Source organism: Pseudomonas sp. NFACC24-1, assembly GCF_900115235.1.
Lineage (GTDB): Bacteria > Pseudomonadota > Gammaproteobacteria > Pseudomonadales > Pseudomonadaceae > Aquipseudomonas > Aquipseudomonas fluorescens_AA.
Genome location: NZ_FOVS01000038.1, coordinates 1 through 54,542, shown reverse-complemented (window position 1 = coordinate 54,542; position 54,542 = coordinate 1). Strand labels below are relative to the sequence as shown.

Genomic DNA, 54,542 nt, shown 5'->3' with positions numbered 1-54,542 from the left:
CGAGTCGTTGTCCGAGATCGGCGTGCAGGGCATTACCGTTACTGAGGTCAAAGGCTTCGGTCGGCAGAAGGGTCACACCGAGCTGTATCGCGGCGCGGAATATGTGGTCGATTTCCTGCCCAAGGTGAAGATCGATGTCGCCATTGACGACAAGGATCTGGACCGGGTGATCGAGGCAATCACCAAGGCCGCCAACACCGGCAAGATCGGTGACGGGAAGATCTTTGTGGTCAATCTGGAACAGGCTATCCGCATCCGTACCGGCGAAACCGATACCGACGCTATCTAAGCCGCCAAACCCAACGCCCCAGGAGAAAACAATATGACTCTGCGTAAATTCGCAGGGCTAGGAGCCCTGTTGTCCTTCGCAATGCCTGGCCTGGCCATGGCAGAGGAAGCGGCAGCCCCTGTCCTGAACTCCGGCGACACCGCCTGGATGCTCACGGCCACGATTCTTGTACTGTTCATGACCATCCCCGGATTGGCGCTGTTCTACGGCGGCATGGTCCGTTCGAAGAACATTCTTTCCGTGATGATGCAGTGCTTTGCCATTACCGGTCTGATCAGCATCCTGTGGGTCATCTATGGCTACAGCATCGCGTTCGACACCACCGGCATGGAGCAGGGCGTCGTCAACTTCAACTCCTTCATTGGCGGGTTCGGCAAAGCGTTCCTGGCGGGTGTCACGCCAGCCAGCCTGACCGGCCCGGCGGCGCTGTTCCCTGAAGCGGTGTTCATCACCTTCCAGATGACGTTCGCCATCATTACCCCGGCCCTGATCGTCGGTGCATTTGCCGAGCGGATGAAGTTCTCGGCCATGCTGATCTTCATGGGCGTGTGGTTCACCCTGGTGTATGCACCGATTGCGCACATGGTCTGGTCCGGCAACGGCGGCCTGATGTGGGACTGGGGCGTGCTGGACTTCGCTGGCGGCACCGTGGTGCACATCAACGCCGGTATCGCCGGTCTGGTGGCGTGCCTGGTATTGGGTAAGCGCAAAGGCTTCCCGACTACGCCAATGGCACCGCATAACCTGGGTTACACCCTGATGGGCGCGGCCATGCTGTGGGTCGGCTGGTTCGGCTTCAACGCCGGTTCCGCTGTCGCCGCCAACGGCACTGCCGGCATGGCGATGCTGGTGACCCAGATCGCTACCGCTGCGGCGGCGCTGGGCTGGATGTTTGCCGAGTGGATCACCCACGGCAAGCCAAGCGCGCTGGGCATTGCCTCGGGCGTGGTGGCCGGCCTGGTTGCAATCACCCCGGCTGCCGGCACCGTGGGCCCGATGGGCGCCCTGGTCATCGGCCTGGCGGCGGGCGTGGTGTGCTTCTTCTGCGCCACTACCCTCAAGCGCAAGCTCGGTTATGACGACTCCCTGGATGCCTTCGGCGTGCATGGCATCGGCGGTATTCTCGGCGCGATCCTGACCGGTGTATTCGCTGCACCGGCCTTGGGTGGCTTCGGCACCGTGACCGATATCGGCGCGCAAGTGTGGATTCAATTCAAGGGTGTGGGTTTCACGGTGGTCTACACCGCGATCGTCACCTTTATCATCCTCAAGGTCCTGGACGCCGTCATGGGTCTGCGTGTCACCGAGGAAGAAGAAGCTGTGGGCCTGGATCTGGCCCAGCACAACGAGCGTGGCTACAACCTGTAAGCACACGCCATAAAAAATGCCCGGTTCGCCGGGCATTTTTTTGTCTGGAATTTGTCATTGCTCACAAGGTGCGACGGTTTTTCCGATGCCTTTTGTTGTGGATGCGACATGGGTTTTTATACCGCCAAAGGCTTACATCGAAGCAAGAATATTAGGGCCTTTGTTTTTTCCCAGAGCGCGCTAGAATGCGCGCCGAACGTGCGGAGATCTGTATGTGGCAACAGACGCTGATAACCCTGCGGGCAAGGCCCCGGGGCTTTCATCTGGTGACGGACGAGTTGCTCGCCGGCCTGCCTGAACTCCAGGCGTGTCGTGTCGGTCTGTTGCATCTGTGGCTGCAGCATACCTCGGCCTCGTTGACCATCAACGAGAACGCCGATCCGGCGGTACGTCGGGACTTCGAACGTTTTTTCAATCGGCTGATCCCACAAGGAACCGCCGGCTATGAGCACAACGACGAAGGCCTGGACGACCTCCCGGCGCACTTCAAGGCCAGTGTGCTCGGTTGCCAGCTCAGCCTGCCGGTCACGGCGGGACGGCTGGCATTGGGAACCTGGCAAGGTGTTTATCTGGGCGAGCACCGTGATCACGGCGGTGCTCGTAAAGTCCTTGCCACCTTGTACGGTGAAGGGGCATAACCGCTGATTGCCAGCGGATGTTGAATTTTTTCCGGCAGCCTTCGAACAGATGGCGAAGCTGGGCTATAACTAATCTGCTTTTCGCAAGTCATGAGGTAGAACATGAGCGACGATGATCTGGAAAACGACGACCTCGAAGTAGGCGACGAAGACGAGACCGAAGAAGGCCTTGAAGTGGCGGCTGAAGACGTTGCCGAAGACGATGGCGCCGACGTTCCGGCACCTACCGCCAAGGGCAAGGCCAAGGCCGCGGTGTCGGTCGACGAGTTGCCGAGCGTAGAGGCCAAGAACAAGGAGCGTGATGCGCTCGCCAAGGCCATGGAGGAATTCCTGGCCAGAGGCGGTAAGGTGCAGGAAGTGGAAGCCAACGTGGTCGCTGATCCGCCCAAGAAGCCTGACAACAAGTACGGCAGCCGCCCTATCTGAGTATCGGCTTCTTGCTTGCTGAAAAAGCCCGCCGTCGCTGCGGGCTTTTTCATGGGCGCGATTCCCAGGCCAAGCACATTCCTTCCTGTGGGAGCGGGCTTGCTCGCGAAAGCGGTTTAACGCTCAACAGGTGAATGCCTGGTACACCGTCTTCGCGAGCAAGCCCGCTCCCACAGAATTTGTGCCTGGCATAGCGCCGCGGTACACCGCTCCCAGGATTTAGCGCTGGCTATGCCACCCAGCCAGTAACCCCGGCAGTTCGGTCAGGCTGCGAATTCCCGCATCCGGTACATGGTCGGCATCCCAGGCCTTGCCTGCCGGGTTGAACCACACCGCGCGCAGGCCGGCCTGTTGGGCGCCGGCGATGTCGTCGCCCGGGTGATCGCCAACGTGCACAGCGGTCTGTGCCGTGGCGCCGCCGCGCTGCAGGGCTTCGTGGAACAACCGGGCGTCAGGCTTGGCGATGCCGATGTCTTCGGCGCACAAGGCGAACTTGAAGTAGTCCGCCAGCCCCAGGCGTCGCACGTCGGCGTTGCCGTTGGTCACCACGCCGAGGGAGAAATGATTGGCCAGGATTTCCAGGGTGGGCTGCACCTCGGGAAAAATCTCCAACTGATGACGGGCGTGCAGGAACGTCTCGAAGGCCTGGTCCGCCAGTTCAGAGGCGTGCCACTGGTCGTAGCCGGCTTCCTGCAAGGCACGGAACAGCACCCGCCGACGCAGCGCACTGATGCGATGCTTGAGGTTGGGTTCTTCGCGCAACACTTGCTCACGAATGGAAAAAAGATGCTCCACCGGCAGCCCGCCCAGGTTCGGTGCGTTGTCGGTCAGCCATTGGCGGAGTATGGCTTCGGCGCTGGCGATCACCGGGGCGGTGTCCCACAGGGTGTCGTCCAAGTCGAAAGTGATGAGTTCGATGGTCATGATTCTTCGCCTTTGATGCGTTTGGCCCTGGGGTGGGCACTGTCATAGACCGTCGCCAGGTGCTGGAAGTCCAGGTGGGTGTAGATCTGGGTCGTCTTGATGTCCGAGTGGCCCAGCAGCTCTTGAACGGCGCGCAGGTCCTGGGAGGACTCCAGCAAATGGCTGGCGAAGGAGTGCCTGAGCATGTGCGGGTGCAGGTTCTGCCCCAACTCGCGCTCGCCAGCGGCCTTGACCCGCAACTGAATCGCCCGCGGGCCGAGGCGTCGACCGCGTTGGCTGACGAATACCGCGTCGTCGGCGGGGTTGGCCAGGGCCCGCAAGGGTAGCCACAGTTCCAGGGCTTCACGGGCCTTGCGGCCGACGGGCAGCAGGCGGGTCTTGCTGCCCTTGCCAAGCACCTGGACCATGCCGTCGGCCAGGTCCAGTTGATCCAGATTAAGCCCCGTCAGCTCTGAAAGCCGCAGGCCGGAAGAATAGAACAGCTCGAGAATCGCCTGGTCGCGGCGGGCCAGGAAGTCGTCTTCGACGGCGCCTTCAAGCAATTGCAGGGCGCGGTCGGTATCGAGGGTCTTCGGCAGCCGGCGTTCGCCCTTGGGCGGTGCCAGGCCGGTGGCCGGATCGTGATCGCACAGGCCTTCGCGATTGAGGTAGTGATACAGGCCACGCACCGCCGACAACAGTCGCGCCAGGCTGCGGGAGGACTGTCCCTGTTGATGCAGGCGGGCGATCAGGCTGCGCAAGCGCTGGATGTCCAGGGCCGACCAACTGCCGATGTTCTGCTTCTGGCACCAGCCCAGTACTTTTTCCAGGTCGCGGCGATAGGCCAACAACGTATGGGGCGACACCTGGCGCTCACTGCGCAGGTGTTCGCAGTAGGCGTCCAGTTGCCGCTCCATCATCAGCGTACCGAGCGCAGCGAGCCGGCGACTCTTGGCAGCACCCGGCCGGTGACTTCGGCGATGTAGCTCAAGAACAGCGTGCCCACCGAACTCTTGTAGTGCTGCGGATCGCGGCTGGCGATGGCCAGCACGCCGTGCACACCCTGGTGGGCGATGGCGACGACGGCGGTAGAGCCGATCTGCTTGCGCTGTTCTTCGCCGAACAGAAAGTCCAACTCATGTTCGCGCAGGCTGCCGCTGACGCTTTTGTTTTCCGTGAGCAGCCCGCCGATGGCCGTCTGCGCTTCGGCGTGGGTCACCCAGCGGCCCACCGGCATGGCGTTGTCGCCAAACAGAATCAGGCTGACAAAGGGCACCTGGAAATCCTGGCGCAGGCTGTCTTCGACGCTCATGACCAGATCTTCGAGGGTGCTGGCGTCCATCAGGGCCAGGATCAGCCGACGGGTCTTGTCGAAGAGCCGGTCGTTGTCCCGGGCCACGTCCATCAGGTGCGAAAGACGATGGCGCATTTCGATGTTGCGCTCGCGCAGGATTTTCATCTGGTGCTCCACCAGCGACACGGTGTCGCCGCGCCGGTGGGGGATGCGCATCGTCGCAAGCAGTTCTTCATGCTCGACGAAGAAGTCCGGATGAGCCTCCAGGTAGGCGGCCACGGCCGCGACGTCTGGAAGGCTGGGGGATTCGTCGGGCTGTGGGGCTGGAACCTGCGGCTGATCGGTCATGGGTTTGGCTCACTCAAAGACGAACTTGTCCTTCGTATACGCGCACTGCCGGGCCGGTCATCATCACCGGTTGGCCAGGGCCTGCCCATTCGATGGACAGGCGCCCGCCGGGCAGGTCGATCAACAATGGCGAATCCATCCACCCCTGGCTGATCGCAGCGACGGCAGCGGCACAGGCGCCGGTACCGCAGGCCTGGGTTTCCCCGGCACCGCGCTCCCAGACGCGCAATTGTGCGCGGTGACGGTCGATGACTTGCAGGAAACCGACATTCACCCGCGCGGGGAAGCGCGGATGGTGTTCGATTTTCGGCCCCAGCTCATGCACCGGGGCGCTGTTGATATCGGCCACTCGCAGCACGGCATGGGGGTTGCCCATGGAGACTGCCGCCAGTTCCACCGTGTTGCCATCGACTTCCAATGGATAGCTCAGGGCCTGGGCCGGCGCTTCGAATGGAATGTCCGCCGGTACCAGGCGCGGAGCACCCATGTTGACGCCGATCTGGCCGTCGCTGCGCACATCCAGTTCGATGATGCCGCTCTTGGTCTCGACGCGGATCTGCCGCTTGGCGGTCAGGCGCTTGTCCAGCACGAAGCGGGCGAAGCAGCGCGCGCCGTTGCCGCATTGCTCCACTTCCGAACCGTCGGCGTTGAAGATCCGATAACGGAAATCCACGTCCGGGTTGTTGGGCGCCTCGACGATCAGCAACTGGTCGAAACCGATACCGGTGTGCCGGTCTCCCCATTGCTTGGCATGCTTGGGCAGGATATGCGCGTGCTGGCTGACCAGGTCGAGGACCATGAAGTCATTGCCCAGGCCGTGCATCTTGGTAAAACGCAGCAGCATGGTTTTACTCCGGCAGCAGGCTTTCGCCGGCAAACAACTCGGCTACCGTCTCGCGGCGACGCACTTCGAATGCCTGATCACCGTCCACCAGCACCTCGGCGCAACGGCCGCGGGTGTTGTAGTTGGAACTCATGACAAACCCGTAGGCACCGGCCGAATGCACGGCCAGCAAGTCGCCTTCTTCCAGCGCCAGCTCCCGGCCCTTGGCCAGGAAGTCACCGGTTTCGCAGATCGGCCCGACGATGTCGTAGGGGCGGGCCGCGGTGTCGCGAGGGCGCACGGCGGTGACGTCCATCCACGCCTGGTACAGCGCCGGGCGGATCAGGTCGTTCATCGCCGCATCGACGATGGCGAAATCCTTGTGCTCGGTGTGCTTGAGGTATTCGACCTGGGTCAGCAGCACGCCGGCATTGGCCACGATATAGCGGCCGGGCTCGAACATCAGCGCCAGGTCACGGCCTTCGAGGCGCTCGCGCACCGTCTTGATGTAGTCGGCCACCAGGGGCGGCTCTTCATCGCGATAACGCACGCCGACACCGCCACCCAGGTCGATGTGGCGCAGGTAGATGCCGCAGTCGCCGAGGCGGTCGACCAGTGCCAGCAGGCGGTCGAGGGCATCGATGAACGGTTCGAGGGTGGTCAGTTGCGAGCCGATGTGGCAATCGACACCCAGCACTTCCAGGTTTGGCAGTTGGGCGGCGCGTACGTACACGTCCTCGGCGTCGGCAATGGCGATGCCGAACTTGTTTTCCTTGAGGCCGGTGGAAATGTACGGGTGGGTGCCCGCGTCGACGTCCGGGTTCACGCGCAGGGAGACCGGTGCGCGCACGCCCAGCTCGGCGGCGACGACCTGCAGGCGCTCCAGCTCATCGGTGGATTCGATGTTGAAGCAGTGCACGCCGACTTCCAGGGCGCGGCGCATGTCTTCGCGGGTCTTGCCGACGCCGGAGAACACAATCTTGTCGGCGCTGCCGCCCGCGGCCAGTACGCGTTCGAGCTCGCCACCGGAGACGATGTCGAAACCCGCTCCCAGGCGCGCCAGGACATTGAGCACACCCAGGTTGGAGTTGGCCTTGACGGCGAAACACACCAGGTGCGGCATGCCGTCGAGAGCATCGGCGAACGTCCGATACTGGGCTTCGATGTGGGCACGGGAATAGACATAGGTCGGCGTGCCGAAACGTTCGGCGATCGCGGACAGGGCAACTCCTTCCGCGAACAGCTCCCCGCCACGGTAGTTAAAAGCGTCCATGGCGTTCCCTTAGTAAGTGGTGTGGGTGTCGTGCGAGTGTGTCTTGGATTGCGACGACTTGGCCTGTTCTTCAGGAGACTTGCTGTCATCAGGCAGGTACAGCGGACCTTTTTGACCACAGGCTGTCACGAGGCAGGCAACCGCGACGAGCGCAGCAAGGGAAGAGATCAGGCGCTTCATGGCGAAATCCTTGAAAATGCATTAATTGCGCCGGAGTATACCGGCCACCCGTCAGCTTGCCTATGCAACGGGGCGCCCGTCCGGCGGCACTGTTGTCGTTGATCGGTATATCCTTTGCAATCGTCGGGCGGCGTCCGTATCTTGCGGCGCTTGAGCATGAGCAGACATTTTCGAGGTTGCCGCAAATGAGTTTGAGTGAAGCCCGTTTCCACGATCTGGTCGATGCGACCCAGCAAACGCTGGAAGATGTGTTCGATGACAGTGGCCTGGACATCGACCTGGAAATCTCCGCCGGTGTACTCACCGTCAAGTTCGAAAACGGCAGCCAGCTGATCTTCAGTCGCCAGGAGCCGTTGCGGCAGCTGTGGCTGGCGGCGGTCTCCGGCGGCTTTCATTTCGACTACGACGAGGAAAGCGAGCGCTGGATGTGCGACAAGAGCGAAGAGCAACTGGGCGAGATGCTCGAGCGCATCGTCAAGCAGCAGGCGGGCGTGGAACTCGAGTTCGAAGGCCTGTGACGGCGTGAGCCAGATCGCCCCGCCACGGCCCCCCAAGCCGCTCTACAGCAACGTCAGCCCCGCCGTGCCGTCGCCGTGCACCAGCGTGTGCAAGCTGGATGAAAAGAAGGTCTGCCTCGGCTGTTTCCGCCATGTGGAAGATATCCGCGAATGGCGCTCGGCCGATGATGAGCGCCGGCGGGTCATCTGTGCAGAGGCGGCTAAGCGCAAATCCCTGAGGTGATTTGTGGTGAGGGGATTTATCCCCGATGGGCTGCGAAGCAGCCCCCAATAGAAGCTGTGCACGATCAGCCTGATGCACCAAGGTGAGGGTTTAGGGCCGCTTCGCAGCCCAGCGGGGATAAATCCCCTCGCCACAGTCATTCTGCCTCCCATGACGATGAGTAGACCCCGCCCGTCTTGTTTATTTATTGAGCTGTGATAGTGTCCGGTTACGCCTCAATCCATCGAGGCCCGTGAAAACCCCGCCTTTTTGTGGCGGGGTTTTGCTTTTTTTGTGCAGAAGAAAGGAGTCTGCCTGGATCATGACCGCACCTTCCATCACCCTTACCCGCCTGGACGTACAGCGTCTGGAACGCCTGATCGACAGTCTTGATGAAACGCTGCCAGGCGTGATTGCGTTGCAAACCGAACTGGATCGCGCCGAGAACGTGGTGGGCCACGAAGAAGTGCCTGCCGATGTCGTGACCATGAACTCGCGTGTGCACTGCCGCGAAGAAAGCAGCGGCAAGGACTATCACCTGACGTTGGTATATCCACAGGACGCCAATGCCGACGAAGGCCGGATCTCTATCCTGGCGCCGGTGGGCAGTGCCTTGCTGGGCCTGAAGGTCGGCCAGCACATCGACTGGCCGGCCCCCGGCGGCAAGACGTTGAAGCTGACCTTGCTGGACGTCGAATACCAGCCCGAAGCGGGCGGCGATTTCCACCTCTGAGTGCCCGGGTGCTTCAGACCAGGGCCAGCGCCTCGTTCAGGGCGCGTTCCAGGTCGGCCTTGTAGCGCAGGTACAAATTGCTTGAGCAGGTCCCGTCGCCCACCAGCCCCGAGAGGTCCAGGTCGGTGATGTAGCAACGATAGCGCTGGGCTTCGCGGCGCTGTTCGACGATCTCCCTGGCGACCACGCGGAACAGTTGGTCGCCATGTTCCAGTTCGGAAAACTCCTGCTGATCGCAGTACAGGGTGACGTGTACCTGCCCGTGCGCCGCCTTGCCGATGATCGCCTGCACGTCATAGAACGGCTTGTCGATCGGTGTCTGTGGGGCTTGCCGCGCTTCGATCCGGCGCGCCCGGCCACCTGAAGGCAGCAACTGGTAGTACAGGGTTTCCAGGGTCAGCGGCTGGGTGGCGTCCAGCGGCAGCAGGGCGTCGCGGCGGTACAGCACCGATTGCAGAAAGCGCTGCAGCGGCACCAGCAGGCTTTGTTCGTCGTGATAGGGCAGGTGTTGTTGCCACAGCGCGTTGAATTCATCGAGCACGTACAGATCGGCTTCGTCCTCGTTGGTCCGGTAGAACACCTGGATACACTCGGGCTGGCCCATGGGCAGGATCAGCGCCAGGTCGTGGTCTTCCAGGGCCATCGGGTCCAGGTGCAAGGGGCTGTAGGCCGTCAGTTCCTCGCCCAGGTAATCCATCAGCGCCGACAAACTGCCCAGGGCCACGTGATTGACATGACCGGGCACCAGTTCCAGCACGTGGTAATGCTGCTGGACCTGAAGCAGGTAGCGGTGATTGAGCCTGCTCAACAGCAGGGTCTGCGCCGTTTCGATCACTTCCTCGACCCGTCGCGCAATGAATTGGGCGCGGTTGTGGCAGAAGCAGCGCACCTGCAAGCGCGGTTGGTGCAGGGTGACGGGCAGGTCGTTGAGGTAGTCGCGCAGGCAGTCGAGCAGGGCGTGTTCGCCGTCGAAACGGTTGACCAGCACTTCATTCCAACTGTTGAGGGTAACCTGGTCGAGGGTCAGCACCAGGTTTTCCCGGACCCCGGCATAGCTCAGGGAGTCGGTACGCTCGGTGGTCATCAGGATATTCAGGTCGCGATGGTGCTTGAGCGGGTCGACGCCGACATTCACCAGGATCAGCACTTCGCTGGGCACGCTGGCGCGCAGCAACTGCGCTTCATCCACCGTGACCAGGGGCAGGGCGATGGACTGTTGCAGGCTGCCCAGCAGGTTGAACAGTTCGAACTCGCTCAGGTCACTGTCACCTGGGTGCAGCGCCAGGCGCGTGCTGCTGTCGATCACGCCGTTGCGATGGCACCAGGTCAACAGCTCCAGCAATTCGCGGCAACGTTTGATCGGCGCGAAGTTCTCCCACTCCAGGGCGTTGAGGCTACCGTTGTACAGGCCCCACTGGCTCTGTCCCGGTTCCTTCTTGTTGGGTGACTGGACCAACGTCAGGGTGTCTTCGGCCAAGTCCGGCGCGATACCGGGGTTGATGAACTCGACTTTGTCGGCCTTGCGCTCGAAGGCGGCATACAAGCGCCGGCCAAGCACGTTGAGATCGCGCTTGTTGATCAGGCTGACGGTTTTCTCGGTGCGGGCGAACTGGGTCAGGAAGCGGTAGCTGTGGGTGAGTTCGTTGACCAGTGCGCGCCGCTCGTGGCTGACCTGGCGGACTTTCCACTGGCTGCGGCTGTCCAGCAATGCCAGTTGACGCTGGTCCCAGCCCCATTCCCGGGCCAGTCGCTCAAGCAGTACCCGTTGCCAGCCACTGCTGCGCGCCTGGCCGGTGAGCTTGCGGTTGACCTTCAGGTACAGTGCGCGACGGATCAACTCCAGGCGTTCAGGTTCGCCACGGGCATTGAGGTATTCCTCGATGCGGCGGTAAACCAGCATGTACGGGTCCAGCTCTTCCAAGTCCAGGCGATTGGCGAACACGGCCTGTTTGAAGCGCAGGCTCAGGCAGCGCACGTTCGGGTGTTCGCTGGCGTAGACCTCGGTCAGCAGCAGCTTGAGCACGGACTTGTAGGGCGATTCGATACCCTTGAACAACTGCCAGAGCCCGGCGCCGACGAATTCCCCCGGCGGAATGTAGGCCAGGTGTCCCAGGTCCAGGGTTTCATCGGCCCGAATGAAACGCTTGGACATCAGCGTATGGGTGTACTGCTCGTAGTTCTCTTCCTCGTAGACCGGCACCAGCCACCAGATCGGTGTGCGCCCGGCCAGCCAGATCGCGGTGCGGTAGAACTCGTCCAGCAGCAGGTAATGCTGGGTGGTGCCGCAATCGTCGGAACTGAGCTGGTTGTCCCGCTCGCCCCGCACGAAACGCGCCGGGTCGATCAGGAAAAAGTGGGCTTCGGCACCCTGGGTCGCGGCCCAGATTTCCAATAGCTGGCATTTCTTGCGCAGCTCGGCCAGTTCATCGTCGTTCAGGTCGGGGCCGTGGCAGACCCACACGTCCATGTCGCTCTGGTCGGCCTGGGCCAGGGTGCCGAGGCTGCCCATCAGGAACAGACCCAGGATCGGCCGTGGCGGGTTGCTGCCATGGCGCGGCTTGTAGGAAAACGAACGGGTCAGCCGCTGGGCTTCGGCAAGGACGTTGGCGTCGGGCTCGTAGTTCGACAGCCCGGCGGGCGTGCTGCCGGAGACGTAGCCGGGCAGCAGCGGATGGTTGACGTGGAAAAACAGCGGCAGCAATGTCAGTACGCCTTGTTGGCGCGGCGACAGGCCTTCCAGGGCGCGATCCATCCGCACGCTGTTGAGCTTGAGAAAACGTGCGCGCAACTGGCTCAGGACCTTGCGGTCGATTCCCTCGTCCAGATCGGGGCGGATTTCATGGTTGCGGGTCATGTCAGCTCAAACCGGTTCGCGGCGTCGAACGTGGGAAATCACAGGTAGTGGCAGTTTAGCGCCCGGACTTGAGAATTCTTAAGCTGAAATGGAGGTTTGGCGTCAGATTTTTTTACAAGTGACGGCAGTGCGCCTGCGGAAATCTCGCTGAAGGAGATTTCCGTTGGCGGCAAGGGGCGTCAGGCGGCTTCTTGTACAACGTTAAGAATGGTCAACAGGCTTTGCACATGCTCGGCGGCATCTCGGCCCAGGCTGGTCAGGTAACCGCCATCGGACAAGGTGATCAGATCTTTTTCGTACAGGCGCTTGGCAGCAGCGATGGCAGAGGGGGCAGCGGTCTGATGAATTTTCAGGCCTTCCTGGGAACTGTCCAGGTTGAAGAGTGCAAGGATTTCCAGTTCGGCAACCAACTCAGGGGTAAGCGACATAAGGACTCCAGACTTTCTAGGAATTTGGACGACAGCGTCACTAAGGTGAGCGTAGTCGGCCGAGCTGTCCAGTGTCAGAGTAGTGGTTTTTTCGTTTTAGGGGACGGAGCACCGCTGTACTACCAGGCGGAGCCCCCTGTGGCGAGGGGATTTATCCCCGCTGGGTCGCGAAGCGGCCCCAAAAAACATGAGCGCGCCCGATTTCCAGGGTCTGCTTCGCAGCCCAGCGGGGATAAATCCCCTCGCCACAGGAGCAACTTTGTCTCGCGGTTTATTTCTTTTCCGGCGGCAACTCGGGCAGGGCGCGCAACGCCGTTTCGTACCATTGGGTGTCGAACGGGCGGTCTTCTTCGAGGATGGCGTCGATCTCATGGGCCAGTACATGAGCCATGAGGTTGAGGATTTCTTCGCGCTCGTAGCCCACCAGGGTCAACTTGTTGAAGGTGGCCTTGGCCGCTGGCGGGTTGTCACTTTCGATCTGGTTTTCGATGGCTTCGATCAGCGTGTTCTCGACAAAATCTTCTTCGTCGGTGTCGATATCGGTTGGCTCGCTCATGGCAGGCTCCTGTAAGAAAAGTCGCCAGTTTACCTGCATTCAGCGGCGTGATGCGCCTGGCAAGAAACCCCTCGACGGTCTATAACGCAAGGCTGCCAACCCCGCACGGCCTGGAGGCTTTGTAATGCTCAAGCTTTATGGTTTCTCTGTCAGTAATTATTACAACATGGTCAAGCTGGCACTGTTGGAGAAGGGCGTGCCCTTCGAAGAAGTGCAGTTCTTTGGCAACCAGACCCCGGAAGCCCTGGCCATCAGCCCGCGCGGCAAGGTGCCGGTGCTGAAGACCGAACAGGGTTTTATCAACGAGACCAGCGTCATCCTCGAATACATCGAGCAAACCCAATCGGGTAAAGCCCTGCTGCCGACCGACCCGTTCGAGCGCGCCCAGGTGTTGGCCTTGTGCCGGGAAATCGAGCTGTACATCGAGCTGCCGGGGCGGGCCTGCTATGGCGAAGCATTTTTCGGCATGACGGTGGCCGATGCCATCAAGGAAAAGTCCAAGTCCGAATTGCTGCTGGGGTTCGCCTCGCTCGGCCGGCACGGCAAATTCTCGCCGTATGTGGCCGGTGACAGCCTGAGCATCGCCGACCTGTATTTCTACTACAGTCTTTCGCTGGCCTTGCAAGTGGGCAGGAAAGTCTTCGATATCGATTGGCTGGCGGACATGCCGGCGGCCAAGGCCTTGATGGAGCGCTTGGAGCAGAACCCGAACGTGCAGCGGATCGCTGCGGACAGGGAGGCAGAGATGCCGGCGTTTTTGGCGATGATTGCTGCAAAGAAGTGAGTTTTGTGCTGTTCTGAAGGACGCTTTCGCGAGCAAGCCCGCTCCCACACTGGACCTCTATATGTTCACAAGATTTGTGTCCACTGAAGATCTACTGTGGGAGCGGGCTTGCTCGCGAAGCTTTTAGCGGCTGGCGAGCAACGCCTGGCCGCGCACAACCGCTGCCTTGACCTGCGCCGGCGCGGTGCCGCCGATGTGGTCACGGGCATTGACCGAGCCTTCGAGGGTCAGCACGGCGAACACGTCCTGCTCGATCTGGTTGCTGAACCGGCGCAGTTCGTCCAGGCTCATTTCCGCCAGGTCCTTGCCGGTGTCCACGCCGTACTTCACGGCATGGCCGACAATCTCATGGCAATCACGGAACGGCAGGCCACGGCGCACCAGGTAGTCGGCCAGGTCGGTGGCGGTGGAGAAGCCGCGCAGGGCCGCTTCGCGCATCACCGCGTGCTTGGGCTTGATGGCCGGGATCATGTCGGCGAAGGCCCGCAGCGAGTCGCGCAAAGTGTCGGCGGCGTCGAACAGCGGCTCCTTGTCTTCCTGGTTGTCCTTGTTGTAGGCCAGCGGCTGGCCTTTCATCAGGGTCAACAGGCCCATCAGTGCGCCGAACACCCGGCCGCTCTTGCCGCGCACCAGTTCCGGCACGTCGGGGTTTTTCTTTTGCGGCATGATCGAGCTGCCGGTGCAGAAACGGTCGGGCAAATCGATGAATTGGAACTGCGCGCTGGTCCATAGCACCAGCTCTTCGGAGAAACGCGACAGGTGCATCATCGCGATGCTCGCGGCGGCGCAGAATTCGATGGCGAAATCGCGGTCCGAGACGTTATCCAGCGAGTTGCCGCCCACGGCGTCGAAGCCCAGCAGCTGCGCGGTGTATTCACGATCGATCGGGTACGTGGTGCCGGCCAGCGCGGCGCTGCCCAGGGGCATGCGGTTGGTGCGCTTGCGGCAGTCCACCAGGCGCTCGTAGTCGCGGCTGAGCATTTCGAACCAGGCCAGCATGTGATGCCCAAACGTTACAGGTTGAGCGGTTTGCAGGTGCGTGAAGCCCGGCATGATGCTCTCGGCCTCGCGCTCGGCCTGTTCCAGCAGGCCTTTTTGCAGGCGCGTGATTTCGCCCAGGATCAGGTCGATTTCATCCCGCAGCCACAGGCGGATGTCGGTGGCGACCTGGTCGTTGCGGCTGCGGCCGGTGTGCAGCTTCTTGCCGGTCACGCCAATGCGGTCGGTCAGGCGTGCTTCGATGTTCATGTGCACGTCTTCAAGGTCGACGCGCCAGTCGAACTGGCCGGCCTCGATTTCAGTCTCGATGGTCTTCAGGCCATCGATGATGCTATCGCGCTCGGCATCGGTCAGCACACCGACCTTGGCCAGCATGGTGGCGTGGGCGATTGAGCCCATGATGTCGTGGCGATACAGGCGCTGGTCAAAGTTGACGGAGGCGGTGAAGCGGGCGACGAAGGCGTCGACGGGTTCACTGAAGCGGCCGCCCCAGGACTGATTGGTCTTGTCAGTGCTCATGAATTCGCTCGTGATCGGCTGTGGAAAAAGTAGCGGTTAAAGGCTGCGGCGGATGATAGCAGGGTTGCCGGGACTGGCGCTGGCACTGGTCGGCAGGTTTTTTCGATCAAGACCCGGGATCCAACCGGGTTTTCGCACAACGATATTTTTCGATTGAGCAATATCGTCGTGGCAACCGTCTACAGTGGACGGTAGGACTTTTGCTTTTTCCATCCATGGCGCACCGGACACATAGAAAAAGGGGGAGCTCATATTGGTCAGATCGACAGTTAATAATCCCTACGGCAACGCCGTGCGACAACGGGCCTCGGGCATCGGTCGGCAAGCGCTGGTAAAGATAGGCAACCGCCTCGCGGCACTTTTTGGCCCTCGAGCGAGTCTTAGCGTGGATCGCGGTGACGGATGTCACTTCCCCTGTCTACGCTATCCTTGTGCGAGACTCACGCAGGAATCCAGCGCAATATGAATGTCCTGATCGTTGATGACGAACCACTGGCCCGCGAGCGCCTGAGCCGAATGGTTGGCGAGCTCGAGGGTTACAGTGTCCTGGAGCCGAGCGCCACCAATGGCGACGAGGCATTGGCCCTTATTGACAGCCACAAGCCGGATATCGTGCTGCTCGACATTCGCATGCCTGGCCTGGACGGCCTGCAGGTGGCGGCGAAGTTGTGCGAACGGGAGTCGCCGCCCGCCGTGGTGTTCTGTACCACCCGGGACGACTTTCCACCCGAGGTGTTGCAGGCCGGTGCCGTGGGCTACCTGGTCAAGCCGGTGACGTCCGAGGCGTTGCTCGAAGCCTTGCGCAAGGCCGAGCGACCCAACCGCGTGCAACTGGCGGCACTGACCCGTCCGGCCGCCGAAAGCGGCAGTGGCCCACGCAGCCACATCAGTGCGCGCACCCGCAAAGGCATCGAGTTGATCCCCTTGAACCAGGTGGTCTATTTCATTGCCGATCATAAATACGTGACCTTGCGCCATGAGAGTGGCGAGGTGTTGCTGGACGAACCTCTCAAGGCACTTGAAGACGAGTTCGGCGAACGCTTTGTACGCATCCACCGCAACGCCCTCGTGGCCCGCGAGCGTATCGAGCGTCTGCAACGCACTCCCCTTGGGCATTTCCAACTGTTCCTCAAAGGCCTCAATGGCGACGCGCTGATTGTCAGCCGGCGGCACGTGGCCGGCGTGCGCAAGATGATGCAGCAGCTTTAAGCCAGGCGGTCCAAGGCGTTCAGCGCGTTTCATTTCCAGGATCTGGCGGCCAGGGAGGCCTTGGGGTCGTGATTCAAATCAAAGCGGTTTTGACTGAGCTGTTATTATCTGCCGTATCTTTTAAGTACGGATTGATCCATGTCCCCTCGCGAGATCCGCATCGCCACCCGTAAAAGTGCCTTGGCCCTCTGGCAGGCCGAATACGTCAAAGCCCGCCTGGAAGCGGCCCATCCCGGCCTGATCGTGACCCTGGTGCCCATGGTCAGTCGCGGTGACAAGCTGCTGGACTCGCCTCTGTCGAAAATCGGCGGCAAGGGCCTGTTCGTCAAAGAGCTGGAAACCGCGCTGCTGGACAACGAAGCCGACATCGCCGTGCATTCGATGAAAGACGTGCCCATGGACTTCCCTGAAGGCCTGGGCCTGTTTTGCATCTGTGAGCGGGAAGACCCACGCGACGCGTTCGTCTCCAACACCTTTGCCAGCCTTGAAGCGCTGCCTGCCGGGAGCGTGGTCGGCACGTCCAGCCTGCGTCGCCAGGCCCAATTGCTGACGCGTCGTCCGGACCTGCAAATCCGTTTCCTGCGCGGCAACGTCAACACGCGTCTGGCCAAGCTCGATGCCGGTGAGTATGACGCCATCATCCTTGCTGCCGCCGGCCTGATCCGCCTGGGTTTCGAAGACCGCATCACCTCGGCCATCAGCGTCGACGACAGCCTGCCGGCCGGTGGGCAAGGGGCGGTGGGTATCGAGTGCCGCAGCGCCGACAGCGACATCCACGCCCTGCTGGCGCCGCTGCACCATACAGACACCGCCACCCGAGTCTTCGCCGAACGCGCGCTGAACAAACACCTCAATGGTGGCTGCCAAGTGCCGATTGCCTGTTACGCCGTGCTGGAAGGCGAGCAGGTCTGGTTGCGCGGCCTGGTGGGGGATCCCAATGGTGGCCGGCTGCTCAGCGCCGAAGCCCGGGCACCGCGCCAGGATGCCGAGGCGTTGGGCGTGCGGGTGGCTGAAGACTTGTTGAGCCAGGGCGCCGCCGACATTCTCAAGGCGGTCTACGGCGAGGCCGGCCACGCGTGACGGGTTGGCGGCTGTTGCTCACCCGGCCGGCGGACGAGTCGTCGGCGCTGGCGGCTGTCCTGGCCGAAGCGGGGGTCTACAGCAGCAGCTTGCCGTTGCTGGATATCGAGCCGGTCCCGCTGTCCGATGCCGGGCGGGCGATATTCCAGGCACTGGACCAATACTCTGCGGTGATCGTGGTCAGCAAGCCGGCCGCACGCCTGTGCCTCGAGCTGCTGCGCCAATACTGGCCCCAACCTCCGGACCAACCCTGGTTCAGCGTGGGCGCGGCCACCGGACAGATCCTTGCCGATGCCGGCCTCACGGTGTTCTATCCCGAGAACGGCGATGACAGCGAAGCCTTGCTGGAACACTTGGTCCTGCGCCAGGCTGTTTCGCGGCCCGACCCCAAGATCTTGATCGTGCGGGGCGAAGGCGGGCGTGGCTTGCTGGCAGAGCGTTTGCGCGAGCAAGGTGCTAGTGTCGATTATCTGGAATTGTACCGCCGCCACCTGCCCAGTTACGGTGAAGGGGCGTTGCCGGCGATAGTCGAAGCGGAACGCTTGAACGCACTGGTGGTCAGCAGTGGGCAGGGCTTTGAGCATCTGCAGCGGCTGGCCGGTGATGCGTGGCCGGCCCTGGCGCGGTTACCGTTGTTTGTTCCAAGCCCAAGGGTTGCCGAGATGGCGCGTGCCGCCGGGGCCCGAACAGTTGTGGATTGCCGTGGCGCCAATGCCGCGGCTTTGCTGGCGGCGTTACGGGAACACTCCGTGCCGTTTTCTAATGCAAAGGATGGATACGTGAGCGAAACAGCCTTGCCAAAAGAAGATCTAGACCAGCCAGCGATCGATGCGCCGGTTGAACCCCCGGCCCCAGTGGCGCCGCGCCGCGGCAACGGGCTGGCCATTGTTGCCTTGCTGCTCGGCGCCGCCGGTGTCGCCGTGGGCGGTTGGGGCGTGTGGCAGGTACGTCACCTGCAAACCAATAACCAGCAGCAGTCCGCCCAGGTCCAGGCGCTGAACGACCAGGCCCAGACCCTCAAGCTCAACGAGCAACGCCTGAGCGAGCGCCTGGCGCAATTGCCACCGGCCGAAGAGCTGGAGGAGCGGCGGCGCCAGGTGGCCCAGTTGCAAGGTGATCAGCAGCATCTGAACCAGCGCCTGGAAACCGTGCTGGGTGCCAGCCGCAAGGACTGGCGACTGGCGGAGGCCGAGCACCTGTTGCGCCTGGCCAGCCTGCGTCTTTCCGCCCTGCAAGACATCGACAGTGCCCAGGCGCTGGTCCAGGGCGCTGACGAAATCCTGCGCGAACAGAACGACCCCGGTTCGTTCGCTGCCCGCGAGCAACTGGCCAAGACCCTCGCTGCGCTGCGCAGCACCGAACAACCGGATCGTACCGGGCTATTCCTGCAACTGGGTGCCTTGCGTGATCAGGTGTTGCAACTGACCGAACTGGCACCCGAGTACAAGGATCGTGGAGAGTCGCTGCTGGGCCTGACCGCCGATGGCGATGGTGCCAGCCGGTGGGCGCAGTGGTGGGACCAGATCTCGCGCTATATCCGCATCGACTTCAACGCCGACGAGAACGTCCGTCCGCTGCTGGCCGGACAAAGCCTCGTGCAAGTGCGCCTGGCCTTGAGCCTGGCGCTGGAGCAGGCGCAATGGGCCGCCCTCAATGGTCAGGCGCCGGTATACACCCAGGCGCTGACCGAGGCTCGGGACGTGTTGAAGAACAACTTCAACCAGGACAACCCGCAAAGCAAGATCATGCTCGAACGCGTGGTCGAGCTGTCCAGGCAACCGGTGACCGTGGTCACCCCGGACCTGACAGGCACGCTGAGCAGCGTCCAGGCCTACCTTGAGCGTCGCAACCTCAATGCCCAGGAATCGGTCAAGCCGCTGCCCGCCCCAGGCGCGCAGGAGGCCACGCCATGAAGCGCCTCTACGTGATTCTGTTCGTGGTCATCGCTGCCGCGGCTTTGCTGGGCGTAGCGATTGCCGAGCATTCGGGTTACGTGCTGGTGGCGTACAAGAACTTCCGTTATGAAGCTGGCCTGTGGGTCACCCTGGCCCTGGTGGCGCTGCTCTGGCTGGTGTGGCGAGGCCTGAGGGCGCTGATCGGGTTGGTGACCACGTCCAGCGGCGTGGTCAACCCGTGGTCGCGGCGCAACCGCAGTCGTCGGGTGCAAGTGGCGATCGAACACGGTCAGTTGGACCTGGCCGAAGGTCGCTGGGCCAGTGCCCAGCGCCATCTGCATCGTGCCGCCGAAGCCGAGCGCCAACCGCTGCTGTATTACCTGGGGGCCGCCCGCGCGGCCAACGAACAAGGGCTTTACGAGCAAAGCGACAGTTTGCTGGAGCGCGCCCTGGAGCGTCAGCCCCAGGCGGAACTGGCCATTGCCCTGACGCACGCGCAATTGCAGATGGATCGGGGTGACACGGATGGCGCACTGAGCACGCTGCAGGCCATGCATGAGCGTCATCCCCATAACGCCCAGGTCCTGCGCCAATTGCAACGGCTGCATCAGCAGCGCGGCGATTGGTCGGCGGTGATCCGGCTGTTGCCGGAGCTGCGCAAGGATAAAGTCCTGCCGCCGGCCGAGCTGGCTGAACTGGAGCGGCGTGCCTGGGGCGAAAACCTGACCCTGGCGGCCCACCGCGAGGAGGACGGCAGCGTCGGTTTGCAGTCGCTCAATCGAGCCTGGCAACAACTGACCTCCGCACAGCGCCAGGAGCCGGCGCTGGTGCTGGCCTATGCCGAGCAATTGCGCCAGTTGGGCGCCCAGGTCGAAGCCGAAGAGGTGCTGCGCGGCGCGCTCAAGCGTCACTATGACAGCCATCTGGCGCGCCTGTACGGGCTGGTTCGCGGCAATGATCCGATCCGCCAGTTGCAAGCGGCCGAAGGCTGGCTCAAGGACCACCCGGCCGACCCGAGCCTGTTGCTGACCCTGGGGCGCCTATGCCTGCAGAACAGCTTGTGGGGCAAGGCGCGGGATTATCTGGAAAGCAGTTTGCGCGCCCAGCGCAATCCCGAAGCCTGCGCCGAACTGGCGCGCCTGCTGGCGCAGTTGGGGGATGCCGAGCGCAGCAACCAGTTGTTCCAGGAGGGGTTGGGACTGTTGGATGAGCGCCTGCTGGCCGCGCCGTTGCCGGTTCCGGCCCAGGTGTTGTCCACTTAAAAAGGCATGACTCATTCCTGGGAATGTATGAGTCCTTGTGGCGAGGGAGCTTGCTGTGGCGAGGGGATTTATCCCCGTTGGGCTGCGCAGCAGCCCCTTGGAAGGCAGGACTCGATGGGGCTGACGCACCACTGCAATGTCAGGCTTTTAGAGGCTGCTGCGCAGCCCAACGGGGTTAAATCCCCTCGCCACAATTAAGTGCTGTCCTTGAATGAGAGGGGCGAATACCGCCCCGGTTTTGGGGCTTTGGTCATACCTTCAGCAAAGTCCTACAGCGGACCGCGCCGAATCCTCTTCGACCTGTCGGGAATTCCCTACACCCCTGGTGAAGTGTCTGCGCGGGGCTGCCTTGAAAGGCCCGAGGGCTTTCCTCTACCGTAACTGCTTGTCTCTTCTGTTACGGAATCGCCATGTCTTTGGCCAGCTCACGCTTCTCGTTTCTCATGGCTTCCATCGCCGCCGCCCTGGCTTTGGGCATCAGCACTTATCTGGAGTATTCGGCCGGCCTGACGCCTTGCAGTCTGTGTGTCTTGCAGCGGTTGTGCCTGATGCTGTTCCTGGCGAACAGCCTCGTAGCGTGTGTACACGGGCCAGGCCAACGAGGCAGTCTCTTCTATGGCGCCGCAGGATTGGTTTTTGCGACCGGGGGCATGACCCTGGCGTGGCGTCAGGTCCTGATGCAAAGCCATTCCTTCGAGTCGTTATCCGATTGTGCCGCACAGCTCAACCCGACGAGGTCGTGGTGGTGCGCGTTGCATCGTGTCCTCGACGGCGCCGTCGACTGTGCGAATATCACGTGGACGTTGTTCGACCTGAGCATCCCCGAATGGAGCCTGTTGTTTTTTCTCGCGGTGTCCAGCGCCATGACCTACCTGCTGCTGCGCCTTGCCTGGAGTGCTCTGGTACGACCGCTCAGCGGCGAGACGTCGCAGTTGGCCCGGGCCCTGGATTAAACACTTGTATGAACTTTATCTCCTGCGTACCTTGAAGCCATTGTCGTGCGGGCATAATCTGGCCCGCACGTGTTATTGGAATTGTGCCGCTCGATCATGTTGTGTCTGGCTTGTCCCTGGTCATCAGGCGTGCACAGGCTGCGAAGGGGCATGACTCACAAGGGAAGAAATCACCATGCTCGAAAGTTGTCAGAATGCTCAGGAACGCTGGGGTGGGGTGCATCTGCTGATCGATCGTTGGCTGCAGGAGCGTCATGAACTGGTTCGGGCCTACGATGATCTCGGTGCCAAGCCTGAAGCCCTGAGCGAAAGCCGCAAACCCTTGCAGGATTTCTGCGGTGTGCTGGTCGACTATGTGTCTGCCGGTCATTTCGAGATATACGAACAACTGACGGGCGAGGCGAAGGCCTTCAACGACAAGCGCGGCCTTGAACTGGCCGAGACGATCTACCCGCGCATCGATGTCATCACCGAGAAGCTGCTGGCGTTCAACGACCTGTGCGATGAAGGCAAGTGCGTAGCGGAAAAATTCAAGGAACTGGGTGGCTTGCTGCACGAGCGTTTCGAATTGGAAGACTGCCTGATCGAAGTGCTGCACAACGCTCACAAAGAAGAAGCTGCGGTCCAGGCCTGAGGGTTCGCGGTCATGAAAAAACGGTGCGCATTGCGCACCGTTTTTTGTTGGGCCTGCGTCAGGTCGTCGCGCCCAGCAACTCGATTTCAAACACCAATGGTGTGTACGGTGGGATCACATCCCCGGCCCCTTCAGCGCCATAAGCCAGGGACGACGGAATCACCAGCCGCCATTTCGCGCCGACCGGCATTTGCGGCAACGCACTGCGCCAACCGTCGATCACACTGTCAAGATTGAACCACTGTGCCTGGCGGTTTGAATCGAATACGGTGCCGTCTGGCAATCGACCGGTATACAGCACCTGGACCTTGCCGTGAGGGCCGGCCTTCGTGCCATGGCCCGGCTTGATTTCGGTCAGCAGAATGCCGTCAGCCAGTTGCTGGACCCCGGGCCGGTTTTTTTCTTCAGTGAGAAATTTCTGCTCGGTTTTCAACGCGGCGTCGGCCTGCGGCGATGTCGATGGCGCGTTCAGTTGCGCCTGGTGCTCGGCCAGGATCTGTTCGATGCGTTCATCTTTCAGGGCCAGCGGTTTGCCCAGGTAGGCCTGTTGCAAACCTTCGACCAAGGCTTTGATCTGCAAGTCCGGCACGTCCTGGCGCAGGCGTTCGCCGAGGCTGGCGCCCAGGCTATAAGCCAGATCGTGGGCATCGTTTGCGCTGGTTTTTTCAACGGCCTGGACCGTGGCGCAAGCCATGCACAGGAATAAAAACAGGTGACGCGACATGTGTGCTCTCCGGCCTCGAATCGAGGAATTATGCCAGTGTCGATATCTGTAGAGGTGGATTGCCAAGGCACTGGCGCAGAAGATTTTTCGTCCCTTGCAACGCAACGTCTTGTGTACTGTCAACATGCCCTAGCGGCGGTTGCAGCAGAGGTCTAGTATGAGCCGCACTCACGTCAGTCAGGAGGTAAACCATGTCGGCCACCAAGAAGCCTGTAAACACTCCGTTGCACTTGCTCCAACAACTCTCGGGCAGCTTGCTCGAACATCTGGAAAACGCCTGCTCCCAAGCCCTGGCTGATGCCGAAAAACTGCTCGCCAAACTGGAAAAGCAACGCGGCAAAGCGCAGGAAAAACTGCACAAGTCGCGTACCAAATTGCAAGACGCAGCCACCGCTGGCAAGGCCAAGGCACAAGCCAAGGCCAAAGATGTCGTGAAAGAGCTCGAAGACCTGCTCGATGCCCTGAAGGATCGTCAGTCCGAAACCCGCGCCTACATTTTGCAACTCAAGCGTGATGCCCAGGAAAGCCTGAAACTGGCCCAGGGTGTCGGTCGTGTGCAAGAAGCTGCGGGCAAGGCGCTGTCGCTTCGTGCGGCCAAGCCTGCCGCTGTATCGGCCAAGAAGCCGGCGGCTAAACCCGCCGTGGTAAAAGCACCGGTCAAAGCCGCAGCCAAACCTGCCGCCAAGGCACCGGCCAAGGCGGCCAGCAAGCCGGCTGCCAAACCCGTCGCGGCCAGCGCTGCAAAACCTGCGGCAAAAAAACCAGTCGTCAAGGCTGCTGCTGCCAAGCCAGCCGCAAAAACGGCGGCCGCTAAACCTGCCGCTGCCAAGCCCGCTGTAAAAGCCGCTGCTAAACCTGCAGCAAAAGTTGTGGCCAAGCCTGCCGCTAAAACCGCCGCCGCAAAACCTGCCGCGACGAAAGCCGCTGCCGCTAAGCCGGCTGCCAAAACGGCGGTAAAATCCACTGCCAAACCTGCTGCCGCCAAACCTGCTGCCAAACCTGCGGCAACCAAAACGGCCGCGGCCAAGCCTGTTGCGAAAACGGCTGCCAAGCCCGTCGCTGCCAAAGCGCCTGCCAAAGTGGCGGCTAAACCCGCTGCCAAACCAGCCGCTGCGAAGCCTGCTGCCGCGAAGCCTGCTGCCGCGAAGCCAACGGCTGCCAAGCCTGCTACGGCCAAGCCCGCTGCCGCCAAGCCCGCCGCTAAACCAGCCGTGAAGAAGCCAGCCGCTGCAAAACCTGCGACTGCGCCGGCCGCCAAGCCAGCGACACCGACTCCGGCCCCGACCGCGACACCTGCGCCTACCGCCAGCACTCCGGCCTCGGCCACCAGCCCAGCCGCCGTTGCGCCGACCACCAGCAGTACCCCAACCAGCGCTTCCTAAGTGCCGGACACCGCGACGCGCAGCTGATGCAGCGCGTCGCGGTTCGCTGGGTCGGCACTCGTCACCAGCCCTTGCAGCCATAGCGCTGAATCATTCGGTTGTTCCTCAGGCCAATTCCCGGTCGCCGCCTGCAATCGTTCCAGCAATCGTCGTTCGGCTTCCAATTCCAGTCGCTTGACCTGTTCGCGCAGGCTATCGAGTGCCGTGTCTTGCCGGGCACCGGTCTTCCATTGACTGCGAAGCGCGCGCAAGGGCCTCACCACCTCTGCCTCCCAAGGCTCGGTCAATTGTCGAAGCTGTTGCAGCCGTTGTTCATTGCAGGCCACGCCGCGTCGTTCCAGCCACAGCCCGCAAAGCAACAGGCAGACATTGATGCCGGCGCTCTGTAGCGTGAGGCACGCAGGCTCTACGCCAGGCTTGGCATAAAGGTCGAGGGAAAAACTCCACAGGTCAGGGGACATCGTGCTACTCGCGCCAGTTGCGAGCGAAGCTGGTAGACTCCGCCGCCATTATGATCCGACTTCAGAACCTGACTTTACAGCGTGGCCCGCAACGTCTGCTAGAAGACGCCGAGCTGACCCTGCACGCCGGCCACAAAGCCGGCCTCATCGGTGCCAACGGCGCCGGCAAATCGAGCCTGTTCGCCTTGCTGCGAGGCGAGCTGCACCCGGACTCGGGCGATTGCCTGCTGCCGGCCGACTGGCGTATCGCTCACATGCGCCAGGAGGTCGACACCCTCGATCGCCTGGCGGTGGACTACGTGCTCGATGGCGACCTGCGCCTGCGCCAGGTGCAGCGTGACCTGGCGGCAGCCGAAGCGGCCCACGACGGTGCCGCACAGGCCCGCCTGCACGCGGAACTCGACAGTGCCGACGGCTATACCGCCGATGCCCGCGCGCGCAAGTTGCTCGCTGGCCTGGGTTTTACCAATGAACAGATGGACCGCCAGGTCGGGGACTTCTCCGGTGGCTGGCGGATGCGCCTGAACCTGGCGCAGGCCCTGATGTACCCTTCGGATCTGCTGCTGCTCGATGAACCGACCAACCACTTGGACCTCGACGCCATCATCTGGCTCGAAGACTGGCTCAAGAGTTACCCGGGCACGCTGCTGCTGATTTCCCACGATCGCGATTTCCTCGACGCGGTGGTGGATCACGTCGCCCATGTCGACCAGCGCAAGCTCACCTTGTACCGCGGCGGCTACAGCGCCTTCGAGCGCGCCCGTGCCGAACGCCTGGCCCAGCAACAGCAGGCCTACGAGAAGCAACAGGCGCAACGTGCGCACATGGAAAGCTACATCGCCCGCTTCAAGGCCCAGGCCACCAAGGCCCGCCAGGCCCAGAGCCGGATCAAGGCGCTGGAGCGGATGGAAGAGCTGTCGGCGGCCCACGTCGATTCACCGTTCGATTTTGTCTTCCGCGAATCGACCAAGATTTCCAGCCCGTTGATCGACCTGTCCGACGCGCGCCTGGGGTATGGCGACAAGACCGTGCTGGAGAAGGTCAAGCTGCAACTGACCCCGGGGGCGCGGATCGGTCTGCTGGGCCCCAACGGTGCCGGTAAGTCGACCCTGATCAAGAACCTCTCGGGCGAACTCCAGCCATTGGCTGGCCGCTTGACCCGAGGCGAGAACACCGTCGTTGGCTATTTCGCCCAGCACCAGCTCGACTCCCTGGACTCCAAGGCCAGCCCGCTGCTGCACCTGCAACGCCTGGCGCCAAGCGAGCGGGAGCAAACCCTGCGCGACTTCCTCGGTGGGTTCGATTTTCGCGGGGCGCGCATCGACGAGCCGGTGTTGAATTTCTCCGGTGGCGAAAAGGCGCGCCTGGCGCTGGCGTTGATCGCCTGGGGCCGGCCGAACCTGTTGCTGCTCGACGAACCGACCAACCACCTGGACCTGGAAATGCGCCTGGCCCTGACCATGGCCTTGCAGGAATTCAGTGGCGCGGTACTGGTGGTGTCCCACGATCGGCATTTGCTCAAGAGCACCACGGATAATTTCTTCCTGGTGGCCGACGGCAAGGTCGAGGAGTTCGACGGTGACCTGGAAGACTATGCCCGTTGGCTGGTGGAGTACCGCCAGCGCAACGCGCCGGTCAGCAGCACGCCGGTCAACCCGGACAAGACCGACAAAAAGGCCCAGCGCCAGGCCGCCGCCGCATTGCGCCAGCAACTGGCGCCGCACAAGCGCGAGGCCGACAAGCTCGAAGCCGAGCTGGGCAAGCTGCATGAAAAACTGCAGAAAATCGAAACCAGCCTGGGCGACAGTGGTCTCTACGAGGCGGCGCGCAAGGATGAGTTGCGTGACCTGCTGGCCGAGCAGGCCAGGCTGAAGGTTCGGGAAGCGGAGCTCGAGGAGGCGTGGATGCAAGCGCTGGAACTGCTGGAAAACCTGCAAGCGGAGCTGGAGGCCTTGTCCTGATGGAAGCGTTGGCGTTGCCTGTCCCTGTCATGTGGATCGAGCCGATCTGGCTCGGTGTGCAAATCCTGTTGATCCTGGTGGCCGGTTATGTCTCGCAGCGCTTCGTCGCGCGTGCGCTCACGGGCCTGGGTGAGCGTTACCCGCTCCCACCCCAACTGGTGATTATCCTGCGGGGCGTGCTGCGCTGGCTGATCATGGGGACTGCGGTGCTGGTGGTGCTCGAACGCCTGGGCGTCTCGGCCACGGTGCTGTGGACGGCTCTGTCGGGTTTTGTCGCGGTGGCAGCGGTGGCGTTCTTCGCCATCTGGAGCGTGCTGTCCAACCTGTTCTGCGCCGTGTTGATCTACACCGTCGGACCGTTTCGCCTGGGCGATGTGGTCGAGTTGGTGGATACCACCGACAAGCCCGGCATCAAAGGGCGCGTGGTGGCGATCAATCTGCTGTACACCACGCTGATCGAACCCGAGGAACTCGGCACCGGCAGCGCCATGGTGCAAGTGCCCAACAGCCTGTTCTTCCAGCGTTCGGTACGGCGCTGGCGTGGCAGCGAAGCGTTTCCGGTGGGTGGGTTCGTCGAATAACCTGGCCTCGCCGATTGGCTTTTTTTTGCAAAAAAGCGATGGTCAATCCTGCGGCGGCGCATTAGCTTAGTCGTTTTCGACGAATCCGAGCCGAGGTGTGCAATGGTGTTGGAAACATGGCTGGCGTTTTTCGCCGCCTGTTGGGTGATCAGTCTTTCCCCGGGCGCCGGCGCCATTGCATCGATGTCCAGTGGCTTGCGCTACGGTTTTTGGCGCGGTTACTGGAATGCCCTGGGCCTGCAATTGGGCCTGGCGCTGCAAATCGTGATCGTCGCCGCCGGTGTTGGCGCGATCCTCACGGCGTCGGCCACCGCGTTCTATGCGATCAAGTGGTTCGGCGTGGCCTATCTGGTCTACCTGGGGGTCAAACAGTGGCGAGCCATCCCCGGTGACATGACTGATGACGCGGCCCCGCGGCCCATCGGCAAGCCCCTGGCACTGGTGTTTCGCGGCTTTCTGGTCAACGTCAGCAACCCCAAGGCGTTGGTATTCATGCTGGCGGTGTTGCCGCAGTTCATCAATCCCCACGCACCGTTGATCCCGCAATACCTGATCCTGGGCGTCACAATGATCGTCGTCGATCTCATCGTCATGGCCGGGTACACCGGGTTGGCGTCCAAGGTCCTGCGCCTGTTGCGCACACCGAAGCAGCAACGGCGGATGAACCGCGCCTTCGCGGGTATGTTCATTGGCGCGGCGGGTTTGCTCGCGACGATTCGCAAGGCTGCGGTGTAAAGCAAAACCTGTGGCGAGGGGATTTATCCCCGCTGGGGTGCGAAGCAGCCCCAAGAACTCTGCGAGCGCTACGCACTCGAGCGGGGATAAATCCCCTCGCCACAGAAGCAGCTGAAGAGCTACCCGACGGTGTGGCTCAGCGCAGGATCACCGGCGCGGTATCCCGGGGCAGGTTGTTGCGCTGCATCGGCTCGCCGGGCTGTTGGTTGCTCTGGCCGCCGAGTTGTTCACTCAGCTGCCGCGCCACGTCTTCACCCAGGGCCTTGGACACTTCGCGCACCACCCGTGGACGGTTGAGGCTGATGCGCACGTCCCGGTGGTTCAACATTTTGGTGTCCTGGCCTTCGCCCATGGCCGTAAAGGCCGAGGTGATTTCGTAGGTCTTGGTGTTGATCAGGCTGAAGTCCGCCACCAGGGTCAGCGCCAGCACGGCCGAGTAGCTGTCGGTGTTGGCCAGTTCGTTGATGTCGCGGGTGAAGTCGATGTCCGACACCGTGCCGAACAGCACGTAGTCGGCACCCTTGAAGTTCCCGGCCTTGATGCGCTTGATGACGTCATAGACGTCGCCATTGGACGCCGCCGTGTGAGGCGTGCCCTGGGTCAGCTGGAACATCCCGCTGCGCAGGATCTCGCCCTTGATGTCACCCGTGAACTTGCGCAGTTCGCCCTGCTCGATGTAGCTGCTGGTGGCTTCCATCTCGTCGTAGCTCGAGGAAGCGCTGGCACTGTAGGGGTTCGCCTGGAAGTTGCTCTGCGCTGAAACGGTGTGGATGTATTCCTCCACCCGCTCCTGGTACGCCAGGTCGGTCACCGCGACTTTTGGGGCTGCCTGCGTGCTGAATGCGCAGGCCAGGGCCATGATGCCTATCCATGTGCGCATGGCTTAGCGCTCCGTGGTCTTGCGGATTTCTTTTTCGTCCATCCACTCGGCCAGACCGCTCTCGACGTCGATCAATTGCAGGCTGAATTTGTAGAAGACGTCCTTGTAGTCGCTGCTGCGCTTGACGATCGAGCTGATGGAGCCCTCGAGGCGGTACTTGGCCGCGATCATGTTGCCGGTCTTGGCCACGGTGCTTTTCTTGTACAGGCCGCTCTGGTTCTGCAGCTTGAGCTGGTCGACCTGGCTGTCCATGGCGGTGTTGTCGCTGGCGAAACGGGCGGCGCCGGTCTTCATCAGCTGGGTCTTGATGCTGGTGGTGATTTCGCGGGTATCGATGTATTCGCTGGTCTTGTTCTTCACGTCATAGACCTGGACCACCGGGCGACCCTGCAGGATGCCGGACTGGGCCAGGGAGCGGGTCATGGACTCGGCGATCATTTGCAGGTCGGTGGAACCGAACTCGTTGGTCACGGTTTCCACGGCCTTGGTGTCGCCGTAGCTGATGTTCTTGTTGCCCAGGACCGGCGAGTTGTTGGCACAGCCGCTGACCAGCAGGGCGGCGAGGGCGAGGGATGAAATGCGTACGAACATGTGGGTGCTCTCAAATTGCTGCATAAAGGGTTTTTGTGGCAAGGGGATTTATCCCCGTTGGGCTGCGTAGCAGCCCCAAAAAACTGAATGAAATCTACCTGACATACCGAGTCCGTCGGTTTGAGGGCTGCTGCGCAGCCCAGCGGGGATAAATCCCCTCGCCACAGGTCTGGTGTTGGCTTGACCGACCGGGATCAGGCTCAAGGGGTACTGATTTCCAAACGGAAATCCACGGCCTTGGGTGTCGGGGCGATGGCCGGCAGGAAGCTGGTCTGTTCGCCGTACAGCGTCAGGCTTTTCCAGGTTTCTTCCTCGGCGATCGGAAAACCTTCCGGCCCCAACCAGGCAAAGCGGTAGTACATCGTCTTGTTGTTGTAGCTGGTGTTGCTCAACTGGACATTGACGGTCATGTAGCCGTTTTCCCGGGCCACGCGCATGGCGCCGACCACGATGTTCTTGGTCTTGCCCATCGCCACGACCTTGCTGGCGGCGCTGCCCGGCTCCGGAGGCGGCGGGGTGGCGCAACCGGCCAGCAAGGCCAGGGCGCCGACGGCGATCATTTTTAAACGCATGTGAACAAGACTCCGTTCTTAAGGTTGCTTGAGGGCAATGGCGGTCGGGTTGGCGCTCGGCATCACCTGGGCCGCGAGGCCGCCGGCGAACACCTGGTTACCCACGGCGCGAAGGCTGATGACCTGGTAGCGCTGGTCGACGGTGACCTTGACCACCGAGCCGCCCACGGCACTTGGCAAGGTGACCTGGTGCTCGCCTTTCTTCAGGCGCAGGCGCACCACCTGGGTGTAGTCGGGCAGGGTGCGCCAGGTCCGGGTGTCGGCCCCTTCGAATACCGCCGAGGTGAGGCCGACGGCCAGGCCGGCCAGGGGATTGGTTTCGTTGATCTGCTTTTGCGCCACACCACGGGTGACGGCGCGCACGGTGGTGCGCAGGATGATGCCCGGCATGTCGTCGCGCAGGGCCCGACGGGACATGGCGGTGGTGCTGTTGAGTTGGGTCAGGTCCAGCTGACGGCCGTCGACACCGATCTGGCCGAAGGTGGCCGTGGAGGTGTCAGGCTTGATCAGGGGGAACGACAACGGCGTGATGACCAGGTTGCCGCTGATTGGCAAAGGCAAGGGAATGCGGATCGAGTCCCGGGACGGTGCCAGGCCACTCTGCACCACGATCAGGATGTCGCTGTCGTCGCTCTTGGCGGCGGGCTTGTCGAGGTCACGCAGGGCCTGCTCCAGCAACGGTGTGTTGGGGCGCAGTTCGGCGGCCTTGCGATAACCCGGTGCGGCCAGGTCCTTTTCACCCAGGGCTTCGTAGACAAAACCGGCCAGGTAATGGCTGAACGCGCTCTGGTAACTGTTCTTGAGGTTGACCACTTCCGGGGCGTCGAGGCTGGCCACCGGGTAACCCTGGAGGTCCTTGTACTCGGTCTTGACCCCTTGTTTCTCGGCTTCTTCCTCGCGCTTGAGGTATTCCTTGTCCCGCAGGTCGGCGATCACCGCTTCGCGTTCGTGGGTCTTCTTGATCTGGGTCCGCGCGCCGTCGAAGTCATTCACCGCCAGCAGGTTCAGGGCCATCTGGGTGGTCAGCATGACCTTTTCGTAGTCGTAGCCTTCGTAGCGGCGGACTTTATCGTTGACCAGGAAACTGCCGAACTGGGCCAGGTACTTGGCCGTGTCGAGCTTGACCGCATCTTCCCACTGGGCCACTTGTTGGTCGGCGCTGCTCCAGGCGGTCTGGCTGCCGGACAAGTCGCCCTTGGCACGCAGCAGCTCACCTTTCTCGAAGTAATACAGCAGGTCCTTGTCTTGGCTGGAGTTGTTCTTTTCCAGCAGGGTCAACGCGCCGTCGACATTGCCGGACGCCAACTGCTGGTTGGTCTGGGCCAATTCGCTGTCATAGTTGCGAAAGGCCGAGCAGCCGGACAACAAGGTGATCGCGCCGAGGACGACCGAAAGAGCGGCACGGGATGCCATGAACATTTTCTTCCCTGATAGCAGCCGGGTGTGCGGGTCGGGCTGGAGCGATCCCACGGACAAGCGTCGGGACGCTGTCGGTTCCTCATAAAAAGAGGAGCTTTTATGCCATCTAACAATAAGAAGGCGGCGGGATTATAGACATGGTGCTTGGCTATGTAATGGCTTTTCAGTTCCTAAGTGCCATTTTTGTGACATCACCTCCAAAGCATTAAAATCCGATGAAAATCGGCTTCCAAGCCACATCCGCCCTTGAGCCGAAGCCATTGGAAGTGAACAATGTGTTACTTCTTATTACCAACTGAGAGTCATTCATGACTGCGCCGTTCCGTTTCCTGGCCTGGCTTGTTCTGCCATTGCTAGCTTTGTGCAGCACTGCGCTGCAGGCCGACACCCTCGAGAGTGCCCCCCAGGCGCTGCATTTGTTGGATTACATCGGAGCGGATTACCCGGCGACGGTCGAGGCGGGCAAGGTCATCGACGAGGCGGAGTACCGCGAGCAGCTGGAATTTACCCAGGCGCTGGAAGGGTTGGTCGCCGGGTTGCCGGCCAAGCCGGAAAGGACTGAGCTGGTCGAGGGCATCGGCACCTTGCGCACGGCGATCACCCAGCGCCAGGACGGCGGCGATGTTGCGCGCCTGGCGCGGCAACTGGGGGCCAAGCTGGCGGTAGCGTATGAAGTCAGCCAGGCACCGGTCATCACGCCCGACCCCACCCGCGGCGCGCCGCTGTATGCGCAGAATTGCTCGGTGTGCCACGGCGCCAACGGTGTCGGCGACGGTCCTGCCGGTGTTGGCCTGGAACCGCCGCCCGCCAACTTGCGCGACGCCCAGCGCCTGGATCGCCTGAGTCTCTACGCGATCTACAACACCCTCGGCATGGGCATCGAAGGCACCGACATGCCGGCCTTCGCCGATCAGCTCGACGACCGTCAGCGCTGGGACCTGGCAACCTACATCGCCAGCTTCAGCGCCGACCCGGCAGCGGCCAAAGGCGAACAGGTCTTCAATCTCGCTGACCTGGCGCGCCAGACCCCGGCCGAAGTGCTCGCGGCGCAAGGCCCCGCAGCGGCGGCGACATTCCGTGCCCAGCGCGCCCAGCCGCCGCAGGTACAACGTGGCCCGGCGCAGTTGCTCGACTACACGGCCGCCACCCTGGACAAAAGTATCGCCGCGTATCGCGCCGGTGACCACGACCAAGCCTATGACCTGTCGGTAGCGGCTTACCTGGAAGGTTTCGAGCTGGTGGAAAGCTCGCTGGACAACGTCGATGCCAATGTGCGCAAGGACACCGAAAAGGCCCTGATGGCCTACCGTCAGTCGTTGCAGGACGGTTTGCCGGTGGAGCAGGCCGTACAGCGCCTGGACGTGGCCAAGGCCAAGCTGAAGGAGTCCGCCGGCCTGCTGGGTGGCGATGGCTTGAGCTGGTCGCTGAGCTACATCTCCGGGTTGCTGATCCTGCTGCGTGAAGGGTTGGAAGCGATCCTGGTGCTGGCGGCGATCCTGGCGTTCCTGCGCAATACCGGCCAGCAGTCGGCGGTGCGCAGCGTCAACGTCGGTTGGGGCCTGGCGCTGCTGGCCGGCCTGGCGACCTGGGGGCTGGCGGCGTATGTGATCGACGTCAGCGGCGCCCAGCGCGAGCTGCTCGAGGGCGCGACGGCGTTGTTCGCCAGTGTGATGGTGTTGTGGCTGGGGGTCTGGATGCACGACCGTCGTCACGCGGCGGCTTGGCAGGATTACATCAAGAGCAGCCTGGTGGGCGGCGGTGGTCGGTTTGGTTTTGCGATCCTGGCGTTCTTCTCGGTCTATCGTGAACTGTTCGAAGTGATCCTGTTCTACGAAACCCTGTGGTTGCAAGCGGGTCCTGCCGGGCATGACGCAGTGCTGGCCGGCGGCGCGACGGCGCTGGTGCTGCTGGTGGGGCTGGCCTGGGTGATCCTGCGCGGCTCGGCGAAACTGCCGCTGGCGCTGTTCTTCAGCATCAACGCCGCGTTGCTGTGCGCACTGTCGGTAGTGTTTGCCGGCCATGGCGTGAAGGCGTTGCAGGAAGCCGGGATCTTCGGCACCCACCCGGTGGCGTTCTTCGACTTCGACTGGCTGGGCATTCATGCCGATGCCTATTCGCTGGCCGCGCAAGTGGTGGCGATCCTGGCGATCGTAGTGCTGTATGGGCGCAGTTGGGTAGCGGAGAAGCGTCGGGTCCAGGTTTCCTGACAGCATTCGCTGCGCTCATGATCGCGAGCAAGCTCGCTCCCACAGGATGTAGGCTGTCCTTGTGGGAGCGAGCTTGCTCGCGATGCATTTGAAAAGAGGAACAGCCCCAATGCGCATATGGATCGACGCCGATGCCTGCCTCAAGGCGGCGAAGGAGCTGGTGGTCAAGTTCGCCCTGAAGCGCCGGTTCGAGGTGGTGCTGGTGGCCGGTCAACCGCAGATCAAGCCGGCCCTGGCCTGTGTGAAATTGATCGTGGTGCCCAGCGGCCCCGACGCGGCGGACGACTACTTGGTGGAACACGCCGTGCCGGGCGAGCTGGTGATCTGCAGCGACGTGCCCCTGGCTGATCGGTTGGTGAAGAAGGGCGTCGCGGCCCTGGACCCGCGAGGCAAGGAGTTCGATGCGCAAAACATGGGTGAGCGGCTGGCGGTGCGAAACCTGTTCACCGATTTGCGCGAGCAGGGCCATATGGGCGGTGGCCCGGCCGCGTACAGCGAGCGAGACAAGCAGGGGTTTGCCAATGCTTTGGACCGGATACTGACGCGCTTGGCCCGAGCCTCTTAAATCTTGCCTGGACCCCTTGTGGGAGCGGGCTTGCTCGCGAAGGCGGTGTGTCAGCCGACAGAGATGCCAACTGAACCGACGCCTTCGCGAGCAAGCCCGCTCCCACAAGGATGGCGCTGGTGTCAGGCGTCATTCTCGTGCGTCAGCTCCAGCACCCGGTCCACCAGTTTGTTGATGCCTGAAGCCGCTTCGCTGATGTTCTGCGCCAGCATGTAGGCCGGGGTGCTGACCAGTTTGCGCGCGCGGTCTTCGACGATGTCGGTGACCGCGCAGTCTTCGTGAGTGCCGCCCATTTTGCCCACGGCTGCCGCCGTGTCCGGGTCGTTGCCGATGGTGCACGTCACCCCCGGGCCATAGATTTTGGCCGCCAGGGCCGGGGAGATGCAGATCAGCCCGACCGGTTTGCCCGCCTCGGCAAAGGCTTTGGTCAAGGCCAGGACCTCTGGCTGGACGGTGCAGCCGGCGCCTTCGACGGCAAAGTTGGAGAGGTTTTTCGCCGAGCCAAAACCACCGGGTACGATCAAGGCGTCGAAATCCTCGACCCTGGCTTCACGCAAATCCTTCACGTTGCCCCGGGCGATTCGCGCCGACTCCACCAACACGTTGCGGCTCTCGGGCATTTCCTCGCCGGTCAGGTGATTGATCACATGCAACTGGGCAATGTTGGGGGCGAAGCACTGGACCTGCGCCCCGCGCTGGTCGAGACGCAGCAAGGTGATCACGCTTTCGTGGATCTCGGCGCCGTCATACACGCCACAGCCGGAAAGGATCACTGCAATTTTTTTGCTCATGGGCTTTTCTCCAGATTCATGGCGTTAAATGTCTACTAATTTGTCACTCGTTGCCATAGGGGGATCGGGCAGCTACACCTAATCTGCCGACTATCTCCTTGCCTTGCGTGCCCGGGTTGCGTCATGAACTTCATCCTGTATGCCGTGCCGTTCTTCTTCGTGCTGATCGCCGTCGAGTTGCTGGCCGATCGCTGGCGGGGTGTGAGCCACTACCGCGTGGCGGACGCGATCAACAGCTTGAGCACCGGCGTGCTGTCGACCACCACGGGCCTGTTGACCAAGGGCGTGGGGCTGCTGACCTACGCCTTTGCGCTGAAACACCTGGCCGTCATCGAACTGCCTGCCGACCGGGCCTGGACCTGGGTGTTCGCCTTCGTGCTCTACGACCTCTGTTACTACTGGCTGCATCGCATGGGCCATGAGCGCAACATCCTCTGGGCCGCCCATTCGGTTCACCACCAAAGCGAGGACTACAACCTGTCCACCGCGTTGCGCCAGACCAGCACCGGGTTCCTGTTGAGCTGGATCTTCTACGTCCCGCTTGCCGTACTGGGCGTGCCGCTGGTGGTCTTCGTCAGCGTCGCGGCGTTGAATCTGCTGTACCAGTTCTGGGTCCACACCCAGCACATCCCCAAGCTCGGCTGGCTGGAGTGGTGTTTCGTGACGCCGTCCAATCATCGTGCCCACCATGCACAGAACCCTCTCTACATGGATCGCAACTACGGCGGGGTGTTCATTATTTGGGACCGTCTATTTGGCACCTTCCAAGAAGAAGACGATAACGAGCCGGTGATTTTTGGCGTGACCACGCCGCTGGCGAGTTGGAATCCGTTGTGGGCCAACCTGCAGTTCTATGCACAGCTGTGGGCCGATGCGCGACGGACCGGGCGCTGGTGGGACAAGCTGCGGATCTGGTTCATGCCCACTGGTTGGCGTCCGGCGGACGTCGCGGCCCAGTACCCGTTGAGCAAGCCCGACCTGAGCCAGTTCCGCAAATTCACCGTGCCGCTGGACCCGCGCCAGCAGTGGTACGTGGGGCTGCAGTTCTGCGTCTACATTGCCTTGGGCAGTTATTTGATGAACCTTGAAAGCAGCCTGCCGGTCGCCGCCCTGGTGCTGGGGTGGGGCGCGGTGGCGTTCGGTCTGTTCGTGTTGGGCGTGGCCCTGGAGAATCGCCCGTGGGCACTGAAACTGGAGCTGTTGCGGCTGGCCTCGAACCTGCCGCTGGTGTGGCTGGCGCCCTTGGCCGGGTTGTGGCCGGCCAGCGCTGTGGCCTGGGTCGGGCTGCTCAGCTACAGCCTGCTCAGTGGCATCGGGCTGTATTGCTGCCGCAGCCGCTTTACTCGGTTGGCGTCGTAGGTGCGTCGGACCCGGCTTGTTCCAGGCGTTCGGCTTCGAGGACTTTCCTGGCCAGCCGCGCATTCTTGATGCGTCGGCGCAACCACAGGACCAGGCCCAGCACCAGCAGCGCGCCGAGTACCCACAGCTCATATTTCTTGATGCTGCCCAACATGCCTTCCAGCACGGCGCCGAAGTGATACGCGGCAGCGGCCAGGGCCGTGGCCCAGATCGCCGCGCCGATGCCGTTGAGCAGCAGGTAGCGGCCCGGCGGGTAGCCTGACAGGCCGATCGCCACCGGCATCACCGTGCGCAGGCCATAGACGAAGCGGAAGCTCAGCACCCAGATGTCTGGATGCCGGCGGATGTGCTCCAGCGCGCGATCCCCCATCAACTGCCAACGCGGCTTGCGCGCCAGGAGCTTGCGGCCGTGCTTGCGTCCCAGGAAATACCACAGCTGATCGCCCGCGTAGCTGCCGCAGAAAGCCACGACCACTACCAGGTTGATGTCCATATAGCCACGGAACGCCAGGAAACCTGCGAGCACGAGGATGGTTTCGCCTTCGAAGAACGTGCCGATAAACAAGGCCAAGTAGCCGAAGTCATGCAGAAATTGTTGGAGCATTGTCTGGGTGCTGGCGAAATGAACGCGCAGCCTAACCCTTCAGGCACATTCAGGAAAGTATCGAAATGTGTCTCGACGTGAACAATTCCTACAGAAGACAATGACTGCGACTACCGGTCGCGCCTTAGCACAACTGTCACACGTTCGTCATAATGTCCGCTTATAACTGTCACGCTCGCCCGTCTGCGGGCTCAGGAGTCTGCCGTGAGCTTTACCCCCGCCAATCGTCTGTTCCCTGCTACCCGCCTGCGTCGCAACCGCCGTGATGAGTTCTCTCGTCGGCTGGTGCGTGAAAACGTGCTGACCACCGATGACCTGATCCTGCCGGTATTCGTGCTGGACGGTGAGAACCGTCGCGAAGCGGTGGCGTCGATGCCCGGGGTGGAACGCCTGACCATCGACCTGCTGCTCGAAGAAGCCGCCCACTGGGTCGAGCTGGGCATTCCGGCGCTGGCCCTGTTCCCGGTGACCCCGCCGGCCCTCAAGTCCCTGGACGCTGCCGAGGCCTGGAACCCGGAGGGCATTGCCCAGCGTGCCACCCGTGCCCTGCGTGCGCGTTTCCCGGAGCTGGGGGTGATCACCGACGTGGCGCTGGACCCGTTCACCACCCACGGGCAGGACGGCATCCTCGATGAAGAGGGCTACGTGCAGAACGACATTACCGTCGATGCACTGGTCAGGCAGGCGCTGTCCCACGCCGAGGCCGGTGCCCAGGTGGTGGCCCCCTCGGACATGATGGACGGGCGCATCCAGGCGATCCGCGAAGCCCTCGAGGTGGCCGGTCACGTCAACGTGCGGATCATGGCCTATTCGGCCAAGTACGCCAGCGCCTATTACGGCCCGTTCCGCGATGCGGTCGGCTCGGCCCTGAACCTGGGCAAGGCCAACAAGGCCTCTTATCAGATGGACCCGGCCAACAGTCAGGAAGCCTTGCACGAAGTGGCGGCTGACTTGTCAGAGGGGGCAGACATGGTCATGGTCAAGCCTGGCATGCCCTACCTCGACATTCTTTGCCGGGTCAAAGACGAATTCAAAGTGCCGACCTTTGTTTATCAGGTCAGCGGCGAGTACGCCATGCACATGGCCGCGATCCAGAACGGTTGGTTGGGCGAAGGGGTGATCCTGGAGTCCTTGACCGCTTTCAAACGCGCAGGTGCCGATGGCATCCTGACTTACTTTGCCGTGCGCGCCGCCCAATTGTTACGAGAGCAGAAATAGCCTCCCAGGAACTTGCGATGAATACCGAAGGACTCTCCGAAGTTGCCGTAAAAGACGCTCAACCCGTGGTCGAGCAAGTTGCCGAAACACCGCCGGAGCTGGAGCCCGCTCCCCCGGCCGTCATCGAGCCCGCTCCGGCACCGGCGATTGCCGTTCCGAACCTGGATGACAGCAGCCTGTACATCCATCGCGAGCTGTCGCAACTGCAGTTCAACATCCGCGTGCTGGAGCAGGCGCTGGACGAGTCCTATCCGCTGTTGGAACGGCTGAAATTCCTGCTGATCTTTTCCAGCAACCTGGATGAGTTCTTCGAAATCCGCGTCGCCGGCCTGAAGAAACAGATCACCTTCGCCCGTGAACAGGCGGGTGCCGACGGCTTGCAACCGCACCAGGCCCTGGCTCGCATCAGCGAGCTGGTCCACGGCCATGTGGACCGGCAATACGCGATCCTCAACGACATCCTGTTGCCGGAGCTGGAAAAGCACCAGGTGCGCTTCATCCGCCGGCGCTACTGGAACACCAAGATCAAGACCTGGGTGCGCCGCTATTTCCGCGACGAGATCGCGCCGATCATCACGCCGATCGGTCTCGATCCGACGCACCCGTTCCCGCTGCTGGTCAACAAGAGCCTGAACTTCATCGTCGAACTGGAGGGCATCGACGCCTTCGGTCGCGATTCCGGCCTGGCGATCATTCCGGCGCCGCGCCTGTTGCCGCGCATCATCCGTGTGCCGGAAGATGTCGGCGGCCCCGGCGACAATTATGTGTTCCTGTCGTCGATGATCCACGCCCACGCCGATGACCTGTTCCAGGGCATGAAGGTGAAGGGCTGCTATCAGTTCCGCCTGACGCGTAACGCCGACCTGTCGGTGGACACCGAGGACGTCGAAGACCTGGCCCGCGCCCTGCGCGGCGAGCTGTTCTCCCGTCGCTACGGCGATGCGGTGCGCCTGGAGGTGGCCGACACCTGCCCGAAACACCTGTCCGACTACCTGCTCAAGCAGTTCAACCTGCACGAGACCGAGCTGTATCAGGTCAACGGTCCGGTCAACCTGACCCGACTGTTCAGCATCACCGGCCTGGACAGTCACCCGGAACTGCAATACCTGCCGTTCACGCCGCAGATCCCGAAACTGTTGCAAAACAGCGAGAACATTTTCAGCGTGATCAGCAAGCAGGACATCCTGCTGTTGCACCCGTTCGAGTCGTTCACGCCGGTGGTCGACCTGCTGCGCCAGGCCGCCAAGGACCCTCACGTCCTGGCGGTGCGCCAGACCCTGTACCGCAGCGGCGCCAACTCGGAAATCGTCGATGCCCTGGTGGATGCGGCGCGAAACGGCAAGGAAGTCACCGCGGTGATCGAATTGCGCGCCCGCTTCGACGAAGAATCCAACCTGCAACTGGCCAGCCGCCTGCAAGCGGCCGGCGCGGTGGTGATCTATGGCGTGGTCGGCTTCAAGACCCACGCCAAGATGATGCTCATCCTGCGCCGTGAGGCCGGTGAGATCGTGCGTTACGCCCACTTGGGCACCGGCAACTACCACGCCGCCAACGCCCGCCTGTACACCGACTACAGCCTGCTGACCTCCGACGATGCCTTGTGCGAAGACGTCGGCAAGCTGTTCAGCCAGTTGATCGGCATGGGCAAGACCCTGCGCATGAAGAAACTGCTGCACGCGCCGTTCACCTTGAAAAAGGGCATGCTCGACATGATCGCCCGGGAGACGCAGTTCGCCCTGGACGGCAAGCCGGCCCACATCATTGCCAAGTTCAATTCGCTGACCGATCCGAAGATCATCCGCGCGTTGTACAAGGCCAGCCAGTCGGGCGTGCGCATCGACCTGGTGGTGCGGGGCATGTGCTGCCTGCGGCCGGGCATCCCGGGGGTGTCCCACAACATCCATGTACGCTCGATCATCGGGCGGTTCCTGGAGCATACCCGGGTGTTCTACTTCCTCAACGGCGGGGAGGAGCAGATGTTCCTGTCCAGTGCCGACTGGATGGAGCGCAACCTCGACAAGCGGGTCGAGACCTGCTTCCCGGTGGAAGGCAAGAAGCTGATTCTGCGGGTCAAGAAAGAGTTGGAAAGCTACCTCACCGACAACACCCACAGCTGGAGCCTGCAGTCGGATGGCCGTTACATCCGCAACACGCCGACCGGCAACCAGAACCCGCGCAGCGCCCAGGCGACATTGCTCGAGCGCTTGAGCAGCCCGGTGTTGGCGGTTCGTTAAGGTTGGGGTGATGCAGTTCTGATGGTTTAAGGATATCTGTGGCGAGGGGATTTATCCCCGCTGGGCTGCGAAGCAGCCCTGAAACCTGCCAGCCAGTTGTGTCAGGTTGATTACCTTCCAACTCTTTGGGGCCGCTTCGCGGCCCAACGGGGATAAATCCCCTCGCCACAATAGATCTGTGTTGTAGCGGGGCTCAGTGAATGTTCAGCACAATCCCGACCCGTGTCAGCCACTCGGCTTCCTGGGCGAAGTCGGCCTGGGTCAGTTGGTTTTCTTCCAGCCACCCGTCGGGGAACATCACGTCCAGTTGATCGCCGTCGGCATGCAGGGCGACCTGGGGCATTTCCTGGGTGCCACGGATGTGGTGGAACAGGATCGCAAAGCGCAGCAGCACGCACAGGCGAATCAGCTTGATGCCGTCATCGCCGAACTCGGCGAATTTATCCTTGGGAATGTTGCGCCGATGGCCGCGCACCAATAGCGCGAGCATCTGCTGGTCTTCCCGGGAGAAGCCCGCCAGGTCGGAGTGCTCGATCAGGTAGGCGCCATGCTTGTGGTAGTGATAGTGGGCAATGTCCAGGCCCACTTCATGGACCTTGGCGGCCCAGCCCAGCAGTTCGCGCCAGACCCCGTCGTTCAAGTCCCAGTCATCGGCCACCTGGTCGAAGGCATGCAGTGCCTTGCGTTCGACCCGTGCGGCCTGCTCCAGGTCGACGTGATAACGCTCCATGAGCGAGCCCAGGGTGCGTTCACGCACGTCTTCGTGATGATGACGCCCCAGCAGGTCGTAGAGCACGCCTTCGCGCAGAGCGCCCTCGCAGTGGTCCATGCGCTGCAGTTCGAGGGCGTCGAAAATCGCTTCGAGGATCGCCAGGCCCGCCGGGAAAATCGCCCGGCGGTCGGGCTTGATGCCTTCGAAATCGATCTTGTCCGCTTCACCGAGCTTGAACACCCTGCGCTTGAGCCAGGCCAGGCCTTCGGCGTTGACCTCGCCAGTACCGTGGCCGCCAGCCTTGAGCGCCAGGCCGATGGCGCGAATGGTCCCGGAGGAGCCGATGGCTTCGTCCCAGGTCAGGCGGTGCAGGGCGTGTTCGATACTCATGATTTCCAGGCGCGCCGCGGTGTAGGCCTGGGCGTAGCGGGCCGGGGTGATCTTGCCGTCGCGGAAATAACGCTGGGTATAGCTGACGCAGCCCATCTGCAGGCTTTCGCGCAACAGCGGTTCGAAGCGCTGGCCGATGATGAATTCGGTACTGCCACCACCGATGTCCGCCACCAGGCGCTTGCCCGGGGTGTCGGCCAGGGTGTGGGAGACGCCAAGGTAGATCAGGCGGGCTTCTTCACGACCGGAGATGACTTCCACCGGATGGCCGAGGATCTCTTCGGCGCGACGGATGAATTCGCCACGGTTGCGCGCCTCGCGCAGGGCGTTGGTGCCGACGATCCGCACCGCGCCCAGGGGCATGCCGTTGATCAGTTGGGCAAACCGCTTGAGGCAATCGAGCCCGCGCTGGATGGATTCTTCGCTCAGCTGGCGTTCTTCGTCGATGCCGGCGGCCAGTTGGACCTTTTCGCCGAGCCGCTCAAGAATGCGGATTTCCCCGTTCTGGGCCTTGGCGACGACCATGTGGAAGCTGTTGGAGCCCAGGTCGATGGCGGCGATCAGGGACAGATTCTTGGCTTGGGATTGCGGCATGGTCAAAAAGTCTCGGTCGATAACCTCGCCATCCTGCCACGATCGACCGCTTACGCCAACGCACCTGAACCAAACCCTTGAGCCAGAGCAGCTTGCAGGGTGCTCTTGTGGCGAGGGGATTTATCCCCGCTGGGCCGCGCAGCAGCCCTAAAGCTGTGAACTCAATCATCCTGGCACGCCGAGTTGCCTGGTTTGGGGGCCGCTTCGCAGCCCAACGGGGATAAATCCCCTCGCCACAGAGTGTTCCTTGGCTGAGAAAATCAGGCCGGCTCGACGGTCCCGATGAAGTTCGCCAGCTCCGCGGTCTGCGGATCGGCGAACAGCACCTTGGGATCACCCACCTCATGCACCTTGCCTTGGTGCATGAACACCAGTTTGTCGCCCACTTCCCGGGCGAAACGCATTTCGTGGGTGACCATGATCAGCGTCATGCCTTCCTTGGCCAGTTGCCGCACGACGCTGAGCACTTCATTGACCAGTTCCGGGTCCAGGGCCGAGGTGATTTCGTCGCACAGCAGCACTTTCGGCGACATCGCCAGCGCGCGGGCAATCGCCACCCGTTGCTGCTGGCCGCCGGACAACCGGTCGGGGAAGGCATCGAATTTCTCCCCAAGCCCGACCCGTTCCAGCATCTGTCGCGCCAGCTCGGCCGCCTTGGCCTTGGGCACTTTTTGAACAACTTGCGGCGCGAGCATCACGTTCTCGCCCACCGTCAGGTGCGGGAACAGGTTGAATTGCTGGAACACCATTCCGACTTTCTGTCGCAGGCTGCGCAGGTCGGCGCGGGCGGCATCGAGGTATTCGCCGTCGACTTCGATCACGCCGTCGTTGATCGACTCCAGGCCATTGAGGGTGCGCAGCAAGGTGGATTTGCCCGAGCCACTGCGGCCGATAATCGCCACCACCTGGCCTTCCTCGACGCTCAGGTCGATGCCTTTGAGCACGTGATGATCGCCGTAGTATTTATGCAGGGCGGTAATTCTAAGCAGAGGCATGCAGTCTCCTTTCCAGGTAGCGCGCACTGAGGGACAAGGGGTAGCAGAGCAGGAAATAACCGAGGGCGACCAGGCCATAGACCATGAACGGCTCGAACGTGGCGTTGGCGAGCATGCCGCCGGTCTTGGTCAGTTCGGTAAAGCCAATGATCGAAGTCACGGCGGTGCCTTTGACCACCTGCACGGAAAAGCCCACGGTCGGCGCCACGGCGATGCGCAGGGCCTGGGGCAGGATCACGTAGCGCAACTGCTCCAGCGGGTTGAGGGCCAGGCTCGCCGAGGCTTCCCACTGGCCGTTGGAAATCGAGTCGACACAACCGCGCCAGATCTCCGCCAGGTAGGCACTGGTGAACAGCGTCAGGGCAATGGCCGCCGCCATCCACGGCGAAATCTCCACGCCGGCCAGGGCCACGCCGAAGAACACCAGGAACAGTTGCATCAACAGCGGCGTGCCCTGGAACAGCTCGATGTAGGTGCGGGCGATGTTGCGGGGCAGGGCGCTTTTGGAGATGCGCAGCACCATCACCAGCAGGCCGATTACGCCGCCGCCGATAAACGCCACCAGCGACAGCGCCAGGGTCCATTGCAGGCCGGTGAGCAGGTTGCGCACCACGTCCCAGAAAGTGAAATCGCTCATTGGCCGCTCCTGGCAATGTAGCGGCGCCCCACCCAGTTCAGGAACTGGCGGATCAGCAGCGCCATGCACAAATAGATCAGCGTGGTCAGCGCGTAGGTTTCGAACGCGCGGAAGTTGCGCGACTGGATGAAGTTGGCGGCAAAGCTCAACTCTTCGGTGGCGATCTGCGAACAGACCGCCGAGCCGAGCATCACGATGATGATCTGGCTGCTCAGGGCCGGCCAGACCTTGCCCAATGCCGGCAGCAGCACCACGTGGCGGAAGGCCTCGAAGCGGCTCATGGCCAGGGCCGCGGCCGCTTCCAGTTGCCCCCGCGGGATCGCCTGGATACCGGCGCGGATGATCTCGGTGGAGTAGGCGCCGAGGTTGATCACCATCGCCAGCACCGCCGCCTGCCATTCGGAAATCTGCAGGCCCAGGGACGGCAAGCCGAAGAAGATGAAAAACAACTGCACCAGGAACGGCGTGTTGCGGATCAATTCCACGTACACACCGAAGAACGCCGCGAACGGACGAATGTTCCAGGCCCGCACCACGGCCCCGACGATGCCCAGGCCGACCCCGAGCAACGTGCCGATGGCCGTCAGTTCCAGGGTGAACAGCGCACCGCGCAGCAGCAGCTCGGTGTTTTGCACCACCGGTAGAAAATCGAACTGATAAGCCATGCTCAGCCTCTCAAGCGACGGTCAGAGATCGGCCGGCAGCGGCTGCTTGAGCCAGGTCTGGGAATTCTTCTCCAGGCTGCCATCGGTCTTGGCGGTGGCCAGGATCTGGTTGACCTTGTCCAGCAGCGCCGGCTCGTTCTTGTTCACACCCACGTACACCGGCGAGTCCTTGAGCTTCACCTTCAGCGCCGGAACACGCTTGGGGTTGCGTTCGCTGATGGCGACCATCACCACGTTGCCGCTGGCGATCAGGTCCACCTGGCCGGCCAGGTAGGCGGCGATGGTCGAGTTGTTGTCTTCGAAGCGCTTGATGGTGGTGCCTTCGGGGGCGACCTTGGTCAACTCGATGTCTTCGATGGCGCCACGGGTGACGCTGATGGTCTTGCCCTTGAGGTCGTCCAGGGTGTTGATGGCGGCATCAGGCGGGCCGAACACGGCCAGGTAGAACGGCGCATAGGCACTGGAGAAGTCGATGACTTTTTCCCGCTCCGGGTTCTTGCCCAGGCTGGAAATCACCAGGTCGACCTTGCCAGTGGTCAGGAAGGGGATGCGGTTGGTGCTGTTGACCGGCGTCAGTTCAAGCTTGACCTTGAGCTGGTCGGCCAGCAATTTTGCGGTGTCGATGTCCAGGCCGCGGGGTTTCATGTCCGGGCCCACCGAACCGAATGGCGGGAAGTCCTGGGGTACGGCGACCTTGAGGGTGCCACGCTTGACCACGTCTTCCAGGCCATCGGCGTGGGCGGGCAACTGGCAAAGCATCAGGCTGGCAAACAGGGCTGTGAGCAGGACGCTGCAACGCTGAATCATGGCGAATCTCCGCAATCGGTGATGTGATTTCTGCGTTCGGACAGAGCACAGGCCATGCCAAGGCCACTTTTAATCGGCCAAAGCCACGGTTTTGCTGGTGGGCAGCGGTCTTACTGGTCTGAACAGTTGCGTCGTGTTTCGCACCGTTATCGGGCGTCGGCATTTGTCGCCGAACCCTGCTGGGGCACGACTTGCCGGGCGCGGCGAATAGCTTTACAACTAGCCGCTCACTGGCCCGGTTCGTCTGAAAAAACCATGAATTCCATCGCTCGTGCCGTTCCTGAAGTGGCCCTGCAAGCCATCCGCAAACTGATCGTCGATGAAGGCTTCGGTCCAGGCGATGCGTTGCCGTCGCAACGGGACCTGGCGCTGCAGTTGGGCGTGAGCCGGGCGTCGTTGCGCGAAGCGCTGTCCTCGCTGAGTGCCTTGGGCATGATCAGCGTGCAGCCGGGCAAGGGGGTGTTCGTGCAGGCGCCGGTAGAGGCCCCGCGCAACGAGTCGGCGCCGGGTTGGCCGTTCGCGGCCCAGGCTTCGCCGGTGGACATCTTCCAGTTGCGCTACGCCCTGGAGGGTTTCGCGGCGGGGTTGGCGGCGGTGACGCTCAGCGCCGATGAACTCGACCGGTTGCAAGACAATGTCGAAGCCATGCGCCGGGAGCTGAAGGTCGGCGATTTCGACGCCGCCGCGCGGCTGGATTTCGAATTCCATCGGCGAATCCTGCTGGCCAGCGGCAACCAGGCGATGCTGAGCATCCTTACCGCCAGCGCCGACATCTTCCTGGAAAGCCAGAAACTACCGTTCATCCGGGCGGAGCGGGCGATGGAAACCTGGCAAGAGCACCGCAAGATCCTTCGCGCCCTGGCCCGTCGGGCTTCTGCTGCCGCGCAAAAAGCCATGCAGGAACATGTACGTAACGCTGCGCTGCGTACCGGGATTTCGTTCGTCGCCCCCACGGCTTCATGAGCCGGGCCATACTCAAATACATCTTGCGCCATAGCGAGACTCAATCAACTGCGGCTTCCTGAACCCGGGAAGGGCCGCTATGATGGGCCACGTTTTTTTGCTGATGACCCCGGAGATTTCCATGAGCAGCGATCTGATCAAACACGTTAGCGACGCTAGCTTCGAAGCTGACGTACTCAAGGCCGAAGGCGCGGTACTGGTCGACTATTGGGCTGAGTGGTGCGGTCCCTGCAAAATGATCGCCCCAGTCCTGGACGAGATTGCCGAGACCTACAAGGGCAAGCTGACCGTTGCCAAGCTGAACATCGACGAAAACCAAGAGACTCCGGCCAAGCACGGCGTGCGTGGTATCCCGACCCTGATGCTGTTCAAGAACGGCAACGTCGAAGCCACCAAGGTCGGTGCGTTGTCGAAGTCGCAACTGGCTGCTTTCCTCGACGCCAACATCTAAGCGCCGAATGCCACTGAAAAAGCCCCGCAAATCGCGGGGCTTTTTCGTTATCCAGGGCTAGACGCTTGCAAACCCAGGTGGTACATTCGGCCCCGCACTGGTTTCTCCATTGCCCCCTGCAAGCCGTCGCCGACGCTCTCCTTTCGAATAAGTACGCGATCCTGTCGCCTTCTCTGCGGCGCGGCCTCATTAAGCCAAAAGCTTAATTTCCCCCCTCCATAAATGATTACGTCATTCCTATATGAATCTGACTGAACTCAAGCAAAAGCCGATTACCGAACTGCTCGAATTGGCCGAACAGATGGGCATAGAAAATATGGCCCGTTCGCGCAAGCAGGACGTGATTTTCTCCCTGCTCAAGAAGCACGCAAAAAGCGGCGAGGAAATCTCCGGTGATGGCGTGCTGGAGATTCTCCAGGACGGCTTCGGCTTCCTTCGCTCCGCAGACGCTTCCTATCTCGCCGGCCCGGACGATATCTACGTCTCGCCGAGCCAGATCCGTCGCTTCAACTTGCGCACCGGTGACACCATCGTTGGCAAGATCCGCCCTCCGAAGGAAGGCGAGCGTTATTTCGCCTTGCTCAAGGTCGACACGATCAACTTCGATCGTCCGGAAAACGCGAAGAACAAGATTCTCTTCGAGAACCTGACCCCGCTGTTCCCGACCGTGCGCATGAAGATGGAAGCCGGCAACGGTTCCACCGAAGACCTCACCGGTCGCGTGATCGACCTGTGCGCACCCATCGGCAAGGGCCAGCGTGGCCTGATCGTGGCGCCGCCGAAAGCGGGCAAGACGATCATGCTGCAGAACATCGCGGCCAACATCGCCCGTAACAACCCTGAAGTTCACCTGATCGTGCTGCTGATCGATGAACGTCCGGAAGAAGTGACCGAGATGCAGCGCACCGTGCGCGGCGAAGTGGTCGCCTCGACGTTCGACGAGCCGCCAACCCGCCACGTGCAGGTTGCCGAAATGGTGATCGAGAAGGCCAAGCGCCTGGTCGAACACAAGAAAGACGTGGTGATCCTGCTGGACTCCATCACCCGTCTGGCCCGTGCCTACAACACCGTGATCCCGAGCTCCGGCAAGGTGCTGACCGGTGGTGTCGATGCCCACGCGCTGGAAAAACCGAAGCGTTTCTTCGGCGCCGCGCGGAACATCGAGGAAGGCGGTTCGCTGACCATCATCGCCACCGCACTGGTTGAAACCGGTTCGAAGATGGACGAAGTGATCTACGAGGAATTCAAGGGCACCGGTAACATGGAGCTGCCTCTGGATCGTCGTATCGCCGAGAAGCGTGTCTTCCCGGCCATCAACATCAACCGTTCCGGCACGCGCCGCGAAGAGTTGCTGACCGCCGACGACGAGTTGCAGCGCATGTGGATCCTGCGCAAGCTGCTGCATCCGATGGATGAAGTCGCCGCCATCGAGTTCCTGGTCGACAAGTTGAAAACGACCAAGACCAACGATGAGTTCTTCCTGTCGATGAAACGCAAGTAAATCGCCAAGACAGGCCAGCAAGAGCCGGGGAAACCCGGCTTTTTGCTATCTGTGCATTCACTATTCTGGACGGGCGGCGTTAAACTCGGGCCCCCGAACGCCACGGCCACCATGAGGCTTTTGCATGCAGTATCGCGACTTGCGCGACTTTATCAGCGGGCTGGAACAGCGCGGCGAACTCAAGCGCATCCAGGTGCCGGTGTCTCCTGTCCTGGAAATGACCGAGGTCTGCGACCGCACCCTGCGTGCGAAAGGCCCGGCGCTGCTGTTCGAAAACCCGACGGGGTACGACATTCCAGTGCTGGGCAACCTGTTCGGTACGCCGGAGCGCGTTGCCCTGGGCATGGGCGCCGAAGCCGTCAGCGAATTGCGTGAGATCGGCAAGCTGCTGGCCTTCCTCAAGGAGCCCGAGCCGCCGAAAGGCCTGAAGGACGCTTGGTCCAAGCTGCCGATTTTCCGCAAGATCATTGCCATGGCGCCGAAAGTCGTCAAGGACGCGATCTGCCAGGAAGTGCTCATCGAGGGTGACGACGTCGACTTGGCCATGCTGCCGGTACAGACCTGCTGGCCGGGCGACGTGGGGCCGCTGATCACCTGGGGCCTGACCGTCACCAAAGGCCCGAACAAGGACCGCCAGAACCTGGGCATCTACCGTCAGCAGGTGATTGGCCGCAACAAGGTCATCATGCGCTGGCTGAGTCATCGCGGCGGTGCATTGGACTACCGTGAGTGGTGTGAAAAACACCCCGGCCAGCCCTTCCCGGTGTCGGTGGCCCTGGGCGCGGACCCGGCGACCATCCTCGGCGCCGTCACGCCCGTGCCCGACAGCCTTTCCGAATACGCGTTCGCCGGCCTGTTGCGGGGCAATCGTACCGAGCTGGTGAAATGCCGTGGCAATGACCTGCAAGTTCCGGCCACCGCCGAGATCATTCTTGAAGGTGTGATCCATCCCGGCGAAATGGCCGATGAAGGTCCGTACGGCGACCACACCGGCTATTACAACGAAGTCGACAGCTTCCCGGTGTTCACCGTCGAGCGCATCACTCACCGGATCAAGCCGATCTACCACAGCACCTACACCGGCCGTCCACCCGATGAGCCGGCCATTCTCGGCGTGGCGCTGAACGAAGTGTTCGTGCCGATCCTGCAGAAGCAGTTTCCGGAAATCACCGATTTCTATTTGCCGCCGGAAGGTTGTTCGTATCGCATGGCCGTGGTGACCATGAAGAAGTCGTATCCGGGGCATGCCAAGCGGGTCATGCTGGGGGTCTGGTCGTTTTTGCGACAGTTCATGTACACCAAGTTCGTTATCGTCACCGACGACGATATCAACGCACGGGACTGGAACGACGTGATCTGGGCCATCACCACGCGCATGGACCCCAAGCGCGACACGGTGATGATCGAGAATACGCCGATCGACTACCTCGACTTCGCCTCGCCGGTGTCTGGCCTGGGGTCGAAGATGGGGCTCGATGCCACGCATAAATGGCCCGGTGAAACCACTCGCGAGTGGGGCCGGGTTATCGTCAAGGATGAAGCCGTTACCCAACGGATCGATGCCATCTGGAATCAGTTAGGAATAGATTGATGCGTGTAACCTTGCAGCCTTCCGGAGCGGTGCTGGAGATACGGCCCGCCGAGCGGATTCTCGATGGCGCGCGGCGGCTGGGCTATGAATGTCCGCAAAGCTGTCGCAACGGCAATTGCCACGTCTGTGGTGCGTTGTTGGTGGAAGGCCGTGTGGAGCAGGCGGGCGAGGTGCGTGACCACGGTGAGATTTTCACGTGCATCGCCGAGCCGTTGGAGGATTGCGTGGTGTTGTGGGACGGCGTGCTCTCGCCAGGTGAGCTACCGGTACGCAACCTGGCGTGCCAGGTGATCGAGTGCGCCGAGGTGGGCGGCGATGTCTGGCGAGTGCGCTTGCGGGCGCCAGCGGGCAAGCCACCGCGCTATCACGCCGGGCAGTACCTGATGATTGAGCGGGAAAACGGCGAAAAATCGGCGTTCTCCCTGGCCTCGGCGCCGCATTCCGGGCGTGAGCTGCAGTTGCATGTGTTGGTGCGCGAAAGCAGTGCACAGGCGCTGTTGGAGCAACTGCAACGCAACCCCAGCGTGCGCGTCGAAATGCCTTTTGGCGATACGCATTTGTCCGAGCTGCCGGACGGACCGTTGGTGCTGATCGCCGCCGGAACCGGCATGGCGCAGATGCACAGCCTGATCGAGCATTGCCGCGCCGCGGGCTTCAAGCACCCGGTGCATCTGTACTGGGGCGTGCGGCGACCGGACGATTTCTATGAAATCGAGCACTGGGACGAATGGAAAAAGCTGCCGAACCTGTTCCTGCACAAAGTCGTCAGCGACTTGTGCGGCTGGGAAGGGCGCTGCGGGATGCTCCATGAAGCGGTGTGCGAGGACCTCAGCGATCTTTCCGGCGTGCACGTCTATGCCAGCGGCTCGCCGGCCATGATCTACGCCACGCTCGATGCGCTGGTGGAAGCCGGCATGGACGCCCATCAAATGCGCGCCGATGTATTTGCCTATGCGCCTCGGGCTTGAGTAGAACTCATTTAGCCCAGGCTAAGGTGCTTTTGTGGCGAGGGGATTTATCCCCGTTGGGCTGCGAAGCGGCCCTCGAAATCAGAAATCAATTGATCTGACACACCGAGCGCTCGGATTTTTGGGACGCTTCGCGCCCCAGCGGGGATAAATCCCCTCGCCACAACTGTATAGATCTGCACATATGCCTATTCGATATTTAACCCATAAGCCAGATGTCGTTAAGGTATATGCCAGCGCCCCCAGCATTCATGGCATCCAATTTGCGTTGGTTCTGCCGAGCGTCAGTGTCATGACGGCGCGCCATCCAGCTTTTTGAATCGCGAGGAGCCAACCGCTACCGGCCATGACCGCTATCGAATCCGCCATTACCTGTGCCTTGTACCCGCCACGACTCGAACTGGGGCCGCAACTGACCCGTGAGCAATTGCTCGCCTCGATGCAATTGACCATGAGTCTCCACCAGGGCGGTCCGGTCTGGCTGTTTGCGTACGGTTCATTGATCTGGCGGCCGGAATGCACGGCGGTGGAGCGCATGCGCGGTCGGGTCCATGGTTATCATCGCGGTTTGTACCTGTGGTCCCACGAACACCGCGGCACCCCTGAGTTGCCGGGGCTGGTGTTCGGGCTGGACCGCGGCGGTTCGTGCAGCGGGTTCGCCTACCGATTGCCGGAGGAGAATCTCGAGCACTCGCTGTTTGCCCTGTGGCAGCGCGAGATGCCGGTCCCGTCCTATCGTCCGCATTGGCTCAGTTGCCGTCTCGAGGATGGCAGCCGGGTGCAAGCCTTGGGTTTTGTGCTGGAGCGGCACCTGCCCAGCTATGCCGGCAACGTGCCGGACCATGTGCTGAGCCAGGTGTTCGAAAGCGCCTGTGGGCGTTACGGCACCACTCGCGATTACGTCGAGCAGACCGTCCACGCCCTGCGCAGCCACGCCATGCCAGACCGGAATCTGGAGGCGCGGCTCAAGCGCTGCCAATCAGCGCTGGATCAGGCGACCACTTCGCGGCTCTGACTGGCTATTTGCTTGTGCCACAGCGTGGGCGCGAGGAACGCCATTGCCAGCAGGCAGGCGCCGATCAGCAGCACAAAGCCACCGTCCCAGCCGAAATGGTCCACGGTGTAGCCCATGGCGGCGCTGGCCGCGACCGAGCCACCCAGGTAACCAAACAGACCGGTGAAGCCGGCAGCTGTACCGGCGGCTTTCTTCGGTGCCAGTTCCAATGCTTGCAAACCGATCAACATCACCGGGCCGTAGATCAGGAAGCCGATGGAAACCAGGGCGATCATGTCGACGGTCGGGTTGCCGGCCGGGTTCAGCCAGTACACCAGCGTGGCCACGGTCACCAGGGCCATGAACACCATGCCGGTCAGGCCACGGTTGCCACGGAAGATCTTGTCCGACATCCAGCCACACAGCAGCGTGCCTGGAATGCCCGCCCACTCGTAGAAGAAGTAGGCCCAGGAACTCTTGTCCACCGTGAAGCCCTTGGCTTCCTTGAGGTAGGTCGGTGCCCAGTCCAGCACGCCGTAGCGCAGCAGGTAGACGAAGACGTTGGCCATGGCGATGTACCAGAGCATTTTGTTGCGCAGCACGTATTTGACGAAAATTTCCTTGGCGCTGAATTCGTTCTCGTGGCTCGCGTCGTAGCCTTCGGGGTAGTCGTTCTTGTATTTCTCGATGGGCGGCAGGCCCACGGATTGCGGCGTGTCGCGCATGGTCACGAAGGCAAACACCGCAACGGCGAGCGCTACGGCAGCGGGCACATAGAATGCCGCGTGCCAGTCGTTGAACCAGCCCATCCCCAGCAGGAACAGCGGGCCGATCAGGCCGCCGCCGACGTTGTGCGCGACGTTCCACACCGAGACCACGCCGCCACGTTCCTTCTGCGACCACCAGTGCACCATGGTCCGTCCGCTTGGCGGCCAACCCATGCCTTGGGCCCAGCCGTTGATGAACAGCAGGATGAACATCATGGTCACGCTGGAGGTTGCCCAGGGCGCGAAACCGAACACGAACATCACCCCCGCCGATACCAACAAGCCGAAGGGCAGGAAGTAACGCGGGTTGGAACGGTCGGACACCAGGCCCATCAGGAACTTCGACAGCCCGTAGGCGATGGCGATAGCGGACATGGCCAGGCCCAACTGGCCACGGGTATAGCCCTCGTCGATCAGGTACGGCATGGCCAGGGAGAAGTTCTTGCGCAGCAGGTAATACCCGGCGTAGCCAATGAATATCCCGGCGAAGATCTGCCAGCGAAGGCGTCGGTAGGTGCTGTCTATTTTTTCTTCAGGCAGGGACGCCTGATGGGCGGCAGGGCGAAAGAAAGAAAACATTCAAGGGCTCCAGGTTCTTGTTATGACTGCGGATGCGAATGTTACAGTTTCGTTACCGAAAATAGCATTGGTTCTTACCGTTTAAACAGGGAAATTTTTCTGATCGAATGTTCTTAAACGAACATGTCGCTCAGGTATTGGCGAAAGCTGTTGTAGGAAATGTCGCCACAGGCTTTTTTCATGCGGTGCATCGGTGGCTAGGGGGCAGGACAGTGGGAAAGGTCCTTCACCCAAATGGGAAGTCTCGCTATTCAGCCCCAGGGCCGCGGCCTCTACCCTCTATGTCTTTGCCAAGTCTGGCATTCAGGTGAGGGGTGAGGGCATGAGGTGGTGTGTCGTGATGCTGTTGTTGTGCTTGTCCGCTACGAGCGGCGCGACGGATGTGTTGTTGGTGCCCGAGCACAATCCCAAGCCGGACTACCCGACGGCCCTGCACCGGAAGGGCGTCGTGGGTGTGGTCCGGGTCGGCTTCACGGTGCAGGCCGATGGTCGTGTCGATGAAGTCGCAATCCTGCACAGTGATCATCCGGATTTCGCCGAGGCCGCACGGGCGGCCGTGAACCAATGGCGCTTCAAACCGTGGACGGTGGATCACGAACGCCCGGCGCAGGCGCACGTCGTGGTGCCCTTCGAATTCCGCCTGGATGGCTTGCCACTGGATGCCAACAAGTGGATCAAGACCTGGAAATGCTCGGTCATCAATGCGCATGCCAGGGGTCAGCTGTGGGTAGAGGATTTGCTTCCGTTCCGTTACACCCGCAGTTACTTGTCCAATGTGTTTTTTGTGAAAAAGATACCGGATGTGGAGCGTTTGGCCTTGATCGCCCGGTTCAACAGGCTCCTGCCTACTATCGTGCAGCGTTGCGGGAGTTTTCCGGCTGCACGGTATATGCGGATGCTGCCGAAGGAAATTCGCGAGTTGCTTTAGCCATCAAGTAGGGGCATCGCCGTTGGCGATGCCCCTACTTGTTTATTCTGACTTGAAACCGGGTTTTCCGTTTTCTGCTCGCCAGATTTTAATTTCATTCAGGATTCCTTCCGGACTGTCTTCTCGGCCTTGTTTAGGCTCTGTACGAAAAGAGATGTCGCAAACACCGCATGGAGCAAGCCAGCGAGACCATGGCGGCATAGCTTTTTGCGAGCTTGTCGAAGCGTGTCACGATGCGGCGGTTTTCTTTCAGCCAGCCAAACATGCGCTCGATGATGTTGCGTTGTCGGTACTTGGGCCTATCAAACAGTCTGGGTAAGCCGGGTTTGGGTTTGCGCTTCATTGAGCGCAGCGGGATGACGGGCAGCATTCGATATTGGTCGCAGTAACGGCGAAGTGCCTCGGCGTCGTAGCCCTTGTCAGCAAGTAACCATTTGCAGCGTTTTCGCGGGCGCCCACGTTGGCTCGACGGGATGCCGACCTTGTCCAGCAATGGCTGGGCATAGCTGATGTCACTGGCTTGACCGCCAGAGGAAAGGAAGCGCAAC

Annotated in this window: 55 protein-coding genes and 2 pseudogenes (1 of these 57 running past the window's edge); 31 read left to right on the top strand and 26 right to left on the bottom strand. The window is 61.8% G+C overall.

The genetic code is table 11. The annotated features are described in order from the left end of the window. The 4 genes from glnK to sutA form a co-directional block, all read left to right on the top strand. A protein-coding gene (gene glnK, locus BM317_RS25850) for a P-II family nitrogen regulator (protein ID WP_002555808.1) crosses the window boundary here: on the top strand, positions 1-289 show its 3' portion. The gene continues 50 nt to the left of window position 1, outside the view; only the last 289 of its 339 coding nucleotides appear in the window; its start codon lies off the left edge, out of view; it ends in the stop codon at positions 287-289. A 33-nt stretch (positions 290-322) separates the two neighbouring features. Continuing rightward, complete coding sequence (locus tag BM317_RS25845) at positions 323-1,657, top strand: ammonium transporter (RefSeq protein WP_060740085.1); 1,335 nt, start codon at positions 323-325, stop codon at positions 1,655-1,657. Between the two features lie 212 nt (positions 1,658-1,869). After that, the gene (locus BM317_RS25840; protein ID WP_003177301.1) at positions 1,870-2,295 is read left to right on the top strand and encodes a secondary thiamine-phosphate synthase enzyme YjbQ; all 426 of its coding nucleotides are present in this window, start codon (positions 1,870-1,872) and stop codon (positions 2,293-2,295) included. A gap of 102 nt (positions 2,296-2,397) precedes the next feature. Then, entirely contained in the window at positions 2,398-2,721 is a 324-nt protein-coding gene (gene sutA, locus BM317_RS25835; RefSeq protein WP_072406034.1) for a transcriptional regulator SutA, read from the top strand. A gap of 219 nt (positions 2,722-2,940) precedes the next feature. Here the strand turns inward: sutA and BM317_RS25830 are convergent, their stop codons facing one another. From BM317_RS25830 to BM317_RS25805, 6 genes are read right to left on the bottom strand one after another with little or no spacing between them, the layout of a single operon-like run. Next, positions 2,941-3,645, bottom strand: a complete 705-nt coding sequence (locus tag BM317_RS25830; RefSeq protein ID WP_092476795.1) for an HAD family hydrolase — start codon at positions 3,643-3,645, stop codon at positions 2,941-2,943. Then, positions 3,642-4,541: a tyrosine recombinase XerC gene (gene xerC, locus BM317_RS25825; RefSeq protein ID WP_092476793.1), complete on the bottom strand. Its 900-nt coding sequence runs from the start codon at positions 4,539-4,541 to the stop codon at positions 3,642-3,644. Before xerC ends, BM317_RS25830 begins: the two co-directional genes overlap by 4 nt. 2 nt (positions 4,542-4,543) lie before the next feature. Further along, positions 4,544-5,266: a DUF484 family protein gene (locus BM317_RS25820; protein WP_092174855.1), complete on the bottom strand. Its 723-nt coding sequence runs from the start codon at positions 5,264-5,266 to the stop codon at positions 4,544-4,546. Positions 5,267-5,279: 13 nt separating this feature from the next. Further along, positions 5,280-6,110, bottom strand: a complete 831-nt coding sequence (gene dapF, locus BM317_RS25815) for a diaminopimelate epimerase (RefSeq protein ID WP_060740090.1) — start codon at positions 6,108-6,110, stop codon at positions 5,280-5,282. A gap of 4 nt (positions 6,111-6,114) precedes the next feature. Further along, complete coding sequence (gene lysA / locus BM317_RS25810; RefSeq protein WP_092174851.1) at positions 6,115-7,362, bottom strand: diaminopimelate decarboxylase; 1,248 nt, start codon at positions 7,360-7,362, stop codon at positions 6,115-6,117. Between the two features lie 9 nt (positions 7,363-7,371). Beyond that, positions 7,372-7,542, bottom strand: a complete 171-nt coding sequence (locus tag BM317_RS25805) for an LPS translocon maturation chaperone LptM (RefSeq protein ID WP_072406122.1) — start codon at positions 7,540-7,542, stop codon at positions 7,372-7,374. A gap of 185 nt (positions 7,543-7,727) precedes the next feature. On the opposite strand from BM317_RS25805, the gene cyaY reads away from it, so the two are divergent. The 3 genes from cyaY to rnk all read left to right on the top strand — a co-directional run bounded on the left by cyaY (position 7,728) and on the right by rnk (position 8,995). After that, positions 7,728-8,060, top strand: coding sequence for an iron donor protein CyaY (gene cyaY / locus BM317_RS25800; protein WP_060740092.1), 333 nt, complete (start codon positions 7,728-7,730; stop codon positions 8,058-8,060). A 4-nt stretch (positions 8,061-8,064) separates the two neighbouring features. Then, entirely contained in the window at positions 8,065-8,283 is a 219-nt protein-coding gene (locus BM317_RS25795) for a DUF1289 domain-containing protein (RefSeq protein ID WP_092174847.1), read from the top strand. A 301-nt stretch (positions 8,284-8,584) separates the two neighbouring features. Then, entirely contained in the window at positions 8,585-8,995 is a 411-nt protein-coding gene (gene rnk / locus BM317_RS25790) for a nucleoside diphosphate kinase regulator (RefSeq protein WP_060740094.1), read from the top strand. Between the two features lie 13 nt (positions 8,996-9,008). On the opposite strand, the gene BM317_RS25785 is transcribed toward rnk, so the two are convergent. The 3 genes from BM317_RS25785 to BM317_RS25775 form a co-directional block, all read right to left on the bottom strand. Further along, a complete protein-coding gene (locus tag BM317_RS25785; protein WP_092476791.1) occupies positions 9,009-11,849 on the bottom strand; it encodes a class I adenylate cyclase in 2,841 nt (946 codons plus the stop codon). 179 nt (positions 11,850-12,028) lie between these two features. Then, on the bottom strand, positions 12,029-12,277 hold the full coding sequence (locus BM317_RS25780) for a TIGR02647 family protein (RefSeq protein ID WP_025216093.1): 249 nt from the start codon (positions 12,275-12,277) through the stop codon (positions 12,029-12,031). 271 nt (positions 12,278-12,548) lie between these two features. After that, a complete protein-coding gene (locus tag BM317_RS25775) occupies positions 12,549-12,833 on the bottom strand; it encodes a hypothetical protein (RefSeq protein WP_092174839.1) in 285 nt (94 codons plus the stop codon). Positions 12,834-12,957: 124 nt separating this feature from the next. On the opposite strand from BM317_RS25775, the gene BM317_RS25770 reads away from it, so the two are divergent. Next, complete coding sequence (locus BM317_RS25770; RefSeq protein ID WP_092174835.1) at positions 12,958-13,617, top strand: glutathione S-transferase family protein; 660 nt, start codon at positions 12,958-12,960, stop codon at positions 13,615-13,617. Positions 13,618-13,740: 123 nt separating this feature from the next. Here BM317_RS25770 and argH read toward each other — a convergent pair whose 3' ends face one another. After that, entirely contained in the window at positions 13,741-15,135 is a 1,395-nt protein-coding gene (gene argH / locus BM317_RS25765) for an argininosuccinate lyase (RefSeq protein ID WP_092476789.1), read from the bottom strand. A 462-nt stretch (positions 15,136-15,597) separates the two neighbouring features. Between argH and BM317_RS25760 the strand changes: the two genes are divergently transcribed. The 7 genes and pseudogenes from BM317_RS25760 to BM317_RS25735 all read left to right on the top strand — a co-directional run bounded on the left by BM317_RS25760 (position 15,598) and on the right by BM317_RS25735 (position 22,168). Further along, positions 15,598-16,344 carry a LytR/AlgR family response regulator transcription factor gene (locus BM317_RS25760; protein ID WP_092174826.1) on the top strand — a complete coding sequence of 249 codons (747 nt, stop codon included), beginning with the start codon at positions 15,598-15,600 and terminating at the stop codon, positions 16,342-16,344. Positions 16,345-16,482: 138 nt separating this feature from the next. Then, positions 16,483-17,424: a hydroxymethylbilane synthase gene (hemC, locus tag BM317_RS25755; RefSeq protein ID WP_092174821.1), complete on the top strand. Its 942-nt coding sequence runs from the start codon at positions 16,483-16,485 to the stop codon at positions 17,422-17,424. Further along, positions 17,421-18,167, top strand: a pseudogene (locus tag BM317_RS31275) (uroporphyrinogen-III synthase); the annotation flags it as partial. The gene hemC and the pseudogene BM317_RS31275, both read left to right, overlap by 4 nt. Positions 18,168-18,203: 36 nt before the next feature. After that, on the top strand, positions 18,204-19,337 hold the full coding sequence (locus tag BM317_RS31270) for a uroporphyrinogen-III C-methyltransferase (RefSeq protein ID WP_256574262.1): 1,134 nt from the start codon (positions 18,204-18,206) through the stop codon (positions 19,335-19,337). Next, positions 19,334-20,581: a heme biosynthesis protein HemY gene (locus BM317_RS25745; RefSeq protein WP_092476785.1), complete on the top strand. Its 1,248-nt coding sequence runs from the start codon at positions 19,334-19,336 to the stop codon at positions 20,579-20,581. The genes BM317_RS31270 and BM317_RS25745 overlap by 4 nt, the downstream gene beginning before the upstream one ends. A gap of 410 nt (positions 20,582-20,991) precedes the next feature. Continuing rightward, complete coding sequence (locus BM317_RS25740; protein ID WP_092174809.1) at positions 20,992-21,534, top strand: disulfide bond formation protein B; 543 nt, start codon at positions 20,992-20,994, stop codon at positions 21,532-21,534. 175 nt (positions 21,535-21,709) lie between these two features. Beyond that, positions 21,710-22,168: an Rsd/AlgQ family anti-sigma factor gene (locus tag BM317_RS25735; RefSeq protein ID WP_060740104.1), complete on the top strand. Its 459-nt coding sequence runs from the start codon at positions 21,710-21,712 to the stop codon at positions 22,166-22,168. 58 nt (positions 22,169-22,226) lie between these two features. Here BM317_RS25735 and BM317_RS25730 read toward each other — a convergent pair whose 3' ends face one another. Continuing rightward, positions 22,227-22,892, bottom strand: a complete 666-nt coding sequence (locus BM317_RS25730; protein WP_092174800.1) for an FKBP-type peptidyl-prolyl cis-trans isomerase — start codon at positions 22,890-22,892, stop codon at positions 22,227-22,229. A gap of 191 nt (positions 22,893-23,083) precedes the next feature. Here BM317_RS25730 and BM317_RS25725 point away from each other — a divergent pair, with 191 nt between their 5' ends. Beyond that, positions 23,084-24,274 (top strand): AlgP family protein, encoded by a 1,191-nt coding sequence (locus tag BM317_RS25725; RefSeq protein ID WP_092476783.1) that lies wholly within the window; start codon positions 23,084-23,086, stop codon positions 24,272-24,274. Here BM317_RS25725 and BM317_RS25720 read toward each other — a convergent pair. Continuing rightward, the gene (locus tag BM317_RS25720) at positions 24,271-24,735 is read right to left on the bottom strand and encodes a TIGR02444 family protein (RefSeq protein ID WP_092174791.1); all 465 of its coding nucleotides are present in this window, start codon (positions 24,733-24,735) and stop codon (positions 24,271-24,273) included. The two genes, BM317_RS25725 and BM317_RS25720, sit on opposite strands and share 4 nt — an antisense overlap. 50 nt (positions 24,736-24,785) lie before the next feature. Here BM317_RS25720 and BM317_RS25715 point away from each other — a divergent pair, with 50 nt between their 5' ends. The 3 genes from BM317_RS25715 (at position 24,786) to rhtB (ending at position 28,012) form a co-directional block, all read left to right on the top strand. Next, positions 24,786-26,696, top strand: a complete 1,911-nt coding sequence (locus BM317_RS25715) for an ATP-binding cassette domain-containing protein (RefSeq protein WP_092476781.1) — start codon at positions 24,786-24,788, stop codon at positions 26,694-26,696. Next, positions 26,696-27,277: a mechanosensitive ion channel family protein gene (locus BM317_RS25710; protein WP_060740109.1), complete on the top strand. Its 582-nt coding sequence runs from the start codon at positions 26,696-26,698 to the stop codon at positions 27,275-27,277. The genes BM317_RS25715 and BM317_RS25710 overlap by 1 nt, the downstream gene beginning before the upstream one ends. Positions 27,278-27,379: 102 nt before the next feature. Next, positions 27,380-28,012 carry a homoserine/homoserine lactone efflux protein gene (gene rhtB, locus BM317_RS25705; RefSeq protein WP_060740110.1) on the top strand — a complete coding sequence of 211 codons (633 nt, stop codon included), beginning with the start codon at positions 27,380-27,382 and terminating at the stop codon, positions 28,010-28,012. 136 nt (positions 28,013-28,148) lie between these two features. Here rhtB and BM317_RS25700 read toward each other — a convergent pair whose 3' ends face one another. From BM317_RS25700 to BM317_RS25685, 4 genes are all read right to left on the bottom strand, one after another. After that, positions 28,149-28,892: a penicillin-binding protein activator LpoB gene (locus BM317_RS25700; RefSeq protein ID WP_092476779.1), complete on the bottom strand. Its 744-nt coding sequence runs from the start codon at positions 28,890-28,892 to the stop codon at positions 28,149-28,151. A gap of 3 nt (positions 28,893-28,895) precedes the next feature. Further along, on the bottom strand, positions 28,896-29,483 hold the full coding sequence (gene lpoB / locus BM317_RS25695; RefSeq protein WP_003177333.1) for a penicillin-binding protein activator LpoB: 588 nt from the start codon (positions 29,481-29,483) through the stop codon (positions 28,896-28,898). 200 nt (positions 29,484-29,683) lie between these two features. Beyond that, positions 29,684-30,055 (bottom strand): YcfL family putative periplasmic lipoprotein, encoded by a 372-nt coding sequence (locus BM317_RS25690; RefSeq protein ID WP_092476777.1) that lies wholly within the window; start codon positions 30,053-30,055, stop codon positions 29,684-29,686. A gap of 18 nt (positions 30,056-30,073) precedes the next feature. Further along, a complete protein-coding gene (locus BM317_RS25685) occupies positions 30,074-31,468 on the bottom strand; it encodes a COG3014 family protein (protein WP_092476800.1) in 1,395 nt (464 codons plus the stop codon). A gap of 314 nt (positions 31,469-31,782) precedes the next feature. On the opposite strand from BM317_RS25685, the gene BM317_RS25680 reads away from it, so the two are divergent. Further along, the gene (locus tag BM317_RS25680) at positions 31,783-33,681 is read left to right on the top strand and encodes a cytochrome c/FTR1 family iron permease (protein ID WP_092476775.1); all 1,899 of its coding nucleotides are present in this window, start codon (positions 31,783-31,785) and stop codon (positions 33,679-33,681) included. Positions 33,682-33,790: 109 nt separating this feature from the next. Next, on the top strand, positions 33,791-34,246 hold the full coding sequence (locus tag BM317_RS25675) for a YaiI/YqxD family protein (RefSeq protein WP_092476773.1): 456 nt from the start codon (positions 33,791-33,793) through the stop codon (positions 34,244-34,246). Between the two features lie 122 nt (positions 34,247-34,368). On the opposite strand, the gene elbB is transcribed toward BM317_RS25675, so the two are convergent. Then, complete coding sequence (gene elbB / locus BM317_RS25670; RefSeq protein ID WP_092476771.1) at positions 34,369-35,037, bottom strand: isoprenoid biosynthesis glyoxalase ElbB; 669 nt, start codon at positions 35,035-35,037, stop codon at positions 34,369-34,371. 123 nt (positions 35,038-35,160) lie between these two features. On the opposite strand from elbB, the gene BM317_RS25665 reads away from it, so the two are divergent. Beyond that, positions 35,161-36,396, top strand: a complete 1,236-nt coding sequence (locus BM317_RS25665) for a sterol desaturase family protein (protein ID WP_092476769.1) — start codon at positions 35,161-35,163, stop codon at positions 36,394-36,396. Here BM317_RS25665 and BM317_RS25660 read toward each other — a convergent pair. Next, positions 36,377-37,000, bottom strand: coding sequence for a DedA family protein (locus BM317_RS25660; RefSeq protein WP_092476767.1), 624 nt, complete (start codon positions 36,998-37,000; stop codon positions 36,377-36,379). The genes BM317_RS25665 and BM317_RS25660 overlap by 20 nt on opposite strands. Before the next feature lie 204 nt (positions 37,001-37,204). Between BM317_RS25660 and hemB the strand changes: the two genes are divergently transcribed. Together hemB and ppk1 are read left to right on the top strand one after the other, a co-directional pair. Beyond that, positions 37,205-38,218, top strand: a complete 1,014-nt coding sequence (hemB, locus tag BM317_RS25655) for a porphobilinogen synthase (RefSeq protein ID WP_072405986.1) — start codon at positions 37,205-37,207, stop codon at positions 38,216-38,218. Between the two features lie 17 nt (positions 38,219-38,235). After that, on the top strand, positions 38,236-40,452 hold the full coding sequence (ppk1, locus tag BM317_RS25650; RefSeq protein WP_092174755.1) for a polyphosphate kinase 1: 2,217 nt from the start codon (positions 38,236-38,238) through the stop codon (positions 40,450-40,452). 193 nt (positions 40,453-40,645) lie between these two features. On the opposite strand, the gene ppx is transcribed toward ppk1, so the two are convergent. From ppx to BM317_RS25625, 5 genes are all read right to left on the bottom strand, one after another. Then, positions 40,646-42,148: an exopolyphosphatase gene (gene ppx, locus BM317_RS25645; RefSeq protein ID WP_092174751.1), complete on the bottom strand. Its 1,503-nt coding sequence runs from the start codon at positions 42,146-42,148 to the stop codon at positions 40,646-40,648. A gap of 260 nt (positions 42,149-42,408) precedes the next feature. Continuing rightward, positions 42,409-43,143 (bottom strand): amino acid ABC transporter ATP-binding protein, encoded by a 735-nt coding sequence (locus BM317_RS25640; RefSeq protein WP_030138144.1) that lies wholly within the window; start codon positions 43,141-43,143, stop codon positions 42,409-42,411. Beyond that, the gene (locus BM317_RS25635; RefSeq protein WP_053126442.1) at positions 43,130-43,780 is read right to left on the bottom strand and encodes an amino acid ABC transporter permease; all 651 of its coding nucleotides are present in this window, start codon (positions 43,778-43,780) and stop codon (positions 43,130-43,132) included. The genes BM317_RS25640 and BM317_RS25635 overlap by 14 nt, the downstream gene beginning before the upstream one ends. Beyond that, a complete protein-coding gene (locus BM317_RS25630; protein WP_092476766.1) occupies positions 43,777-44,445 on the bottom strand; it encodes an amino acid ABC transporter permease in 669 nt (222 codons plus the stop codon). Before BM317_RS25630 ends, BM317_RS25635 begins: the two co-directional genes overlap by 4 nt. A 21-nt stretch (positions 44,446-44,466) precedes the next feature. Then, entirely contained in the window at positions 44,467-45,252 is a 786-nt protein-coding gene (locus BM317_RS25625) for a transporter substrate-binding domain-containing protein (protein ID WP_092174738.1), read from the bottom strand. Between the two features lie 255 nt (positions 45,253-45,507). Here BM317_RS25625 and BM317_RS25620 point away from each other — a divergent pair, with 255 nt between their 5' ends. From BM317_RS25620 to BM317_RS25595, 6 genes are all read left to right on the top strand, one after another. Then, positions 45,508-46,215 carry a FadR/GntR family transcriptional regulator gene (locus tag BM317_RS25620; protein ID WP_092203218.1) on the top strand — a complete coding sequence of 236 codons (708 nt, stop codon included), beginning with the start codon at positions 45,508-45,510 and terminating at the stop codon, positions 46,213-46,215. A gap of 121 nt (positions 46,216-46,336) precedes the next feature. After that, complete coding sequence (gene trxA / locus BM317_RS25615; protein ID WP_003206727.1) at positions 46,337-46,666, top strand: thioredoxin TrxA; 330 nt, start codon at positions 46,337-46,339, stop codon at positions 46,664-46,666. 241 nt (positions 46,667-46,907) lie between these two features. Beyond that, a complete protein-coding gene (gene rho / locus BM317_RS25610; protein WP_003206716.1) occupies positions 46,908-48,167 on the top strand; it encodes a transcription termination factor Rho in 1,260 nt (419 codons plus the stop codon). Positions 48,168-48,291: 124 nt separating this feature from the next. After that, on the top strand, positions 48,292-49,758 hold the full coding sequence (gene ubiD, locus BM317_RS25605) for a 4-hydroxy-3-polyprenylbenzoate decarboxylase (protein WP_092476764.1): 1,467 nt from the start codon (positions 48,292-48,294) through the stop codon (positions 49,756-49,758). Continuing rightward, positions 49,758-50,726: a CDP-6-deoxy-delta-3,4-glucoseen reductase gene (locus tag BM317_RS25600; RefSeq protein ID WP_092203216.1), complete on the top strand. Its 969-nt coding sequence runs from the start codon at positions 49,758-49,760 to the stop codon at positions 50,724-50,726. The genes ubiD and BM317_RS25600 overlap by 1 nt, the downstream gene beginning before the upstream one ends. A 346-nt stretch (positions 50,727-51,072) precedes the next feature. Next, positions 51,073-51,741, top strand: coding sequence for a gamma-glutamylcyclotransferase (locus BM317_RS25595; protein ID WP_092174727.1), 669 nt, complete (start codon positions 51,073-51,075; stop codon positions 51,739-51,741). Here BM317_RS25595 and glpT read toward each other — a convergent pair. Next, entirely contained in the window at positions 51,717-53,066 is a 1,350-nt protein-coding gene (gene glpT, locus BM317_RS25590) for a glycerol-3-phosphate transporter (protein ID WP_092174724.1), read from the bottom strand. The two genes, BM317_RS25595 and glpT, sit on opposite strands and share 25 nt — an antisense overlap. Before the next feature lie 340 nt (positions 53,067-53,406). On the opposite strand from glpT, the gene BM317_RS25585 reads away from it, so the two are divergent. Next, positions 53,407-53,994, top strand: coding sequence for an energy transducer TonB (locus tag BM317_RS25585; protein ID WP_256574261.1), 588 nt, complete (start codon positions 53,407-53,409; stop codon positions 53,992-53,994). Positions 53,995-54,036: 42 nt separating this feature from the next. Here the strand turns inward: BM317_RS25585 and BM317_RS31265 are convergent. Then, a pseudogene (locus BM317_RS31265) lies at positions 54,037-54,132 on the bottom strand (bacteriocin immunity protein); the annotation flags it as partial. Further along, a partial coding sequence (locus tag BM317_RS25575; protein ID WP_139236070.1) for an IS5 family transposase occupies positions 54,128-54,542 on the bottom strand: 415 nt, incomplete at its 5' end. The pseudogene BM317_RS31265 and the gene BM317_RS25575, both read right to left, overlap by 5 nt.

What these genes read in the sequence shown, in the direction of transcription:
- BM317_RS25830 (WP_092476795.1), bottom strand. Translation starts at nt 3,645, where the DNA reads ATGACCATCGAACTCATCACTTTCGACTTGGACGACACCCTGTGGGAC.
- BM317_RS25735 (WP_060740104.1), top strand. Translation starts at nt 21,710, where the DNA reads ATGCTCGAAAGTTGTCAGAATGCTCAGGAACGCTGGGGTGGGGTGCAT.
- rhtB (WP_060740110.1), top strand. Translation starts at nt 27,380, where the DNA reads ATGGTGTTGGAAACATGGCTGGCGTTTTTCGCCGCCTGTTGGGTGATC.
- xerC (WP_092476793.1), bottom strand. Translation starts at nt 4,541, where the DNA reads ATGGAGCGGCAACTGGACGCCTACTGCGAACACCTGCGCAGTGAGCGC.
- BM317_RS25690 (WP_092476777.1), bottom strand. Translation starts at nt 30,055, where the DNA reads ATGCGTTTAAAAATGATCGCCGTCGGCGCCCTGGCCTTGCTGGCCGGT.
- dapF (WP_060740090.1), bottom strand. Translation starts at nt 6,110, where the DNA reads ATGCTGCTGCGTTTTACCAAGATGCACGGCCTGGGCAATGACTTCATG.
- BM317_RS25585 (WP_256574261.1), top strand. Translation starts at nt 53,407, where the DNA reads ATGCTGTTGTTGTGCTTGTCCGCTACGAGCGGCGCGACGGATGTGTTG.
- BM317_RS25770 (WP_092174835.1), top strand. Translation starts at nt 12,958, where the DNA reads ATGCTCAAGCTTTATGGTTTCTCTGTCAGTAATTATTACAACATGGTC.
- BM317_RS25665 (WP_092476769.1), top strand. Translation starts at nt 35,161, where the DNA reads ATGAACTTCATCCTGTATGCCGTGCCGTTCTTCTTCGTGCTGATCGCC.
- argH (WP_092476789.1), bottom strand. Translation starts at nt 15,135, where the DNA reads ATGAGCACTGACAAGACCAATCAGTCCTGGGGCGGCCGCTTCAGTGAA.
- BM317_RS25845 (WP_060740085.1), top strand. Translation starts at nt 323, where the DNA reads ATGACTCTGCGTAAATTCGCAGGGCTAGGAGCCCTGTTGTCCTTCGCA.
- BM317_RS25760 (WP_092174826.1), top strand. Translation starts at nt 15,598, where the DNA reads ATGAATGTCCTGATCGTTGATGACGAACCACTGGCCCGCGAGCGCCTG.
- BM317_RS25820 (WP_092174855.1), bottom strand. Translation starts at nt 5,266, where the DNA reads ATGACCGATCAGCCGCAGGTTCCAGCCCCACAGCCCGACGAATCCCCC.
- BM317_RS25740 (WP_092174809.1), top strand. Translation starts at nt 20,992, where the DNA reads ATGTCTTTGGCCAGCTCACGCTTCTCGTTTCTCATGGCTTCCATCGCC.
- BM317_RS25595 (WP_092174727.1), top strand. Translation starts at nt 51,073, where the DNA reads ATGACCGCTATCGAATCCGCCATTACCTGTGCCTTGTACCCGCCACGA.
- ppk1 (WP_092174755.1), top strand. Translation starts at nt 38,236, where the DNA reads ATGAATACCGAAGGACTCTCCGAAGTTGCCGTAAAAGACGCTCAACCC.
- BM317_RS25780 (WP_025216093.1), bottom strand. Translation starts at nt 12,277, where the DNA reads ATGTCGCTTACCCCTGAGTTGGTTGCCGAACTGGAAATCCTTGCACTC.
- BM317_RS25675 (WP_092476773.1), top strand. Translation starts at nt 33,791, where the DNA reads ATGCGCATATGGATCGACGCCGATGCCTGCCTCAAGGCGGCGAAGGAG.
- sutA (WP_072406034.1), top strand. Translation starts at nt 2,398, where the DNA reads ATGAGCGACGATGATCTGGAAAACGACGACCTCGAAGTAGGCGACGAA.
- BM317_RS25840 (WP_003177301.1), top strand. Translation starts at nt 1,870, where the DNA reads ATGTGGCAACAGACGCTGATAACCCTGCGGGCAAGGCCCCGGGGCTTT.
- BM317_RS25600 (WP_092203216.1), top strand. Translation starts at nt 49,758, where the DNA reads ATGCGTGTAACCTTGCAGCCTTCCGGAGCGGTGCTGGAGATACGGCCC.
- ubiD (WP_092476764.1), top strand. Translation starts at nt 48,292, where the DNA reads ATGCAGTATCGCGACTTGCGCGACTTTATCAGCGGGCTGGAACAGCGC.
- BM317_RS25640 (WP_030138144.1), bottom strand. Translation starts at nt 43,143, where the DNA reads ATGCCTCTGCTTAGAATTACCGCCCTGCATAAATACTACGGCGATCAT.
- ppx (WP_092174751.1), bottom strand. Translation starts at nt 42,148, where the DNA reads ATGCCGCAATCCCAAGCCAAGAATCTGTCCCTGATCGCCGCCATCGAC.
- BM317_RS25775 (WP_092174839.1), bottom strand. Translation starts at nt 12,833, where the DNA reads ATGAGCGAGCCAACCGATATCGACACCGACGAAGAAGATTTTGTCGAG.
- BM317_RS25700 (WP_092476779.1), bottom strand. Translation starts at nt 28,892, where the DNA reads ATGCGCACATGGATAGGCATCATGGCCCTGGCCTGCGCATTCAGCACG.
- BM317_RS25805 (WP_072406122.1), bottom strand. Translation starts at nt 7,542, where the DNA reads ATGAAGCGCCTGATCTCTTCCCTTGCTGCGCTCGTCGCGGTTGCCTGC.
- rho (WP_003206716.1), top strand. Translation starts at nt 46,908, where the DNA reads ATGAATCTGACTGAACTCAAGCAAAAGCCGATTACCGAACTGCTCGAA.
- BM317_RS25660 (WP_092476767.1), bottom strand. Translation starts at nt 37,000, where the DNA reads ATGCTCCAACAATTTCTGCATGACTTCGGCTACTTGGCCTTGTTTATC.
- BM317_RS25725 (WP_092476783.1), top strand. Translation starts at nt 23,084, where the DNA reads ATGTCGGCCACCAAGAAGCCTGTAAACACTCCGTTGCACTTGCTCCAA.
- trxA (WP_003206727.1), top strand. Translation starts at nt 46,337, where the DNA reads ATGAGCAGCGATCTGATCAAACACGTTAGCGACGCTAGCTTCGAAGCT.
- BM317_RS25630 (WP_092476766.1), bottom strand. Translation starts at nt 44,445, where the DNA reads ATGGCTTATCAGTTCGATTTTCTACCGGTGGTGCAAAACACCGAGCTG.
- BM317_RS25785 (WP_092476791.1), bottom strand. Translation starts at nt 11,849, where the DNA reads ATGACCCGCAACCATGAAATCCGCCCCGATCTGGACGAGGGAATCGAC.
- lysA (WP_092174851.1), bottom strand. Translation starts at nt 7,362, where the DNA reads ATGGACGCTTTTAACTACCGTGGCGGGGAGCTGTTCGCGGAAGGAGTT.
- cyaY (WP_060740092.1), top strand. Translation starts at nt 7,728, where the DNA reads ATGAGTTTGAGTGAAGCCCGTTTCCACGATCTGGTCGATGCGACCCAG.
- BM317_RS25720 (WP_092174791.1), bottom strand. Translation starts at nt 24,735, where the DNA reads ATGTCCCCTGACCTGTGGAGTTTTTCCCTCGACCTTTATGCCAAGCCT.
- hemC (WP_092174821.1), top strand. Translation starts at nt 16,483, where the DNA reads ATGTCCCCTCGCGAGATCCGCATCGCCACCCGTAAAAGTGCCTTGGCC.
- BM317_RS25730 (WP_092174800.1), bottom strand. Translation starts at nt 22,892, where the DNA reads ATGTCGCGTCACCTGTTTTTATTCCTGTGCATGGCTTGCGCCACGGTC.
- BM317_RS25680 (WP_092476775.1), top strand. Translation starts at nt 31,783, where the DNA reads ATGACTGCGCCGTTCCGTTTCCTGGCCTGGCTTGTTCTGCCATTGCTA.
- glpT (WP_092174724.1), bottom strand. Translation starts at nt 53,066, where the DNA reads ATGTTTTCTTTCTTTCGCCCTGCCGCCCATCAGGCGTCCCTGCCTGAA.
- BM317_RS25710 (WP_060740109.1), top strand. Translation starts at nt 26,696, where the DNA reads ATGGAAGCGTTGGCGTTGCCTGTCCCTGTCATGTGGATCGAGCCGATC.
- elbB (WP_092476771.1), bottom strand. Translation starts at nt 35,037, where the DNA reads ATGAGCAAAAAAATTGCAGTGATCCTTTCCGGCTGTGGCGTGTATGAC.
- BM317_RS25620 (WP_092203218.1), top strand. Translation starts at nt 45,508, where the DNA reads ATGAATTCCATCGCTCGTGCCGTTCCTGAAGTGGCCCTGCAAGCCATC.
- BM317_RS25745 (WP_092476785.1), top strand. Translation starts at nt 19,334, where the DNA reads ATGAAGCGCCTCTACGTGATTCTGTTCGTGGTCATCGCTGCCGCGGCT.
- BM317_RS25685 (WP_092476800.1), bottom strand. Translation starts at nt 31,468, where the DNA reads ATGGCATCCCGTGCCGCTCTTTCGGTCGTCCTCGGCGCGATCACCTTG.
- lpoB (WP_003177333.1), bottom strand. Translation starts at nt 29,483, where the DNA reads ATGTTCGTACGCATTTCATCCCTCGCCCTCGCCGCCCTGCTGGTCAGC.
- BM317_RS25635 (WP_053126442.1), bottom strand. Translation starts at nt 43,780, where the DNA reads ATGAGCGATTTCACTTTCTGGGACGTGGTGCGCAACCTGCTCACCGGC.
- BM317_RS25715 (WP_092476781.1), top strand. Translation starts at nt 24,786, where the DNA reads ATGATCCGACTTCAGAACCTGACTTTACAGCGTGGCCCGCAACGTCTG.
- rnk (WP_060740094.1), top strand. Translation starts at nt 8,585, where the DNA reads ATGACCGCACCTTCCATCACCCTTACCCGCCTGGACGTACAGCGTCTG.
- BM317_RS25625 (WP_092174738.1), bottom strand. Translation starts at nt 45,252, where the DNA reads ATGATTCAGCGTTGCAGCGTCCTGCTCACAGCCCTGTTTGCCAGCCTG.